General features: G+C 41.4%; 51 protein-coding genes (1 of these 51 running past the window's edge). 32 read left to right on the top strand and 19 right to left on the bottom strand.

The window, feature by feature from the left end; genetic code table 11:
* Nucleotides 1-8,401: the 5' end (the start) of a T1SS-143 repeat domain-containing protein gene (locus V7783_RS13875; protein WP_335679214.1), read on the bottom strand. 11,255 nt of this gene lie to the left of the window's left edge; the window shows 8,401 of its 19,656 coding nt (coding positions 1-8,401); its start codon is at nt 8,399-8,401; its stop codon lies beyond the left edge, outside the window.
* A 316-nt stretch (nt 8,402-8,717) separates the two neighbouring features.
* Between V7783_RS13875 and V7783_RS13870 the strand changes: the two genes are divergently transcribed.
* Nucleotides 8,718-8,885, top strand: coding sequence for a hypothetical protein (locus tag V7783_RS13870; protein WP_335679213.1), 168 nt, complete (start codon nt 8,718-8,720; stop codon nt 8,883-8,885).
* A gap of 36 nt (nt 8,886-8,921) precedes the next feature.
* On the opposite strand, the gene V7783_RS13865 is transcribed toward V7783_RS13870, so the two are convergent.
* The 6 genes from V7783_RS13865 to rpmH all read right to left on the bottom strand — a co-directional run bounded on the left by V7783_RS13865 (nt 8,922) and on the right by rpmH (nt 13,692).
* Nucleotides 8,922-9,224 carry a hypothetical protein gene (locus V7783_RS13865; RefSeq protein ID WP_335679212.1) on the bottom strand — a complete coding sequence of 101 codons (303 nt, stop codon included), beginning with the start codon at nt 9,222-9,224 and terminating at the stop codon, nt 8,922-8,924.
* 353 nt (nt 9,225-9,577) lie between these two features.
* Nucleotides 9,578-10,942 (bottom strand): tRNA uridine-5-carboxymethylaminomethyl(34) synthesis GTPase MnmE, encoded by a 1,365-nt coding sequence (gene mnmE / locus V7783_RS13860; protein WP_335679211.1) that lies wholly within the window; start codon nt 10,940-10,942, stop codon nt 9,578-9,580.
* A 137-nt stretch (nt 10,943-11,079) separates the two neighbouring features.
* Complete coding sequence (gene yidC, locus V7783_RS13855; protein ID WP_335679210.1) at nt 11,080-12,714, bottom strand: membrane protein insertase YidC; 1,635 nt, start codon at nt 12,712-12,714, stop codon at nt 11,080-11,082.
* A gap of 8 nt (nt 12,715-12,722) precedes the next feature.
* Nucleotides 12,723-12,998, bottom strand: a complete 276-nt coding sequence (yidD, locus tag V7783_RS13850; RefSeq protein ID WP_064668255.1) for a membrane protein insertion efficiency factor YidD — start codon at nt 12,996-12,998, stop codon at nt 12,723-12,725.
* Between the two features lie 126 nt (nt 12,999-13,124).
* Entirely contained in the window at nt 13,125-13,550 is a 426-nt protein-coding gene (gene rnpA, locus V7783_RS13845; protein ID WP_016710423.1) for a ribonuclease P protein component, read from the bottom strand.
* 7 nt (nt 13,551-13,557) lie between these two features.
* Nucleotides 13,558-13,692 (bottom strand): 50S ribosomal protein L34, encoded by a 135-nt coding sequence (rpmH, locus tag V7783_RS13840; protein ID WP_004335215.1) that lies wholly within the window; start codon nt 13,690-13,692, stop codon nt 13,558-13,560.
* A gap of 507 nt (nt 13,693-14,199) precedes the next feature.
* Between rpmH and dnaA the strand changes: the two genes are divergently transcribed.
* From dnaA to V7783_RS13800, 8 genes are all read left to right on the top strand, one after another.
* Complete coding sequence (gene dnaA, locus V7783_RS13835; RefSeq protein WP_192541281.1) at nt 14,200-15,597, top strand: chromosomal replication initiator protein DnaA; 1,398 nt, start codon at nt 14,200-14,202, stop codon at nt 15,595-15,597.
* A gap of 13 nt (nt 15,598-15,610) precedes the next feature.
* Nucleotides 15,611-16,714, top strand: coding sequence for a DNA polymerase III subunit beta (gene dnaN, locus V7783_RS13830; protein ID WP_064668257.1), 1,104 nt, complete (start codon nt 15,611-15,613; stop codon nt 16,712-16,714).
* 6 nt (nt 16,715-16,720) lie between these two features.
* On the top strand, nt 16,721-17,815 hold the full coding sequence (recF, locus tag V7783_RS13825) for a DNA replication/repair protein RecF (RefSeq protein WP_064668258.1): 1,095 nt from the start codon (nt 16,721-16,723) through the stop codon (nt 17,813-17,815).
* Nucleotides 17,816-17,827: 12 nt separating this feature from the next.
* Nucleotides 17,828-20,254, top strand: coding sequence for a DNA topoisomerase (ATP-hydrolyzing) subunit B (gyrB, locus tag V7783_RS13820; protein WP_335679209.1), 2,427 nt, complete (start codon nt 17,828-17,830; stop codon nt 20,252-20,254).
* 142 nt (nt 20,255-20,396) lie between these two features.
* Nucleotides 20,397-21,299 carry a glycine--tRNA ligase subunit alpha gene (glyQ, locus tag V7783_RS13815; protein WP_335679208.1) on the top strand — a complete coding sequence of 301 codons (903 nt, stop codon included), beginning with the start codon at nt 20,397-20,399 and terminating at the stop codon, nt 21,297-21,299.
* 2 nt (nt 21,300-21,301) lie between these two features.
* Entirely contained in the window at nt 21,302-23,371 is a 2,070-nt protein-coding gene (gene glyS / locus V7783_RS13810; protein ID WP_335679207.1) for a glycine--tRNA ligase subunit beta, read from the top strand.
* A 59-nt stretch (nt 23,372-23,430) separates the two neighbouring features.
* Nucleotides 23,431-23,880: a hypothetical protein gene (locus tag V7783_RS13805; protein WP_335679206.1), complete on the top strand. Its 450-nt coding sequence runs from the start codon at nt 23,431-23,433 to the stop codon at nt 23,878-23,880.
* Nucleotides 23,881-23,952: 72 nt separating this feature from the next.
* The gene (locus V7783_RS13800) at nt 23,953-25,578 is read left to right on the top strand and encodes a KAP family P-loop NTPase fold protein (RefSeq protein ID WP_335679205.1); all 1,626 of its coding nucleotides are present in this window, start codon (nt 23,953-23,955) and stop codon (nt 25,576-25,578) included.
* Nucleotides 25,579-25,584: 6 nt separating this feature from the next.
* Here V7783_RS13800 and tusA read toward each other — a convergent pair whose 3' ends face one another.
* The 3 genes from tusA to fadB form a co-directional block, all read right to left on the bottom strand.
* Nucleotides 25,585-25,824, bottom strand: a complete 240-nt coding sequence (gene tusA / locus V7783_RS13795; protein WP_335679204.1) for a sulfurtransferase TusA — start codon at nt 25,822-25,824, stop codon at nt 25,585-25,587.
* Between the two features lie 201 nt (nt 25,825-26,025).
* On the bottom strand, nt 26,026-27,195 hold the full coding sequence (gene fadA / locus V7783_RS13790; RefSeq protein WP_335679203.1) for an acetyl-CoA C-acyltransferase FadA: 1,170 nt from the start codon (nt 27,193-27,195) through the stop codon (nt 26,026-26,028).
* A gap of 4 nt (nt 27,196-27,199) precedes the next feature.
* Nucleotides 27,200-29,359, bottom strand: coding sequence for a fatty acid oxidation complex subunit alpha FadB (fadB, locus tag V7783_RS13785; RefSeq protein WP_335679202.1), 2,160 nt, complete (start codon nt 29,357-29,359; stop codon nt 27,200-27,202).
* A gap of 193 nt (nt 29,360-29,552) precedes the next feature.
* Here fadB and V7783_RS13780 point away from each other — a divergent pair, with 193 nt between their 5' ends.
* The 14 genes from V7783_RS13780 to V7783_RS13715 all read left to right on the top strand — a co-directional run bounded on the left by V7783_RS13780 (nt 29,553) and on the right by V7783_RS13715 (nt 40,188).
* Nucleotides 29,553-31,439 carry a transglycosylase SLT domain-containing protein gene (locus V7783_RS13780; RefSeq protein ID WP_335679201.1) on the top strand — a complete coding sequence of 629 codons (1,887 nt, stop codon included), beginning with the start codon at nt 29,553-29,555 and terminating at the stop codon, nt 31,437-31,439.
* 76 nt (nt 31,440-31,515) lie between these two features.
* Nucleotides 31,516-32,838 (top strand): Xaa-Pro dipeptidase, encoded by a 1,323-nt coding sequence (gene pepQ, locus V7783_RS13775; protein WP_335679200.1) that lies wholly within the window; start codon nt 31,516-31,518, stop codon nt 32,836-32,838.
* A 61-nt stretch (nt 32,839-32,899) separates the two neighbouring features.
* The gene (locus V7783_RS13770; protein WP_335679199.1) at nt 32,900-33,514 is read left to right on the top strand and encodes a YigZ family protein; all 615 of its coding nucleotides are present in this window, start codon (nt 32,900-32,902) and stop codon (nt 33,512-33,514) included.
* Nucleotides 33,515-33,565: 51 nt separating this feature from the next.
* Nucleotides 33,566-35,017 carry a TrkH family potassium uptake protein gene (locus V7783_RS13765; RefSeq protein ID WP_335679198.1) on the top strand — a complete coding sequence of 484 codons (1,452 nt, stop codon included), beginning with the start codon at nt 33,566-33,568 and terminating at the stop codon, nt 35,015-35,017.
* A gap of 71 nt (nt 35,018-35,088) precedes the next feature.
* Complete coding sequence (locus V7783_RS13760; RefSeq protein WP_335679197.1) at nt 35,089-35,769, top strand: flagellar brake protein; 681 nt, start codon at nt 35,089-35,091, stop codon at nt 35,767-35,769.
* 443 nt (nt 35,770-36,212) lie between these two features.
* Nucleotides 36,213-36,425 (top strand): EF-hand domain-containing protein, encoded by a 213-nt coding sequence (locus tag V7783_RS13755; RefSeq protein WP_335679196.1) that lies wholly within the window; start codon nt 36,213-36,215, stop codon nt 36,423-36,425.
* Between the two features lie 77 nt (nt 36,426-36,502).
* Nucleotides 36,503-36,721, top strand: coding sequence for a hypothetical protein (locus V7783_RS13750; protein WP_064668274.1), 219 nt, complete (start codon nt 36,503-36,505; stop codon nt 36,719-36,721).
* A gap of 148 nt (nt 36,722-36,869) precedes the next feature.
* Nucleotides 36,870-37,082 carry an EF-hand domain-containing protein gene (locus V7783_RS13745; RefSeq protein ID WP_169021409.1) on the top strand — a complete coding sequence of 71 codons (213 nt, stop codon included), beginning with the start codon at nt 36,870-36,872 and terminating at the stop codon, nt 37,080-37,082.
* Nucleotides 37,083-37,251: 169 nt separating this feature from the next.
* On the top strand, nt 37,252-37,845 hold the full coding sequence (locus V7783_RS13740) for a DUF998 domain-containing protein (protein WP_335679195.1): 594 nt from the start codon (nt 37,252-37,254) through the stop codon (nt 37,843-37,845).
* A 110-nt stretch (nt 37,846-37,955) separates the two neighbouring features.
* The gene (locus V7783_RS13735; protein ID WP_169021407.1) at nt 37,956-38,354 is read left to right on the top strand and encodes a GNAT family N-acetyltransferase; all 399 of its coding nucleotides are present in this window, start codon (nt 37,956-37,958) and stop codon (nt 38,352-38,354) included.
* Nucleotides 38,355-38,369: 15 nt separating this feature from the next.
* Nucleotides 38,370-38,834, top strand: coding sequence for an OsmC family protein (locus tag V7783_RS13730; RefSeq protein ID WP_335679194.1), 465 nt, complete (start codon nt 38,370-38,372; stop codon nt 38,832-38,834).
* Nucleotides 38,835-39,324: 490 nt separating this feature from the next.
* Complete coding sequence (locus V7783_RS13725) at nt 39,325-39,537, top strand: calmodulin (RefSeq protein WP_335679193.1); 213 nt, start codon at nt 39,325-39,327, stop codon at nt 39,535-39,537.
* A 154-nt stretch (nt 39,538-39,691) separates the two neighbouring features.
* Nucleotides 39,692-39,904 carry a calmodulin gene (locus tag V7783_RS13720; RefSeq protein WP_016710401.1) on the top strand — a complete coding sequence of 71 codons (213 nt, stop codon included), beginning with the start codon at nt 39,692-39,694 and terminating at the stop codon, nt 39,902-39,904.
* Between the two features lie 68 nt (nt 39,905-39,972).
* Entirely contained in the window at nt 39,973-40,188 is a 216-nt protein-coding gene (locus V7783_RS13715) for an EF-hand domain-containing protein (protein WP_064668278.1), read from the top strand.
* A 72-nt stretch (nt 40,189-40,260) separates the two neighbouring features.
* Here V7783_RS13715 and V7783_RS13710 read toward each other — a convergent pair whose 3' ends face one another.
* From V7783_RS13710 to def, 5 genes are all read right to left on the bottom strand, one after another.
* Nucleotides 40,261-42,411 carry a TonB-dependent siderophore receptor gene (locus tag V7783_RS13710; protein ID WP_335679192.1) on the bottom strand — a complete coding sequence of 717 codons (2,151 nt, stop codon included), beginning with the start codon at nt 42,409-42,411 and terminating at the stop codon, nt 40,261-40,263.
* A gap of 197 nt (nt 42,412-42,608) precedes the next feature.
* Nucleotides 42,609-43,985: a Trk system potassium transporter TrkA gene (trkA, locus tag V7783_RS13705; RefSeq protein WP_064668279.1), complete on the bottom strand. Its 1,377-nt coding sequence runs from the start codon at nt 43,983-43,985 to the stop codon at nt 42,609-42,611.
* 17 nt (nt 43,986-44,002) lie between these two features.
* Nucleotides 44,003-45,292: a 16S rRNA (cytosine(967)-C(5))-methyltransferase RsmB gene (gene rsmB, locus V7783_RS13700; RefSeq protein WP_335679191.1), complete on the bottom strand. Its 1,290-nt coding sequence runs from the start codon at nt 45,290-45,292 to the stop codon at nt 44,003-44,005.
* Nucleotides 45,285-46,238, bottom strand: a complete 954-nt coding sequence (fmt, locus tag V7783_RS13695) for a methionyl-tRNA formyltransferase (protein WP_335679190.1) — start codon at nt 46,236-46,238, stop codon at nt 45,285-45,287. The genes rsmB and fmt overlap by 8 nt, the downstream gene beginning before the upstream one ends.
* Nucleotides 46,239-46,259: 21 nt before the next feature.
* On the bottom strand, nt 46,260-46,766 hold the full coding sequence (gene def, locus V7783_RS13690) for a peptide deformylase (RefSeq protein WP_335679189.1): 507 nt from the start codon (nt 46,764-46,766) through the stop codon (nt 46,260-46,262).
* Nucleotides 46,767-46,884: 118 nt separating this feature from the next.
* Here def and V7783_RS13685 point away from each other — a divergent pair, with 118 nt between their 5' ends.
* The 6 genes from V7783_RS13685 (at nt 46,885) to hemF (ending at nt 51,810) form a co-directional block, all read left to right on the top strand.
* Nucleotides 46,885-48,006 carry a LysM peptidoglycan-binding domain-containing protein gene (locus tag V7783_RS13685; RefSeq protein WP_335679188.1) on the top strand — a complete coding sequence of 374 codons (1,122 nt, stop codon included), beginning with the start codon at nt 46,885-46,887 and terminating at the stop codon, nt 48,004-48,006.
* A 29-nt stretch (nt 48,007-48,035) separates the two neighbouring features.
* Entirely contained in the window at nt 48,036-49,118 is a 1,083-nt protein-coding gene (dprA, locus tag V7783_RS13680) for a DNA-processing protein DprA (RefSeq protein ID WP_335679187.1), read from the top strand.
* A gap of 31 nt (nt 49,119-49,149) precedes the next feature.
* Complete coding sequence (locus tag V7783_RS13675; RefSeq protein ID WP_064668285.1) at nt 49,150-49,623, top strand: DUF494 family protein; 474 nt, start codon at nt 49,150-49,152, stop codon at nt 49,621-49,623.
* Between the two features lie 61 nt (nt 49,624-49,684).
* On the top strand, nt 49,685-50,257 hold the full coding sequence (locus tag V7783_RS13670; protein ID WP_064668286.1) for a DNA topoisomerase family protein: 573 nt from the start codon (nt 49,685-49,687) through the stop codon (nt 50,255-50,257).
* A gap of 33 nt (nt 50,258-50,290) precedes the next feature.
* Nucleotides 50,291-50,857, top strand: a complete 567-nt coding sequence (locus V7783_RS13665) for an L-threonylcarbamoyladenylate synthase (protein WP_064668287.1) — start codon at nt 50,291-50,293, stop codon at nt 50,855-50,857.
* Nucleotides 50,858-50,859: 2 nt separating this feature from the next.
* Nucleotides 50,860-51,810: an oxygen-dependent coproporphyrinogen oxidase gene (hemF, locus tag V7783_RS13660; protein ID WP_335679186.1), complete on the top strand. Its 951-nt coding sequence runs from the start codon at nt 50,860-50,862 to the stop codon at nt 51,808-51,810.
* A gap of 72 nt (nt 51,811-51,882) precedes the next feature.
* On the opposite strand, the gene V7783_RS13655 is transcribed toward hemF, so the two are convergent.
* Both V7783_RS13655 and prs read right to left on the bottom strand, forming a co-directional pair.
* Nucleotides 51,883-53,478, bottom strand: a complete 1,596-nt coding sequence (locus tag V7783_RS13655; RefSeq protein WP_335679185.1) for a nicotinate phosphoribosyltransferase — start codon at nt 53,476-53,478, stop codon at nt 51,883-51,885.
* Nucleotides 53,479-53,488: 10 nt separating this feature from the next.
* Complete coding sequence (gene prs / locus V7783_RS13650) at nt 53,489-54,343, bottom strand: ribose-phosphate diphosphokinase (RefSeq protein ID WP_335679184.1); 855 nt, start codon at nt 54,341-54,343, stop codon at nt 53,489-53,491.
* A gap of 181 nt (nt 54,344-54,524) precedes the next feature.
* Between prs and V7783_RS13645 the strand changes: the two genes are divergently transcribed.
* Entirely contained in the window at nt 54,525-55,223 is a 699-nt protein-coding gene (locus tag V7783_RS13645) for an NUDIX hydrolase (protein WP_335679183.1), read from the top strand.
* A gap of 72 nt (nt 55,224-55,295) precedes the next feature.
* Here V7783_RS13645 and V7783_RS13640 read toward each other — a convergent pair whose 3' ends face one another.
* Nucleotides 55,296-55,733 carry a group II truncated hemoglobin gene (locus tag V7783_RS13640; RefSeq protein ID WP_335679182.1) on the bottom strand — a complete coding sequence of 146 codons (438 nt, stop codon included), beginning with the start codon at nt 55,731-55,733 and terminating at the stop codon, nt 55,296-55,298.
* A 53-nt stretch (nt 55,734-55,786) separates the two neighbouring features.
* On the opposite strand from V7783_RS13640, the gene aroE reads away from it, so the two are divergent.
* Both aroE and V7783_RS13630 read left to right on the top strand, forming a co-directional pair.
* Nucleotides 55,787-56,611, top strand: a complete 825-nt coding sequence (aroE, locus tag V7783_RS13635) for a shikimate dehydrogenase (protein WP_335679181.1) — start codon at nt 55,787-55,789, stop codon at nt 56,609-56,611.
* A complete protein-coding gene (locus V7783_RS13630) occupies nt 56,608-56,862 on the top strand; it encodes a DUF1488 domain-containing protein (protein WP_335679180.1) in 255 nt (84 codons plus the stop codon). The genes aroE and V7783_RS13630 overlap by 4 nt, the downstream gene beginning before the upstream one ends.
* Here the strand turns inward: V7783_RS13630 and V7783_RS13625 are convergent.
* Nucleotides 56,859-57,392 (bottom strand): gamma carbonic anhydrase family protein, encoded by a 534-nt coding sequence (locus tag V7783_RS13625; protein WP_335679179.1) that lies wholly within the window; start codon nt 57,390-57,392, stop codon nt 56,859-56,861. The genes V7783_RS13630 and V7783_RS13625 overlap by 4 nt on opposite strands.
* Nucleotides 57,393-57,671: the final 279 nt, after the last annotated feature.

Raw genomic sequence — 57,671 nt, 5'->3', positions numbered from 1 at the left:
GCGAGCTGTCACCTCCATCCGCGACATCTATAGTTAATGAGGCGAGAGTATCTTTAACAACCGTTGTGGTGGCGCTGGCTTGGTTGCCCGCTACATCAGTGCTGGTAACGGTGACGACTAAATCGCCTTCGGCCAAGTCGGTGATATCTACATCACTAAGCGACCAAGCACCATTAATCAGTGTTGTTTCACCCGTTCGAGTAAATCCATTGCTGTCGGTCACCGAAATTATTACCGTTTGTCCGGCTTCAATCCCTGTTGCCACGCCACCTAGATTCACTGCTGTCTGTTCGTTGCTATTAATTACCTGATCGCTATCATCGATGCTAATAGTGATGGTCGCTGTGGTGTCTTTAGTAAAGGTGATGCTGTTATTGGCTGGATTTTCAGCCACGTCAGAGACTGCCACGCTTGCCGTGATCTCACCATCAGCAAGGGATGATAAGTCCACATCTCCCAGCGTCCATAGACCGTTAACAACCAAGGTTGTTGCTGTAACGATTGCACCATTTTTATCAGTTAACGTGAGAGTGACTGTTTGGCCGTCTTCAACATCTGTAACTGTTCCCGAGAAGTTGTTTTCTAGGCTCTCGGTTTGGTTGATTACCTGATCATTGTCATTTAATTGTACGGTGATATTGGCAACGACATCTTTGCTGACGATTTCTTGCGCTGAGCCACTATTACCTACGTTATTAGTGACGCTGGCGGTACCTGTTACTGTGCCATCTAATAAGCTCGAAGTATCAACGTTATCTAAACGCCATGCATTGTTGGCCACGGTTGTAGTAAAGGTCAGTGTGGTGCCATTGGCATCGGTTAATACCACAGTAACAGTGGCACCATCTTCAACATTGACGGTAGTCCCGGTAATATCAACCTGCGGTGATTCTACATCGTTGATCACATTATCTTGAATGGTGTCGATATCAATGGTGATCTCCACCGGTGCAGTGTTTTTCACGACGGTAGTAGTGGCAGTTGCTGGATTGCCATTTCTATCAATGGTGTTGGCGGTAAAAGTTAAGTCTCCATCGGCAAGGCCTGATAGATCGCCATCTTCCACAATGAAGAAGCCGTTACGTACCACAGTATTAAAGATCAGCGTAGTGCCTTGGCTATCGGTGACGGTGATCTCAACCGCTTGACCGGTTTCAATGTCGTTAGCTACACCACCAAAGGTGGCTGGATTGACTTCTAACTCGTTAAGAATGTTATCACCATTGGTTTTGATTTGCATCGAAACGGTGGATAACGTGTCTTTAAATACTTGATCTGTGTTGGTTGCGGTATTACCAGCAATATCCGTTGCTGTAACCGTAAAATCAAGCGGGCCTTCAGCAAAGCCGCTCATATCGACGCCTTCAATCATCCAGCGCTCGTCCATGACTGTGGTGGTCAGTGTTTGCGTTTTACCCTCGCTATCAGTGATGGTCACCGTTACTGTTTGACCATCTTCGATATAAATTGCATCACCAGCTAAATCGACACTGCCGACTTCAGCGGCGTTAAGTAAATCATCGCTGCCGCTGTCTACCTCAATGGTGACAAGGGCTTGAGTGTCTTTTATCGCCGTCGTACTGCCATTGGCACTGTTACCTGCATTATCTTGGGCGCTGGCGGTAACGGTGAATTCACCTTGTGCAAAGGTGCTGATATCAATACCTGTTAGCGTCCAATTGCCGTTGACTATCGTTGTAGTAAGTTGTTGCTCACGCCCTGTATTATCGGTAAGTGTAATGGTTACTGTTTGGCCGTTTTCAATGCCAGTAACAGAGCCTGATAGCGACACGGTTGTTTGCTCCGCGGAGTTGATCAATTGATCAACATCATTCACGCTGACCGTGATCTCTGCGGTGGTGTCTTTTAAGAAGGTAATCGTGCTGCTTGCAGAGTTCTCAGGTTGATCACTGACACGGGCTTGTGCAGTAATTTGACCATCAACAAGGTTTGATAAATCGACATTTTCCAGTGTCCAAGCGCCTGCTACAACGGTTGTTGTCGCGCTGGTGCTATTACCATTTTTATCAAGAAACAGCAGTGTGATTGTTTGACCATCTTCCACATCAGTCACAGTACCTGAGAAGCTATTAACCGTGACTTCGTTTTCATTAATAACTTGGTCAGCATCGTCCAGTTGCAGAGTGATTTCAGCCAGCACATCTTTTAGTACGGTGTCGGTTGCGTCACCGGCATTACCTGCGCGGTTTTCCACACTGGCCACTGCGGTGATATCGCCATCAACTAAGAAGCGTGTGTCGACGTTTTCTAGTATCCACTTGCCGTTAATTACGGTGGTGGTGAGGGTAATTGTATTACCGGCAGTATCGGTTAATAACACCGTCACTACTTGGCCGTTTTCGGCATCGGTGGTGCCACTAATACGCACGGTGGGTGCTTCAGCTGCATTGATGGTGTCATCTTGTACGGTGTCAATCTCGACGGTTATTTCAACTGCGGCAGTGTCTTTTGTTACAGTGTTTGTAGCAACAGCAGGGTTACCAAAGCTATCAATACTGGTTGCAGTGAAGGTTAGGTCGCCATCCAGTAAACTCGATAAATCGCCATCTTCAATTATAAAGAAACCATTTTGCACTGTGGTATTAAAAATTAAGCGGTTACCGGCTTCATCACGGACAATAATTTCAACCGGTTGGCCGTCTTCAATGTCGTTGGCAACCCCACCAAACGTTGCAGGGTTAACTTCGATGCTATTTAAAATACCGTCGCCATTGGTTTGTATTTGCATCGAAATAGTCGATAACGTGTCTTTAAATGTTTGCGTGTCAGCATCGGCAGGGTTACCTGCAACATCGCTGGCGGTGACCGTAAAGCTCAACTCGCCTTCTGCAAAGCTTGATAGGTCAAGCTCACCTAAGCTCCAAGTACCATTAGCGATAGTGGTGGTGTATTGTTGGTTTACGCCATTTACATCGGTGATGACGATGGTCACCGTTTGACCATTTTCAATATTAGTAGCGGTTCCATTAACCAGTACTGCGCTGACTTCACGGGCGTTGATTGAGTTATCGCCGCCATCATCGACACTGATGGTGAGGCTTGCTTGGGTGTCTTTTAGCACTGTTGTGGTATTTGTTGCCGTATTTCCTGCGACATCGGTGCTGCTGGCATCGACGGTGAGTTCACCTTGTGCAAACACAGTTAAATCAAGGTTATTCAGGGTCCAGGCACCATTGACAACAGTGGTGGTAAATTCAAGGCTGCGGTTTTGGCTGTCTGTGACCGTGATAGTGACTGTTTGGCCTTCTTCAATACCGCTTACGGTGCCTGATAAATCCACTGAACTTTGCTCAGCGTTATTAATAACTTGGTCGCTATCCAGCACGTTGACGGTAATAGTGGCGACGGTGTCTTTAGTAAAGGTGACGTTATCTGTGGCGGGGTTTTCAGCAACATCGTTGACCGACACAGTGGCGCTAATTTGGCCATCGGCAAGGCCTGTTAAATCAACATTATCAATCGCCCATAGGCCACTGGTTACGGTAGTCGTTACTTGTTTGGTGTTGCCATTGATGTCCGTGAAGGTAAGGGTAACGGTTTGCCCATCTTCGACATTAGTGACGCTACCAGAGAAGCTATTTGTGCTGCTTTCTGTACTATTTAAAATCTGGTCAACGTCATTGAATGTCACGTTAATATCAGCGACTACGTCTTTTTGCACGACTTCTTGGTTACTGCCCGAGTTACCTGCTTGGTTAGTTACGGTTGCCGTGCCGGTAATATCGCCGTCTTTTAAAATACGGGTATCAATATCATTAATCGTCCACACACCACCATTAACGATGGCAGTACGGGTGATGGTGTTGGTGCCATCAGTGAGTGTCACCGTGACAGTTTGGCCATCTTCAACATTACTGACGGTACCTGATACATCGACTTTAGGCGCTTCGGCGGCATTGATGGTGTTATCTTGAATGGTGTCAATATCAATGGTGATCTCAACAGCCGCTGTGTTTTTTATGACGTCAGTGGTTGCTGTAGCAGGGTTGCCGTTTCTATCAAGTCCTTCGGCGGTAAAGGTCAGCTCGCCATCAACAAGCGTACTTAAATCTTCATTTTCAATTAGGTAATAGCCATTACGCACTGTGGTGGTAAAAGTCAGTGTGGTATTGGCGCTATCAGTTACTGTAACTGTGATAACTTGACCGTCTTCGATGTCACTCGCAGTGCCACCAAAGGTGGTAGTGACAACCTCTTCACTATTGAGAATACCATCGCCATTAGTACCCACTTGAATAGAAATAGTCGAAAGAGTGTCTTTGAAAACAGTGGTGTTAGCGGTTGCTGGGTTGCCTGCAACGTCTGCTACGTTAGCTGTAAACGTTAAAATACCTTCAGCAAAGCCAGATAGATCAGTATTTGTTAACGACCAAGCACCGGCAGTAACGCTCGCAAAGTATTCTTGAGTTTTACCTGCGGAATCGGTCACTAAAATAGTCACCGTTTGGCCATCATCAACATTAAGTGCCAGACCGGAAATAGCAACGTCGTCGACTTCTGCGGCATTTAGTGAATTATCGCCGCCATCAGCCACATTAATCGTTACACTTGCTAAAGTGTCTTTTACTACGGTCACTGTGGTGGTTGCTACATTACCAGCCACATCAGTACTGGTTACGGTGACCACTAAGTCGCCTTCAGCGAGGTCGTTAATATCCACATCACTCAGTGACCATTTACCATCAACGATAGTGAGAGAGTCATTTGTTCGAGTTGTGCCACGACTATCAGTAACAGAGATTGTGACCGTTTGGCCATCTTCAATGCCATTTACGACGCCGGATACACTCACCGCACTTTGTTCTGCAGCATTAATTATTTGGTCTGCATCTTCAACAGTAATAGATATCGTCGCTGTGGTGTCTTTAGTAAAAGTGATGCTGTTATTCGCTGGATTTTCGGCCACGTCAGAGACCGCTACGCTTGCCGTGATCTCACCATCAGCAAGAGCTGCTAAATTAACATCACCAAGTGTCCATGTACCATTTACCACTATGGTCGTTGCTGTCACTGTTTGACCGTTTTTATCGGTTAAAGTGAGCGTAACGGTTTGCCCGTCTTCAACATTGCTAACAACGCCTGAGAAGTTGTTTTGTTTAGTTTCGATTTGGTTGATTACTTGGTCGGCATCGTTAAGCATCAAGCTGATGTTTGCGACTACATCTTTACTTACTATTTCTTGCGCAGAGCCTGAGTTGCCCACGCTATTGGTAACAGTAGCGGTGCCATTGATACTACCATCAATTAAAAACCGGGTATCAATATTATCGAGGCGCCATTGGTTATTAAATACTTGGGTAGTAAAGGTTAAACTATCGCCATTGGCATCGGTTAGTACCACAGTAACAGTGGCACCATCTTCAACATTGACGGTAGTCCCGGTAATATCAACAGTCGGAGATTCAATATCGTTGATCACATTATCTTGAATCGTGTCGATATCAATGGTGATTTCCACCGGTGCGGTGTTTTTTACTATGGTGGAGGTGGCAGTTGCAGGATTACCATTTCTATCAATGGTATTGGCAGTGAAAGTTAAATCGCCATCGGCAAGGCCGGATAGGTCACCATCTTCCACTATAAAGAAGCCGTTACGTACCACAGTATTAAAGGTCAACCTAGTACCTTGGCTATCGGTAACGGTGATCTCAACCGCTTGACCGGTTTCAATGTCGTTAGCTACACCACCAAAGGTCGCCGGATTTACTTCTAACTCGTTAAGAATGTCATCGCCATTGGTTTTGATTTGCATCGAAATCGTGGATAAAGTGTCTTTAAATACATCAGTTGTATTGCTGGCTGAGTTACCAGCTAGGTCACTAGCCGTTACGGTAAAGTCTAAGTTACCTTCGGCAAAACTGGTAAAATCAAGATCTGCCAATTGCCACTGCTGATCCATCACTGTGGTGGTATATTGTTGGCTGTTACCGGTTGAGTCAGTAACGGTAATCGTGACTAATTGACCATCTTCAATATGGGTGGCCTCACCATAAAGCGTAACGGCATTGACTTCATTGCTGTTGATTAAGTTATCGCCATTTGATTCAACAATAATTGTTACTTCCGCGAGGGTATCTTTTATATGTTCCGCGGTTGCAGTGGCAGTATTACAGCTTAAATCTTCAACTTTAGCTGAGAAGGTAAGTTGTCCTTGCGCTAAAATGCTTAAATCGGCATCGGCAACCAGCCATTCGCCCGCCATCACAGTGGCAGTAAAGGTAATCACTTTACCGTTTACATCTTTTACTGAAACTGTGACTATTTGCCCATCTTCAACATTGGTAACAGTACCAGAAATGGTTGTAGCAGGGGTTTCTGCGCTATTGATTACCGCGTCTTCGCCTGTATCTACGTCTATGGTAATTTGCGCTACTGTGTCTTTTACAAAGCTAATATCGGTTGAAACAATGTTACCACTTAGATCTGTGGTGTATGCACGAATATTTAAATCACCATCGACTAAACCAGTTAAATCGGCATCTGTATAAGCCCAAGCGCCGTTATTGCTAGTAGTATCAAAACGTAGGGTATTGCCTTCACTATCTGTGATGATTAGCACCACCGGTGCACCATCCTCAACGTTCTCAACAGTACCAAATAAATCGATTATCTCAACGCCGTCATGGCATTGCTCTGCGACTTCAACAGTGATGTTTGACTGTGTATCTTTAAAAGCCATATCGCTTGCGGTTGCAGGGTTACCAGCTAAATCGCTAACAGTTGCAACAGCATTAATAGGGCCTTCAGCTAAGCTACTTAGATCTAAGTCAGCCAGTGACCAACTGCCATTGATTATTTCTGCTCTGAAGCTTAATTGGTTATTTTCACTGTCTGTGATAGTGACCAAAACAAATTGACCGTCTTCAATAGCGGTCGCGGTACCTGTAATGCTTGTGGCGAGAATTTCATCTTTATTAAGTAACTCATCACTACCAGTTTCGATTTGTATGGTAACAGTTGCTTGTGTATCTTTTGTGGTTGTAGTGCTTGCTTGCGCGGTGTTATTGCTTAAATCAGTTACGCTGCTAGTAATAGTTAATGTGCCATCTGCAAGTGTTGATAAATCAGCGTTATCGACCTGCCAGCTACCGCTATTTACTTGCGTAGTAAAAGTAACACTAATGCCGTTATCGTCGGTTACTGTAATTGTGACTAGTTGACCATCTTCAACGTCTACCACATCACCAAATAAAGTGCGGTTAGTTGATTCTACTAAGTTTACAACGGCATCATCACCGGTCTCAATGTTGACCGTGATAGCGGCGCTGTTATCATAATCAACTTGCTGATTAGCTGTGGCTGGGTTTCCTGCGTCATCTTGCGCATTTACAGTGATTGTAAGTGGACCATCTGCAAGCGTCAGTGCAATGCCCTGTATACTATAGCTGCCATTGACAATTACAGCGTTTAATACTTGGTTTTGACCATTTCTATCAGTAATGGTGACTGTCACCGCATTGCCATCTTCAATATCAACAACGCTGCCGTTAAAGTTATAGAGTAGGCCGTTGCTTGAGGCCGTTGTTGTGGTGTTGACAGTGATTTCAGCTAGTTTATCGTGTTCGGCAGTGTCTGTTGCATTCGCTGGGTTACAATTTAAATCGGTGCTATTGGCGGTCGCTGTGATGGTGCCGTTATCCAAACTTGAAATATCTACATTATTAAGCTGCCATGCTTCATTACTGACTATTGCACTAAGTTCGATAGTATTGCCATTAATGTCAGTTAGGGTAATAAATACAGTTTGACCGTCTTCAATACCGACCGCCGTGCCAGAAATTGATACGTTGTTATCTTCAGCGGCATTAATAACGTTATCATCGGTATCGTTAATATTAATTGTTAATAGTGCTAGCGAATCATAAATAAAATCAGTGTTGGCAGTTGCTTGGTTATCTGAAAAGTCACTCACAGTTGCTGTAACACTGATAGGGCCATCAGCTAAGCCAGTCATATCCGCATCGATTAAAGCATATGCGCCGTTTTGCACTGTAGCTTGAAATGTTTTACTTGTGCCATTGCTATCGGTTAAAACAAGGGTAACAACATTGCCATCTTCTACATCGTTGACTGTACCAACAACATCATAGGTTTCACCTTCGGTACTACAGTTCTCCAAGACATTAACAGTGATCTCTGCCAAAGTGTCTTTAAATACAAAGCGTTCAGCTGTTGCAGGGTTACCTGCTAAGTCATTACTAGCAACAGTTACTAAATAATTACCATCAAGTAGTGGGGCTGTGCTGATATTTTCCAGACTCCATTGACCATTAATTACGGTTGTTTCTGCGCTGGTTATTAGGGTGCCATCGGGGAAAAACAGCTGAACAGTAACAGTTTGACCATCTTGAATATTGGTTACATCACCAGAAAAAGACACAATTAATACGTTATCTGCGGTTTTTTCTATTTTTTGTACAGATAAGCTGATTTCAGCAAGGGTATCTTTAACACTCGTATCTTGCGCACTAATATCGGCATTATTTAGGGGAGTGGTAAGCTGGATATCAGCAACAATTTGCCCTTCGGCAAATGCACTTAAATCAATATCGTTAATTTGCCAAGCTTGATTTTGTGCCGTGGTAGTAAAAGAGAGTGTTTTCCCATTAATATCAGTGAGTGTGATTGTTAAGCTCTGGCCGTCACTGGTGTACAGGGCTTCACCAAATAAATCAGTGCTAGGGGTTTCAAATTGATTGACCCATTCATCGCCGCCATCAGCAATAGTAATTGATAGCTCAGGTAATAAAACACCATTGTCTTCACCGGATGCGCCAGTTAATACGATGTTTTCCTCTTCGCTATCAATGTCGCCAGTCGTATCAAAGCCCGATTCCGGTACCGTTGATTCAGCACTTCGTTGAATAAACTGGTAAAAGAAGTTATTACCTTGTTGCCCTTCATTGGCGCTTTGTTGATTGCTTGATTGTGGCTCGGTTGGCGGTTGGCGGTTGGTTGTTTTCGTTTATTGTTGTTATGGAAGTGATGACTTGTGAGGGGAGAGTTAACCATTGACCGTTTACAAATACTTGGGGCTGCTCTGCATTTAAATCTATTTGCTCTGCAGTTAAGGTGATGACTTCAATGTTAGCAAGGGAGCTTGTTACCTCTTGCGCTGGTATCCATTGTCCGGAGTTTGTGATTACCCATATTTGGCCTGAAATTTGAACGATGGCAGCTATATCTTGTTTTGCTATATCCATTGGTGAAACCTTAATCCTGTAAAGAGTCGCAATTTAATAATGTTTCGCAGCAGTATTTATTTTTTAATGAGTCAGTTATTTTCTTAAGTGCTTTAACTAAGTTACTGCATCACAATTGGTGCTATAAGTTTAGTTCGTTTTCTAGAATATTCATGGAAAATACTGATATATCTCTATAGCTTACTATTCACGAGTTTAGTGGATAGGTCAAGAGGATAGAAATAGCAAAGTGTGAATTATAACCAGTTTTTAAAGGTGCTTAATTGTATTGATAAAGGGACGGAAAAGCCAGTTTGAGTCATAATGATGAGGACAAAAGGCGCGGGGAGGTTGCGCCTTATTATGAAAAATTATTATTTACCGATACAGAATGAGCTAAATATTTTGCCTAGTAGATCGTCAGAGGTAAATTCGCCGGTGATTTCGTTTAAGTAGTTTTGCGTTAAACGTAGTTCTTCAGCAAGGATCTCTCCAGCGATATGCATCTCTAATTGGTCTTTACCTGTTTGTAAATGATGAGCTGCGCTATCGAGTGCATCTAAGTGACGACGACGAGCCATAAAACCGCCTTCGGTTGCGCCTTGAAACCCTATACATGCCTTTAAGTGAGTACGAACTAACTCTATACCATCAGCATTTTTAGCACTTAAGCTGATCACTGGATATTGCTGGTTTTCGCTCATACCAACTTCGTCGCCCGATAAATCGGCTTTATTACGGATCACAGTGACCCCCATACCTTGCGGAAGCTTGGCCATAAACTCTGGCCAAATAGCGTGCGGGTCGGTGTCTTTGGTATCAGTGCCATCAAGCATAAATAGTACGCGATCAGCTTGGTTTATTTCATCCCACGCCCGCTCAATGCCGATTTGCTCAACTCGGTCTGGGCTTTCACGAAGGCCTGCAGTGTCGATAATATGTAGTGGCATACCATCAATATGAATATGTTCTCGTAGTACATCACGAGTGGTGCCGGCAATTTCGGTTACGATGGCGGCTTCTCTTCCTGCAAGAGCGTTTAGTAAACTCGATTTACCTGCGTTAGGGCGGCCTGCAATCACCACACGCATACCTTCACGCATGATGCTGCCTTGCTTAGCTTGGTTAGTGACATTATTAAGTTGTTCAATAATGGTATTTAGGTCACCAGCGACTTTACCGTCGGATAGAAAATCGATTTCTTCATCAGGAAAATCAATGGCCGCTTCAACGTACATACGCAAGTGAATGACTTTTTCGACTAAGGTATCAATATGCTTTGAAAACTCACCCTGCAGTGATTGTAAGGCACTTTTAGCGGCTTGTTCACTCGTTGCATTAATTAAGTCGGCAATGGCCTCTGCTTGGGTTAAGTCCATTTTGTCGTTCATAAAGGCGCGCTCAGAAAACTCACCTGGCTTGGCTAATCGTACGCCTTCAATCTGGCTAATTTCTTTAAGTAGCATATCCAGTACAACAGGGCCACCATGACCTTGTAGTTCAAGTACGTCTTCGCCAGTAAATGAGTTAGGCCCGGCAAAATAAATAGCGATACCTTGATCAAGTTGCTCGCCAGCAAGATTGTTAAATGGCACGTAATCGGCGTAGCGCACTTTAGGGCAGCGACCAATAATCTGCTCGGCAACGGTTTTTACTAAATTGCCAGAAACGCGAATAATACCAACGCCACCACGACCAGGGGCGGTTGCTTGTGCTGCAATTGTATCTTGATTGATCATGCTAGTAATTTACCAACTTTATGAATAACGATATGTGCGTATTGTAACCTATGCAGTTATTTGTAGCGAATAGCTGCGGCTAAAAACAGGCAATAAAAAAGGCGACCGAAGCCGCCTTTTTCTAAGTAAAAGAGCTATCAGCCCCTAACTTTTATTCCTTTCTTTTCCATACCGCGGTAAATGATCAGCATTTGCGCGATTGAAATCAGGTTAGACACTAACCAGTAAAGTACTAGGCCAGATGGGAACCAAAGGAAGAACACAGAGAAGATAACCGGCATAAAGGTCATCATCTTTTGTTGCATTGGATCTTGAACCGTCATTGGTTGTAGCTTTTGCGTCACAAACATACTTACACCAAATAAAACGGGTAATACGTAGTATGGGTCCATTGCTGATAAGTCAGTTAACCATAATACAAACTCAGCATGACGCAGTTCTGTTGATTCTAAGAATACGTAGAATAAGGCTAAGAAGATTGGCATTTGTAGCAAAATAGGTAAGCAGCCACCCATAGGGTTTACTTTCTCTTTGCGGTACATTTCCATAGTCGCTTGACCGAATTTTTGACGGTCATCGCCATACTTTTCTTTTAGTGCAGCCATTTTAGGTTGTAGGGCACGCATTTTCGCCATTGACGTATATTGCGCTTTAGTCAGTGGGTACATTAGTGATTTAATGATAATAGTGATGGCAATAATTGCTACACCCCAGTTACCTAAAATGCCGTGTAACCACTTCAATAGCACAAATAAAGGCTGAGAGATAAACCATAACCAGCCGTAATCTACAGTTAAATCTAAGTTCGGGTGAAGTGCAGCTAGTTTGTCAGACTCTTTCGGGCCCATGTAGTAAGTAGCACCAAGCGTTGCTTGCTGGTTAGCTTGTACATTTACCGGCTCACCTTTAGCACCAATAATTGCTGCGTTGCCCTTAGCTATTAAGCTGTAAAGGGTATTTTGCTGTTCTTGCGAAGGCACCCACGCACTTACAAAGTAGTGCTGAATAAAGGCAATATAACCACCTTGGGTATTAATGCTAAGGTTTTTGTCGGCCATATCAGAAAAACTGTATTTTTCGTATTTTTCATCGCTTGAGCCGTAAGCCGCACCTAAGTAAGTTTGATCAACTAAGCTGCCTTTTTCTTGTACTGTGCGCTTTACTTGCGTATACAGCTGTACTTGAATTGGCTCGGCGGTGGTGTTGTTTACTGTGTACTCTAAAGCTACATCGTATTCACCTTTTTTGAATACATATGTTTTAGTAAAGGTAACACCTTTGCTATCCGTAAACGTTAAAGGAACGCGTAAGTCATCACCCGTTAGAGCAAATGTTTTTTGCTCAGTGTGATAAACAGGGCGACCTTCTGCTGATGCGTCAGGGCCATTTAAGCCTATTAAACCACTTTGCGAGAAGTATTGGTTGCCATCTAAGACACCCAATAGCATATAAGGTATGCCACTATCTTTTTTATCTTCGTATTGCAGTAAGTCGGCTTCAACAATATCACCACCACGGGTGTCAATTTTAACTTTGAAAACGTCAGTGGTAATTTCAATAACCGAACGTTTCGCGGTTGTTGCTGCAGTTGGTAATTCACCGTCAGTTGATGATGGAACATAATCATCTGAGTCAGGGGAATTTGTTTGTAGTGTTTGTGTGTTGGCACTAGGATCGACTTTTGGTGCGTTGTAGTCATTATTCCACTCTTGGAACAATAAAAACGATACAAGCATCAAGCCGATGAATAAAAACGTGCGTTGCGATTCCATAACAGCTCTTATTTCTCGTGTTGGTGGTTAATATGGGTTAATTTTTCAGGTACGGGATCATCCCCACCTGAATGTAAAGGATGACATTTTAATATGCGTTTAACCGCTAACCAACTCCCTTTTACTGATCCATGCAAATTAATTGCTTGAATAGCATAACTGGAGCAGGTTGGATTAAAACGACAATGCGGACCTAACAGCGGACTAATCCACTTTTGATAACCACGAATTAATAACACTAAACAGCGCTTAGGAAAAGCAACAAGTGGTTTTAGTAACCTCATGATGTTCTAGCCTCTGCGTAATATTTAGTGAATGGATACCATGAATTTAAACGCCCAATATAGAATTTTAAATGCATGATTAAAAGGTGAGCTAAAGATACCTTAATTAACCCTATAATTCTATTGCTATTGGCTTTGTTTATTGGATTTAGCCGATTTGTTGGGGCGTTTTTTAAACGGCGGTGGTTTTGGTGCACCTGGTTTACAGCGTTCGTTAATTTTACGCCATAATTTAGTGAGTTGTTTGGTTAGCTCTTCATTTGACTGTTCATCGATACCACTTTTAACCATCAGCACAATATCGATATTATCAATAGTGTGTTGGTTTAAACGAAAACTTTCGCGAGCAAGACGTTTAATACGGTTTCGTTGGCAAGCTTTTTTAACCCGTTTTTTAGCGACTGTGAGTCCTAAGCGAGGTTTTGCTTGGTCATTGGGTTTTGCTAATAAGGTAAAGAAAGGAGTTGCGGCCCGAGCGGGTTCATTAAAGATGCGAGAGTAATGCGAGGGAGTTAACAGACGTAACTCCCTGCCAAAGTTAAAGTCTTCCACTTATATATTAAGCAGAAAGAACTTTGCGGCCTTTAGCGCGGCGACGAGCTAATACTTTACGGCCATTTACAGTTGCCATGCGAGCACGGAAACCGTGTGCACGTTTGCGTTTTAAAACGCTAGGTTGAAAAGTTCTTTTCATAACAATTCCATCCGATCGGTTAAAGGTTAAAACATCCTATGCAGGTCGCGATCCTGGCACAGGTGCCATTGCGAGCGCGAGATATTATCGATGAAGCGCCTTAAAGTCAACCATAATCGCACTTATAATAGAGAGGGGATAATAGATAGAGCTGCGGGATCTGCTAGGATCCTTATATTTAAGAAGTTTTCCACAGGCTCTGTATAAAAAGTGCATAAAAGCTTGGGGTAACTAAAATAGATCACATTATTTGATCGCGATCTAAGCCCTTTTTTGCTATGATCATGGTTTCGAGTTAAAAATAATTGTTGTTTAAAATCAGTGTATTGATTGTTTTTTATGGCGAGATCATATTTTTCAAAAAAATCAATCTTGTACTTGTGGATAAAGTGCCTTCATAATACTCGGTCTTGGGTTAATAAATTGCCTAAATAATAGTAATAAACGTATGATTTTCCATCATTAAAGATGAACGGGAATAAATACTAAATCCTTGGGAGTTTAACTGTGTATCTGTCGGTTTGGCAAAGTTGTTTATATGTATTGCAAGATGAACTGCCTTCGCAGCAGTTCAGTATGTGGGTAAGACCACTTCAAGCAGAAAGTACCGAAGATACCCTGACGATTTACGCACCTAATCGTTTTGTACTCGATTGGGTGAGAGAAAAGTACTTAAACCGCATTAACGAGCTACTCGTCGAAATATGTAAAGATGAAGCACCAGAGCTACGATTTGATGTTGGTAGTAAACCAATTTTGAATACACAAGTTGCAGCACCAACTGGAGCCAGTGTTTCTTCAGCGCCTACAAACCAGTCTGCCTCTAATAAACAGCAACCAAAAGCAGCTAAAGTTGTGGTTGAGCCAGCGCCTAAATCTGGTTATAAATCAAACATTAAAGAAAACTACACCTTTGATAGTTTTGTTGAAGGTAAATCTAACCAGTTAGCTAAAGCCGCTGCAACTCAAGTGGCTGATAATCCAGGTGCAGCCTTTAACCCGGTATTTATATACGGTGGTACTGGTTTAGGTAAAACGCATTTATTACATGCGGTTGGCAATGGTATTATGGCAAATAAGCCAGATGCTAAAATTGTTTACATGCATTCAGAGCGTTTTGTGCAAGACATGGTTAAGGCATTACAAAATAATGCCATTGAAGAATTTAAGCGTTATTACCGCAGTGTTGACGCATTAATGATCGATGATATCCAATTTTTTGCTAATAAAGAACGTTCTCAAGAAGAATTCTTTCATACTTTCAATGCGTTACTTGAAGGTAACCAACAGATTATTTTAACCTCAGACCGTTATCCAAAAGAGATTGAAGGGGTTGAAGACCGCCTTAAGTCACGCTTTGGCTGGGGTTTAACCATCGCGATTGAGCCGCCAGAGCTTGAAACGCGAGTGGCTATTTTGATGAAAAAAGCCCAGCAGAGTAAAATTAATTTACCGCATGAAGTGGCCTTTTTTATCGCCAAAAAATTACGCTCAAATGTACGTGAGTTAGAAGGGGCACTTAACCGTGTCATTGCTAATGCGAACTTTACTGGTCGGCCAATTTCGATCGACTTTGTAAAAGAAGCACTGCGAGACTTGCTTGCTCTACAAGATAAGTTGGTCACCATCGACAACATTCAGCGTACTGTGGCAGAGTATTACCGCATTCGTGTTTCTGACTTGCTATCAAAGCGCCGTAGTCGCTCTATAGCAAGGCCGCGTCAAGTCGCTATGGCATTATCTAAAGAACTCACTAATCACAGCTTACCTGAGATTGGCGATGCCTTTGGTGGGCGTGACCATACTACGGTATTGCATGCGTGCAGAAAAATAAAATCACTACGTGATGAAAGTCACGAAGTAAAAGAAGATTACCAAAACCTAATAAGAACATTGTCATCTTAGGGCTGACTTTATTATGCAAATAACTATATCAAGAGAACAATTTTTAAAACCTTTGATGCAAGTGTCGGGTGCAATTGAGCGCAAACATACCTTGCCTATTTTATCTAACGTTTTGTTAGAGGTTGAAAATGGTGAACTTTCAATGACAGGGACAGACCTTGAAATTGAACTTGTCGCAAAGGTTTTTGTTGGCGATGATACCGCCGATGCTAAATTGACTTTGCCAGCTAAAAAATTACTCGATATTTGTAAAAGTCTGCCAGACGGTTCAGATTTAACGTTGAGCAGTCAAGATCACCAATTATTATTGACCAGTGGTAAAAGTCGTTTTTCATTAACCACACTTGCTGCTGAAGATTTTCCTAATCTTGAGCAATGGGATGGTGAGGTTGAGTTTCAACTTACTCGCTTAGAACTACGTAAGTTATTAGAAAGCACTCATTTCTCAATGGCTAATCAAGACGTACGTTATTATTTAAATGGTATGTCGTTTGAAGTTGATAATGCGGATATTAAAACAGTGGCAACAGATGGCCACCGTTTAGCGATTGCGCAAAAGCAATTACCGCAATCATTAAATACTCAGCGTCAGCTAATTATTCCACGTAAAGGCGTGCAAGAAATTATGCGCTTGATGGTTGCTGATGATGAATTGGTAACCATTCAATTTGGCGCTAATCATATTCGTATTTTAGATACTGAATTTACTTTTACTAGTAAATTAGTCGATGGCCGTTTTCCTGATTACCGCCGAGTATTACCGCGTGGTGGCGATAAAGTGATTACTGCTAATCGGGAATGGTTACGCAGTGCTTTTCAACGTGTATCTATTTTATCAAACGAGAAGTTTAGAGGTGTACGCTTAAACTTATCGAACGGACTATTAAAAATTACTGCCAACAACCCAGAGCAAGAACAAGCTGAAGAGGTGGTTGAAGTTAGTTACCAAGGCGATGATTTAGAAATTGGCTTTAACGTATCGTATGTTTTAGATGTATTAAATACATTAAAAACAGAAGACGTTTTATTTACGCTTGCTGATTCGAATAGTAGTGCGTTGATTGAAGGTGCCGGCGATGAAGAAGCCATGTATGTTGTTATGCCAATGCGCTTATAAGGCACTATGAGTTTAAGTCATTTGAGCCTCAATAATTTTCGTAATATTGAGGCGATCACTGTAGAGCCAGTGAATGGTATTAATGTAATTTATGGTGAAAATGGCAGTGGCAAAACCAGCCTTTTAGAGGCTATTTATTACCTTTCTCATGGCAAGTCTTTTCGTACGCCAAAGCACAAAAGTATCATTCAACACCAGAAAGAAAAATTTACCATTCATGGTCGCAAGTCACTTTATAACTTATCGATACCGATTGGTATTAGTAAGACATTAAGTGGCGAGACTGAATTAAAAATACAGGGTAAGTCCAGTCGTCGCGTGTCTGAACTTGCCCAGTTAATGCCAGTACAAGTGATCACCCCAGAAAGTTATTCATTATTTTTTGGTGGTCCAAAAGAGCGCCGTAAGTTTTTAGATTTAGGATTGTTCCACGTGGAACAAGATTTTTTTTACTTATGGCAATCTTTTAATAAAGTTTTAAAACAGCGTAATGCATTGCTGAAAAGCAAGCCTAAGAATTATTTTGACCAAATCAAGTTTTGGGATAAAGAATTTGTTAGACTGGCAGAACAAATAAATAATTTACGAATTGCGTATATAAGTAGGTTTAAGCAGCAATTTTTTGATAAAATGTGTGCAGAATTAACGCTTATACGCGATTTAGAAATAAGTTTTTATGCGGGCTGGAAAGAGAGCGAATCTCTAACTGAGGCGCTTGAGCAAAGCTTTGAGCGCGATAGTCGCCAAGGCTTTACCAACAAAGGCCCACATAAAGCAGATTTCAGTTTTAGTGTCGCTGGCAACAGTGTGGAAAATACCTTTTCACGTGGTCAATTGAAACTATTGCTTTATGCGTTAAAAGTAACGCAAAATAGTTTGATTGAGTCAGAGACAGAAAAGCAATCAATATTGCTAATAGATGATCTACCTTCAGAGTTAGGGGAAGATACGAAAGAGAAAGTAGGACAATTATTGTCACACTGTAGCTCTCAAATATTTATCTCTACAATTCAATCTGAAAGTATTTCTGCTGTGGTGGAACCCATGCAACGAGAACTACAAATGTTCCACGTGAAACATGGCAACCTAATAACAAGATAAGTGGGATTAACCATGTCTGAGAATTACGATTCGTCGAGTATTAAAGTACTAAAAGGATTAGACGCAGTAAGAAAGCGTCCTGGAATGTATATAGGGGACACCGATGATGGCACAGGCTTACACCACATGGTGTTTGAGGTCGTTGATAACTCTATCGATGAAGCTTTAGCAGGTCATTGTGATGACATCTACGTTACTATTCATTTAGATGGTTCAGTCTCAGTTCGAGATAACGGCCGTGGTATTCCAACTTCAATTCATGAAGAAGAAGGTGTGTCAGCTGCTGAAGTAATCATGACGGTACTGCATGCCGGTGGTAAGTTTGATGATAACTCTTATAAAGTATCAGGTGGCTTACACGGTGTTGGTGTTTCAGTAGTAAACGCGCTTTCAGAAAAGTTAAAGCTTACAGTACGTCGTGAAGGCAAGCTGCATGAGCAATTTTACACTATGGGTGTTCCTGACGCGCCATTAGCTGTAATTGGTGAATCAGAAACAACAGGTACTGAACTACGTTTTTGGCCAAGCGGTGAAACATTCACAAACCTTGATTTTCATTATGATATTTTAGCTAAACGCTTACGTGAATTATCATTTTTGAATTCAGGTGTGAGCATCATTTTAAATGATGAACGCGAAGAAAATAAAACTGACCACTTCAAATATGAAGGGGGTATTCGTGCCTTCGTTGAGTACTTAAACCGTAATAAAACGCCAGTTCATAAAGGTGTTTTCCACTTCACTCACGAGCGTGAAGAAGATGGTATTAGTGTTGAAGTATCAATGCAGTGGAACGACGCATTCCAAGAAAACATCTATTGTTTTACTAATAACATTCCACAACGTGATGGCGGTACTCACTTAGCCGGTTTTAGATCTGCGCTTACTCGTACGCTAAATAACTATATGGAAAAAGAAGGCTTTAACAAAAAAGCTAAAACAACCAGTAATGCAACAGGCGATGATGCCCGTGAAGGCTTAACTGCAGTTGTAAGTGTTAAAGTTCCAGATCCTAAGTTCTCTTCACAAACAAAAGACAAGCTAGTATCTAGCGAAGTTAAGTCTGCTGTAGAGCAAGCAATGGCTGAAAAATTCACTGAGTTTTTATTAGAAAACCCAATGGATGCAAAAATCGTTGTAGGTAAAATCATTGATGCGGCACGTGCCCGTGAAGCGGCTCGTAAAGCGCGTGAAATGACACGTCGTAAAGGCGCAATGGACTTAGCCGGTTTACCGGGCAAGCTAGCCGATTGCCAAGAAAAAGATCCAGCGCAATCAGAACTATACATAGTGGAAGGGGACTCTGCTGGCGGATCAGCCAAGCAGGGTCGTAACCGTAAGAACCAAGCGATTCTGCCACTTAAAGGTAAAATCCTAAACGTAGAAAAAGCACGTTTTGATAAAATGTTGTCTTCACAAGAAGTCGCAACATTAATCACAGCTCTTGGTTGTGGTATCGGCCGTGATGAGTATAACCCTGAAAAGTTACGCTATCACCGCATCATTATCATGACCGATGCTGACGTCGATGGTTCGCACATTCGTACGCTACTATTGACCTTCTTCTATCGTCAAATGCCAGAAATCGTTGAACGTGGTTATATTTATATTGCTCAACCACCACTTTATAAAGTGAAAAAAGGTAAGCAAGAACGCTATATCAAAGATGATCCTGCATTAGTAGATTACCTAACCTCATTAGCCTTAAATGGTGCAGCACTTTATACCAGTGCCGATGCTTCAGCTCTTGAAGGTGAAGAGTTAGAAAAAGTTGTTCACGATTATCAAAATACAGTTAAGGTCATTGAGCGCTTAAAACGTAAATATCCGAACACGGTAATGGAGCGTTTAATCTATCAAACAGAGCTTAATGAAGCTGACCTAGCTGATGAAGCGAAAGTAATAGCTTGGACTAAAGAGCTTGTTGATGATTTAGTTGACCGCGATGAAGATGCAACAATCTTTGCTGCTGCAACTGAGCATGACACTGAACGTAACTTATTTTACCCAGTGATCAATATTCGCCAACACGGTGTAGATAAAGCACATGTACTTAATCATGACTTTATCTCTTCACGCGATTATAAGCGCATTGCAGTGACAGGTACTAACATTGCAAATATCCTTGAGGAAGGTGCGTATATTCAGCGTGGTGAGAAAACATTAGCTGTTGATAACTTTGTGGATGCATTGGAATGGTTAATTGCTGAATCTAAGCGTGGACTCTATATCCAGCGCTATAAAGGACTCGGTGAGATGAACCCAAGCCAGTTGTGGGAAACTACCATGGACCCGTCAGCGCGTCGCATGCTGCAAGTAACCATTGAAGATGCGGTTGGTGCAGACCAATTATTCGCAACCTTAATGGGTGACCAAGTAGAGCCGCGTCGTGAGTTTATTGAAACTAACGCACTACGTGTAGTGAACCTTGACGTTTAATTCTCGTTAAGAATAATGAAAGGAGCCAAATGGCTCCTTTTTTATTGGCCGCAATTGCACAAACTGCTTAAAACATGACTACGCACAAGGTATACTGAGGGTAATTTTCACGCTACATCACAGCAGATACTAAAAGCCAAATATGCAAAAATATGACGTTAAAACCTTTCAAGGTTTGATCCTGGCTTTACAGGATTACTGGGCACAGCAAGGTTGTGTCATTATTCAGCCACTTGATATGGAAGTTGGCGCGGGTACATTCCACCCACAAACATTTTTAAAGTCGATTGGCCCAGAGCCGATGTCGAGCGCGTATGTACAGCCATGTCGTCGTCCTACTGATGGTCGTTACGGTGAGAACCCAAATCGCCTGCAACATTACTATCAGTTTCAAGTAGTATTAAAACCATCGCCAGAGAACATCCAAGAGCTTTATTTAGGCTCTTTAGCCGCTGTTGGCATTGATACCCTAACTGACGAAGTACGCTTTGTAGAAGACAACTGGGAGTCACCAACATTAGGTGCTTGGGGTCTTGGTTGGGAAATTTGGTTAAATGGCATGGAAGTAACACAGTTTACTTATTTCCAGCAGGTCGGTGGCATAGAGTGTTCGCCAGTAACAGGTGAAATCACATACGGTCTTGAGCGTTTAGCTATGTACATTCAAGGCGTAGATAGTATCTATGATCTAGTTTGGGCTGATGGTCCAATGGGACGTGTTACTTACGGTGACGTATTCCATCAGAATGAAGTTGAGCAATCAACTTACAACTTTGAACATGCAAATGTAGAAGACTTATTCGCACAGTTTGATAAATGTGAAGCCGAAAGCCAAAAGCTAATTGAAGCAAGCCTACCATTACCCGCTTATGAGCAAGTAATGAAAGCATCGCATGCATTTAACTTATTAGATGCACGTCACGCGATTTCAGTGACAGAGCGCCAACGTTATATCTTACGTGTTCGCGCGTTATCTAAAGCGTGTGCACAAAGTTATTATGATAAACGCGAAGCGCTTGGTTTCCCGCTGTGTAAGGATAAGTAAGCATGTCAGCACAAAATTTATTAGTAGAAATTGGCACTGAAGAGTTGCCACCAAAATCATTGCGTAAGCTTGCTGAAGCATTTGCAGCAAACTTAACCGCTGAGCTTGAGAGCTTAGAGCTAGCTCACCAAGGTGTGAGTTGGTATGCATCGCCACGTCGTTTAGGTTTACAAGTAACCGCGCTTGAAGCACAACAACAAGATAAAGAAGTTGAAAAACGTGGCCCGGCAACTAAAGCCGCATTTGATGCAGATGGTAATCCAACTAAAGCAGCAATAGGTTGGGCACGTGGTTGTGGTATCGAAGTAAGTGAAGCGCAAACACTTGAAACCGACAAAGGTGCTTGGTTGTTACACATCGCAAAAGTAGCAGGGCAACAAACAACGGCATTAATGAATGACGTTGTAAATAAAGCGCTTGCGAAATTACCTATCCCTAAACCAATGCGTTGGGGTGCGAATAAAACACAGTTTATTCGTCCAGTTCATACCGCAACTATTTTGTTTGGCAGTGAGTTAATCGAAGGCGAAGTGCTTGGTAAAACGATCAGCAATCAACTGCAAGGCCATCGTTTTCATCACCCAGAAAAAATTAGTATTAACCATGCTGATGATGTTTTTGAGGTGCTTAAATCTGCCTACGTTGTTGCTGATTACCAGCAGCGTAAAGCACAGATCCGTAGCCAAATTGAAGCCGCAGCAAAAGCAGTAAATGCAGTTGTTGCAATGGACGAAGATTTACTTGAAGAAGTAACATCGTTAGTTGAATGGCCTGTCACATTGACAGCTACATTTGAAGAAGCGTTTTTAGATGTACCAGCCGAAGCGCTGATCTACACCATGAAAGACGACCAAAAATACTTTCCGTTATTAGATCAAAACGGCAAGCTACTTAATAAGTTTTTATTTGTTTCAAACATCGAAAGCAAAAACCCAAGCGTGGTGATCTCTGGTAACGAAAAAGTAGTACGCCCACGTTTAGCGGATGCACAGTTCTTCTTTGAAACTGATAAAAAGAAAACCCTAGAAAGCCGTTTAGAATCGCTGGATAGCGTACTGTTTCAAAAGCAGCTTGGTACACTTAAAGATAAGTCTGAGCGTATCAGTGAATTGGCAGGTTACATTGCTGAGCAACTGGGTGGCGATAAAGCACTGGCTGAGCGAGCAGGTTTATTGAGTAAAACAGACTTAATGACTGAAATGGTCATGGAGTTTACCGATATCCAAGGCGTAATGGGAATGCATTATGCACGCCATGATGGTGAAGCCGAAGACGTTGCGGTTGCCCAAAACGAGCAATACATGCCACGCTTTGCTGGCGACAGCTTACCAACAAACGTGATCAGTTGCGCCGTCGCAATTGCTGATAAGTTTGACACACTGGTGGGTATTTTTGGTATTGGCCAAGCACCAAAAGGTGATAAAGACCCGTTTGCACTTCGTCGTGCTGCCATTGGTGCACTACGTATCATGGTAGAAAAAGAGCTATCACTTGATATTTTAGATCTTGTTGCCAAGTCACAAACTCTGTTTGGCGATAAGCTAACTAACTTAAATGTATCTGCAGATGTATTTGAATTTATGCTTGGTCGCTTCCGCGCTTGGTATCAAGACGAAGGCATCGAAATCGATGTTATTCAAGCCGTACTTGCACGTCGTCCAACGAAACCTGTTGATTTTGATCGTCGTGTTAAAGCGGTAAGTCACTTCCGCACATTAGACGCCGCAGAAGCGCTTGCAGCGGCTAATAAGCGCGTAAGCAATATTCTTGCTAAGAACGACATCACCAGTCAAGGCACTGTAGAACAGAGCTTGCTAAGTGATGATGCTGAAAAAGCCTTAGCATCACAAGTGGCTAAATTTGCTACCGAGCTAGCACCACTTTATGCCGCTGGTAATTATCAAGAAGCACTGACACAATTAGCAGGTATCCGCGAAAGTGTAGATAACTTCTTTGATAATGTGATGGTAATGGCGGACGACGAGGCCGTGAAGCAAAACCGTTTAGCATTACTTAGCCAATTAAGTGGCTTATTTTTAGATATTGCTGATATTTCTGTATTGCAGAAGTAAGTTCAGCTTAGCTTAAAAAGCCAGCAGCTATGCTGGCTTTTTTTTATAAGGGATAACCGATGAAACGTATATTAACAGTGGCTATGGTTGCGCTATTAAGTGCTTGTTCAAGCCAAATACAATTACCAGATATTAGCGACGTACTGCCAGATCAAGAGCTTGATCGCAGCATGTACTTACGTGGTGATTTCAATTTATGGGATGCGGAAACGCAATACGAATTTGCCCAAGTTGCACCTGCGCTATACCAAGCAAATGTAAAATTCTCAACACCAGGCAAAGTATACGAATTTAAAATTGCCGATATGGATTGGAGCGCAGGTTATAACTGTGGATACAGCGAACAAGATCCGTCTGGCCAAGCGTTGACTCTTGGACAAAGTGTTATCGCCGATTGTGACACGACCTATAACTACTTCAGCTTCACCCCAGCAATAAAAGGCAGCTACATTGTTAGCATCGATTATAGTGACTATGATCAACCGAAAGTGACGATAACCAAGAAGTAAGAGCTGTAAGCTATAAGCCGTCAGCTTTCAGTTGCCCGAGTGAATTGATAGATTTGTGACAAGGACGTTAGAATGAATACTAAGCAGTGGAAAGAAGAAGTAAAAATTGATGGTGTTACTTATCCTGCAGATCAGTTAAATAGAAAGCAAGATGCTGAACTTCTGACTAAAATTCTTGTTCGCCGCTCAAACTCGAATAGAGAAAAGCCTAATAAATCTTCTTATGTAATTAACGTTAATGCTGAATGGGGCGCAGGTAAAACTTATTTCGTAAAACGTTGGGCTGAAGACTTAAAGCACGAGCATCCTGTAGTGTATATAGATGCTTGGTCAAATGACTTTATGGATTCACCCATTATTACCGTTCTTGCTGAAATTCAAGAGCAACTATTAGAAACAATTAACAAAAGTTATTTAACTAAAGCCAAAAGAAAAAGCTTTAAGAATATTGGTATATCAGTATTACCTAAAATTCTAGCTGCGTTAGTTAAACGCTATGGTGGATTTGATATTGAAGATTTATTTGTTGATGAAAGCTCTGACACAGAAGCTACGCCATCAACACAAAGCAGTAAGTCATTAGATTTATCTGCAGCAATGGAAGCTATGGCATCTCAAGCATTCAAAGAGCATAGTGATTATAAAAAAGGCGTAAAAGAACTAAAAGCGACAATAAAAGAGTTAGTTAAATACTCTATTGAAAAACCTAAAAATGGACTGCGAGCAATAGCTCGTGATTATCCAGCTTTCATTTTTATTGATGAATTAGACCGCTGCCGCCCAACTTATGCAGTAGAAATGCTAGAAGCTATAAAGCACATCTTCGATATTGAAGGGTTAGTAATAGTTGTTTCAACACATACAGAAGAACTGCAGCACACAATCAAAGCATTATACGGGAGTGATTTTAATGCAACTGACTACCTTAAGCGGTTTTTTGATACTAAGTATCACCTTGACGTTAGCGTATCTGCAAGCTTAATAAAAGCTAACTGTGATATTTCAATACTTAATGATGGTGGATTGAATGGTCGAGGGGTAATTTTATTTCCTTATGTTCTTAATGATAATAATGAATTAAAAGAAAATGTATTGCTTTTAATTGCCTCCATTGCTAGCTGGCAGGAGTTGTCTCCGCGAACGGCTATTCAATTTGCTGAACGATTGCTCACTTCAATAGAGTTAGTAGAGAGCCATAAAACTATAGATATTGTACTTTTATCTGTCCTGTTGTGTCTTTATGTAACTAGCAATCCTGAATATGATGACATTATTACAAAATTAAAATTAGATAATCCAAATTTTGATATGCAAACTAGGAGCTCAAAGTTACGCCTTGCTGGGCAGAACTTCGATTTAGAAAACTCACTAGAGAGCCTAATAACTAATAGTGAAAAAACAAGTCTATTGGAGCAACAGCTCTATTTATCAGAGTATGAAACTAATAATTTTAAGTGCAAAAGTGCTAGCTTTAAAGGCTTCAACTTCTTGTTATATGTAAAGGCAATTAAGAGAGTTCTAAATCGTAAAGAAATTAATAATACTGGCTATTTAAGGAGCTTTGGTTATGACGGAAGAGGTCCAATTGACAACAGTAAGTTGTTGGAAGCCTATATGACATATTATGGTTTAAATAAGTGTCAAATTACCTATTACTTGAATTTAATAAGCTTAACAAATAAATTTGCTGATAGCTGATAGCTATTACAACCCTTTCTTCACTAAGTACCTATACGGCAAGGCATCTACTTCTTTAGCTATTAGGGTGTGATCCATAAACCGGCAGAAGCTGGGGATGTCGCGGGTGGTGGAGGGGTCGTCGGCGATAATTAATAAGGTTTCGCCATTTTCCATTTTGCGTACCGCGCTTCTGATCATCATTACAGGCTCTGGGCAGCGTAGGCCGATGGCGTCTAATTGGTGATCGGGGTTATCAAAACTCATGGCGGTGACCTTAAAGATAGTGGCGCTTAACGATTGATTTAAGGTTGCTAGTTTAACGGCCTAATCGCAATAAATAAAGTCACATCACGAATGCATATTCGGCCATAAAGGTAATTTGAAAAAGCACATAAAAAAGCCGCGTTGATTTATAAATCAGCGCGGCTTTTTATCACCAAGAGATGGTTAACGTGTTTCAGCTAATTAATCTTGAACACGTTCAAAAACGGTGGCGATGCCTTGGCCTAAACCAATACACATTGTCGCTAAACCATAGCGTGCGTTTTTGTCTTCCATTAAGTGAATCAGTGAGGTGCTAATTCGCGAGCCTGAACAACCCAGTGGGTGGCCAAGGGCGATTGCGCCGCCGTTAAGGTTCACTTTTTCGTCAACGACATCTGCAAGACCTAAGTCTTTCAATACTGGTAATGATTGTGCTGCAAACGCTTCGTTAAGTTCAGCTACGTCGATATCATCAATAGTGATACCAGCTTGTGCAAGTGCTTTTTTACTCGCTGGTACTGGGCCGTAACCCATGATTGATGGATCGCAACCAGCAACCGCCATTGCTTTAACACGTGCACGAATTGGCAAGCCTAATGCTTTAGCTTTTTCTTCGCTCATTACTAACATTGCTGATGCGCCGTCAGAAAGTGCAGAAGAGGTTCCTGCTGTTACTGAGCCCGACGCCGGATTAAACACAGGGCGAAGCTGTGACAAGCCTTCTACGGTTGTTTCTGGGCGAATTACTTCGTCATCTTCAACTAAAATCAGTGAGCCGTCTGCGTCATGACCTTCCATCGCAAGAATTTCACGGCGGAAACGTCCTTCAACTGTTGCTGCATGAGCACGCTGATGCGAGCGGTAAGCAAACTGATCTTGCTGTTCACGGCTAATACCGTGAATAGTGGCAAGGTACTCAGCAGTTAAACCCATAGATCCTGATGCTTGTGCAATTGACGTTGCTAGGCCTGGGTGAAAATCATTACCGTGAGTCATTGGCACGTGGCCCATGTGCTCAACACCACCAATTAGGTAAGTGTCACCGGCGCCGGTCATAATTGCGCGAGCTGCGTCATGCAATGCTTGCATTGATGAACCACATAAACGGTTAACGGTTACCGCAGGTACAGTGTGCGGAATGCCAGCAAGTAATGCGGCATTACGAGCAACGTTAAAACCTTGCTCTAATGTTTGTTGTACACAACCCCAATAGATGTCGTCAATCGATGCTGGATCAACCGCTGGGTTGCGATCAAGTAGGCCCTTCATTAAGTGAGCACTTAAATCTTCAGCACGCTTATTTTTAAATACACCGCTTTTTGAACGGCCCATTGGCGTACGGATACAATCTACAATTACTGGAATATTCATGGTCTTATCCTTCCACCTTATAGAAAACACGGCCTTCTTCAGCCCATTTACGAGTTTGTTCTGATACTTGGTAAATCGCACCAAGATGAGCGTATTTGTCTGCCGTAGCAACAAAGTTAGCCAGTCCTGTTTGATCTAAGTAACGGAACGCGCCGCCTCTAAATGGAGGGAAACCAATACCGTAAATAAGCGCCATATCAGCTTCTTGTGGAGAAGCTATAATGTTCTCTTGCAAGCAAAGCAGTACTTCGTTGATCATTGGCACCATACAGCGGTCGATAATTTCTTGCTTATCAAACTCTTTTGGAGCATCTGTGATTGAGCTAAGTAATTCAACTGCTTGCGGGTCTTGGGCTTTTTTCAAGCGACCACGACGATCTGGCGCATATTGATAGAAACCTGCTTTGTTCTTTTGGCCAAAACGTTTTTCGTTAGCAAAAACAGTAACAGGATCTTTCTCTGCACGAGACATACGCTCAGGGAAACCATCTGCCATTACACCAGTACAATGGTAAGCTGTATCAATACCTACAACATCAAGTAGGTAAGCCGGGCCCATTGGCCAGCCAAATACGTTTTCCATCACTTTATCTACTTTGGCAAAGTTAGCGCCTTCAACAACTAATTTACTAAAACCTGCAAAGTATGGGAATAAAACGCGGTTTACAAAGAAGCCAGGGCAGTCGTTCACAACAATTGGTGACTTACCTAGTTTTAATGCGTAATCAACAACTGCATTAATGGTTTTTTCAGACGTTTTCTCGCCGCGGATAATTTCCACTAATGGCATTTTTGGCACTGGGTTGAAGAAGTGCATACCACAGAAATTTTCAGGCTTCTCAAGGGCTGTTGCTAACTCGTCAATACGAATAGTCGAAGTGTTAGAGGTTAAAATAGTGCCTGCTGGCATGTCTTTTTCAAGTTGTGCTAACACTGATTGCTTAACTTTAGGGTTTTCAACAACCGCTTCAACGATAATATCAGCACTTTGTAAGTCGCTATCGTTAAGGGTTGGTTTGATTTTACCTAAAGTCGCAACCATTTTTTCCATAGCCATATGGCCACGTTGTACTTTTTGGCCAAGTAGCTTAGAGGCTTCACCCATACCTAAATCAAGCGCATCTTGTTGGATGTCCTTCATGATAATAGGCGTGCCTTTATACGCAGATTGGTAAGCGATACCGCCGCCCATAATACCTGCGCCAAGTACAGCAGCTTGATTAATTGTTACATCACTGCCTTTAGCTTGCTTACGAGCTTTACCTTTGATGAACTGATCAGCAAGGAATATACCCGTTTGAGCGGCCGCTTCAGGAGTACGAGCAAGTTTAGCAAAGTTGGCATTTTCGATTGCCATTGCTTCATCTCGAGTACAGTTAGCCGCTGCTTTAATAGTACGTACAGCCATAACCGGAGCAGGATAATGGCCTTTGGTTTTACCCATTACCATACCTTCAGCCATTGCAAAGCTCATACCTTGCTCAACGCGGTTTAATTTAAGCGGTTGTAACTTAATATTACGTTTTGCTTGCCAATCTAGCTTGCCAGCAATTGCTAATTCAAGTGTTGAAATACCTGACTCTAAAAGTTTGTCAGCACTAACTACCGCGTCAACCGCACCTACTTTAAGGGCATCTGCAGCGCGGTTTTCAGTACCTGATGTGATCCAAAGCATGGCGTTATCGGCGCCAACGATGCGTGGCAAGCGGACTGTGCCACCAAATCCAGGCATTATGCCAAGTTTTACTTCTGGAAGGCCAATTTTAGCGTTAGAGCTTGCAACGCGATAATCGGTAGCAAGTACCCACTCACACCCTCCGCCAAGTGCTAAGCCGTTTATAGCGCTTAAAGTTGGGAATGGTAAATCTTCTAATGCATCAAAAACATCAGTAGCATCTTTAATCCAAGTTACTAATTCAGCTTCAGGCTTGGTAAACGTTGGTAAAAACTCGAAAATATCGGCACCAATAATAAAGTGGTCTTTATCACTGGTAAAAATCATGCCTTTGATATCGTTGTTTGCGGCTAATTCTTGTAATGCGCTGGCGCAATCTTTCAAGGTTTGCTGAGACAGTGTGTTTACAGAACCTGCAACACAGAACTTGAACTCGGCGATATTATCCTTGATGAAAGCAACTTCAAAGGAATCGCTTTTATATAACATTATTATTCTCCCTAGTGTGTGAACTAAGACTGGTACGATGAGTTTGCATTTCAATCAGTGTGCTTGCTTTAAATTAAAAATGCAACGAAAAATTTACCCACCAAGCTTTCTACTGGTTAAAATATAGCTTGTTTGGTGCTAAGGTGTAGGAGAAGTGTTTGTCTTTTATTTACCTTTAATATTTAAGGTCATCATGAAAAAACAATTTTTAAGCTTTGCGGCAGCTGCATTATTATTTCCTTTATTTTCTGCCGACGCTAATACAGAACATGACGCATTTTTAGATGCGGAGAAAACAGCTAGATATGGAAGCTATCAAGAGTTTAAGGAAGCTGTTGAGCAACTCGATCACCCATTAAAGCCTTATGTTGAAAAAGCATATTGGCAACGCCATCCAGATATTGAACACCAATCTGAAATTGAGCGTTATTTAACTATTTATCAAAATACGCCTTTAGAATGGCCTGTGCGCAAAGCCTGGTTGCTGAATTTGCAAAAGCAAAATCGCAAAGCGGCTTTTATTAATAATTACCGCGAAACTTCAAACAGTGAATTAACCTGTACTTTTTTGCAATACCAGCTTGATCTAGGAGCGCCTGAAAAAGCCATTATGAATCAAGTGACTGATTTGTGGACTGTTGGTAAGTCACAACCAGAAGAATGTGACCCACTATTTAATACCTGGCGCAAAAAAGGTTATATGAGCCAAGCACTAATATGGCAGCGTATTACTTTGTCTGCGCAAGGGGGATCACAGAGTTTACTGCCTTACCTAAAAACATTATTGCCTAAAAATGAGCAATACCTAGCTGATTTTTATCGTAAAGTACGCAGCGATCCAAGTGCTGCTGCGGGTATGTATCGCTATAAAAATAAAACAGCGAAAGAAGGTGAAATTGCGCATTACGGTATTAAGCGATTAATTTGGCGAGATAAAACCTTAGCGCTTAAAGCATGGGAAAAGCTGGATAAGATGTTTGATTATTCAGACGAGCAAAAAGCCGATGTTTATTATACTTTTGCGTTAGCGCTAGCATCGAGTGGTCACGCAGAAGCACGCTTTTGGTTAAATAAAGTCCCGAAAGATCGTCAAGATCGAAAGTTAATGCAATGGCAATTGGGCAATATGCTGAAAACCCAAGATTGGCCAGGCATCATTGCGTTTTTTACTGGTAAAGAAAACTTAAGTCTCGGTCAGCAATATTGGTTGGCGTACAGTTTAGCGCAACGCGGCGATAATGAACGCGCTAAAGTAATTTGGCAAACCGTAGCGAAAGAGCGCGATTATTATGGCTTTTTAGCCGCTGCACGATTGGGTTTACCGGTTGAGCTTAATAACCAACCCTTGCTTGTTAGTGATAAATTAGTGGCTGATGTAGCGCAGGCGCCTGGTTTTAAGCGTGCAAAAGCCATGTATGAACTTGAACGCTTTACTTCAGCTCGTAGAGAATGGAACTATTTAACCCGCACCTCGAGTGAAGAAGAAAAATTAGCGGCATCAAAACTTGCAGCAGAATTGGATTGGTACGACAGCACTATTTATACCTTGGCGCAAATTAAAGCATGGGATTATGTAGAATTACGTTTTCCATTTGCTTTTCAGGATCTGTTTGAGCGCTACAGTAAGCGCAATCATATTGATGTAACCTGGAGTATCGCTATATCTCGTCGAGAAAGCTCTTTTGCGCCTGATGCGCGCTCTCATGCTAATGCGCGTGGACTAATGCAGCTACTGCCAAGTACTGCAAAATATGTAAATAAAGGCACGGTCTCCAGTAAGCGCTTAAATCAGCCGAAAACTAATATTCGCTTAGGTACTGAGTACCTAGAGTATTTAAAAAAGAAAAATCAGGGTAATGAAATTTTGGCGACGGCTTCGTATAACGCGGGCTACCATCGAATAAAGAAATGGTTACCCGATGAAGCTATGCCCGCTGAGTTATGGATAGAACTTATTCCGTACCGCGAAACACGAGAGTACGTAAAAAATGTCTATGCTTATCGGCAGGTTTACCACACGCGATTAGGTCGTGAGGGAAATATATTGGCACCAATATTGGATATGAAAATGGGTGGCTAAACGGGTGACGTTTAGCACATATATGCGAGTCTATGATAGACTCAGTGCATGTTAAAATTTCAAAGATGGGTTTTCTATGGATAAATTAGCCGTTTTATACGCCGAACATATTGCAACACTGCAGCAGCGTACTCGTACTATTATTGAGCGTGAAGGATTAGAAGGTTTAGTGATCCACTCAGGACAAGCTAAACGCCAGTTTTTAGACGATATGTATTATCCGTTTAAAGTTAATCCGCATTTTAAAGCGTGGTTGCCGGTCATCGATAATCCACATTGCTGGATTGTTGTAAATGGCAGTGATAAACCAAAGCTTATTTTTTATCGCCCAGTTGATTTTTGGCATAAAGTCCCTGATGAACCACGTGACTTCTGGGCTGATTATTTTGATATAGAGCTATTATTACAGCCTGACCAAGTTGAAAAACTGTTACCTTACGACAAAGCTAATTACGCTTATATTGGTGAGTATCTAGAAGTTGCTCAAGCTCTTGGTTTTAGCGTGATGAATCCTGAGCCGGTATTAAACTTTTTTAATTACCATCGTGCTTATAAAACGCAATACGAGCTTGAGTGCTTGCGCCAAGCAAACCGTATTGCCGTAGAGGGTCATAAAGCGGCTCGCGATACTTTCTTTAATGGTGGCTCTGAGTTTGATATTCAGCACGCCTACTTAATAGCAACTCGTCAAAGTGAAAATGAAATGCCATACGGCAATATAGTAGCACTTAACGAAAACTGCGCTATTTTGCATTATACCCATTTTGAGCCGCAGACTCCGCAAACACATCGTTCATTTTTAATTGATGCGGGTGCTAACTTTAATGGTTACGCTGCTGATATTACGCGTACCTATGATTTTAAAAAATCAGGTGAGTTTGCTGAATTAATTGCAGCGATGACGCAACATCAAATAGCCTTGGGGAAAGCATTAAAGCCCGGTATGTTATACGGTGAATTGCATTTAGATTGCCATCAACGTGTTGCGCAGGTACTAAACGATTTTGATATTGTTAAACTACCAGCGGCTGAAATTGTTGAGCGTGGCATTACGTCTACTTTCTTCCCACATGGTCTTGGCCATCACTTAGGGTTACAAGTACATGATATGGGTGGGTTTATGGCTGACGAGAAGGGCACTCATCAAGCGCCACCTGAAGGGCACCCGTTCTTACGTTGCACTCGTTTAATTGAGAAAAACCAAGTGTTTACGATTGAACCTGGGTTATACTTTATTGATTCACTATTAGGCGATCTAGCACAAACCGACAACAAGCAGTTTATTAACTGGGAAAAAGTTGAAGCGTTTAAGCCATTTGGTGGGATCCGTATCGAAGATAACATCATCGTTCACGAAGACACCCTTGAAAATATGACTCGCGATCTCGCATTAGATTGATCGTTTGTCAGGGTTAGAATTGGGGCCTGTCGGCCCCATTTTTGTATAAGTACATAAAATAATGTCTGAATATAATTACCCAGCAGCACCGGTTTTTTATCAAGAAGAGATAAAAAAAAGCACGTTTATTGTGCACATAGCCCACACACCAGATTTAGCATCAGCCAAAGCGTTTATCCGTGAGATTGAAAATAAATACAGTGATGCGCGTCACAATTGCTGGGCACATGTCGCTGGTAATCCCGGTGGCAGCCATGTTTATGGTTTTTCTGATGATGGAGAACCTAATGGTACTGCAGGCAAACCTATGCTCAATGTGTTAATGGGATCTGGGCTCGGCGAAGTGACCGCAGTCGTAACTCGTTACTTTGGTGGCATAAAATTGGGCACTGGCGGCCTCGTTAGAGCATACGGTGGCTCGTTGAATAATGCTTTAGCGCAGTTAACAACGACAGTAAAGGTACCGAGTGTTGAGTTGATTGGCTATAGTGATTACAGTGCTCAAGGGGCAATCGAGCAGTTATTAAAAACACAATTCCAAGTTCTTAATATAGAAAAGCAATTTACTGCTAATATTGAATGGGTTATCACTATTGATAGTCGCCAAGCTGCGCAAGCGATTAAAGATATTTATGATTTGAGTCATGGCGCGGTTGAGTTAAGTATTAAACAGTAAGACAATAACAATACATCAGAACGATTAACTAATAATAAAAGCGATAGCTGCATGCAATTTCGTACCATCATTAAAATTCTCGGCCAACTGGTTGTCCTATTTAGTATTACTATGGTGCCGCCGGCAATTGTATCGCTAATTTATAAAGATGGTGGCGGTGTCCCTTTTGTATTAGCGTTTATCTTTAGCGTTATTATTGGCTTAATTGCTTATTACCCAAATAGGCAAGAGCATGGTGATTTAAAGGCGCGGGAAGGCTTTTTAATCGTGGTGTTATTTTGGTTGGTACTGGGCGCGTTCGCATCACTGCCTTTGATTTTTCTACAAGAGCCTAATTTATCCTTAGCCGATGCGGTCTTTGAGGCCTTCTCTGGTTTAACCACAACTGGTGCCACTGTGCTCACCGGTATTGAGTATTTGCCAAAATCAGTATTGTTTTATCGCCAGCAACTGCAATGGCTCGGCGGCATGGGAATAATCGTACTTGCCGTTGCGGTACTGCCAATGCTTGGTGTGGGTGGTATGCAGTTATATCGTGCCGAAACCCCAGGGCCAGTTAAAGACTCAAAGATGACGCCACGGATTGCCGATACAGCCAAGCACCTTTGGTATATTTATGTATCGCTCACCATAGCCTGTACATTGGCATACTGGGCTGCAGGAATGGATTGGTTTGATGCGATTTGCCATTCATTTTCTACTGTCGCGATTGGCGGGTTTTCCACTTACGACGCTTCTATGGGGCATTTTGATAGCCCATTAATTAATTTTATTTGTGTGGTGTTTTTGATAATTGCAGCGGTTAATTTTTCTCTGCATTATGCCGCAGTATCAAGTCGTAATTTACGTGTGTACCTGCGAGATCCTGAGTTTAAAGTGTTTTTGTTTATTCAATTGGCGCTTGTGGTGGTATGTTTTACCGTGCTGTCATCGAATAATATTTATGCCAATGGCGATGAAACGCTTGATCAAGCACTGTTTCAGGCGGTATCAATTAGTACAACCGCAGGCTTTGCTACCGATAATTTCTCAGCTTGGCCGTTATTCCTGCCAATCCTGCTGATATTTTCTAGCTTTATAGGTGGTTGTGCAGGCTCTACGGGTGGTGGTATGAAAGTAGTGCGGGTGTTTTTACTTTATCTACAAGGAGTACGTGAGCTTAACCGGCTTGTGCATCCTCGTGCTATTTACTCAATAAAACTGGGGCGTAAGGCGTTACCAGATAAAGTCGTTGAAGCTGTTTGGGGATTTTTCTCTGCTTATGCTTTGGTGTTTGTGATCATCATGCTGGCTCTAATGGGCACTGGGATGGATAACATAACAGCATTTTCTGCCACTGCGGCCTGTTTAAATAACTTAGGCCCAGGCCTTGGCGACGTTGCTGCGCATTATGGTGCAATTAGTGACGGCGCTAAATGGTTATTAACCATTGCTATGGTGTTTGGGCGGTTAGAGATATTTACGTTATTAGTGTTGTTCACACCGACATTCTGGCGTGGCTAATAAAGAGTTAGCTATGGTGTTGTATAGCTTGTTATGTGTTCTTAATTAATTATTTGTAGTTGGAAAGGAAAATGCCAAAAACAAGACACCAATTAAATTTAGAAAATCTTGCACTGATCACTGCTGGCAGTATCGTTGATGTTGAAATATTAACGCCAACAAACAGCAAGCGAATTAAAACGGAGTTTGTTGGCTTACTGCATGACCGCTTTGTTATTTTAAATTACCCAACCGCAAAGCGTTTAAGTAATGCTGCAGAGTACTTAAAAGATGGTGCGGTAGTGATTGTTAGAGCCGTACTTGAAAGTGGCGGTGGGCAAGTTATCGCATTTCGACAGCAAGTTATGTCGGTATCATCACACCCCGCACGGCTTATTTATGTAAACTTCCCAACTCAAGTACAACTATTTAGTTTACGCTCAGAAACCCGAATCCCTACTTTATTACCTGCAAAAATAAAACTCAGTGACGAACGTGAGCTGCATGGTGTTATTAAAGATATCTCTGTCACTGGGGTTATGTTTGATGTAAAAGGCCAAGATGATCTCAGCGCACTAAAAAATACCCAGTGTAATATTGTGCTCGATAAAACAAATAAAGGCATCACTGAGTTTAGTGGACAAATATGTAGTATTAAAAGCCGAGCTACAGGCGCGCAGTTTGGAATTCAATTACTTGCCAGTGAAGACGAAATGAAAGCCTTTATGAAAGATCATTTTATAGACCTCTCAGTGCTCGAGCCACTCGTCTAAATCAGAAGATAGTCGCTATTTTGCAACAAAATAGCGACTATCGCGCAATTCAACCTAACCCCTCGCAAATTTATTTTTATTTTCATTATTTATCAATGGCTTAAATGTTTCATTTTGTTTTTGTATTTGCTTCCAGAAGTATTAGTTCTGCTGCTTGTTACTTTACTTCTCTGCAATAAAATGAATCTTATTTAATTTGCGTCTTTTTGATTTCTTTTAATCTATTGATTTTTAATGTGAAAAGTTTCAACTTGCATTCTGTGTTGCTAAAAAGCAACAAAAAGCAGTGAAAATCTCTGCTGAAAAATAATATTTACATTTAAGTTTCTGATTTTAAAGCGTTATAAAATTGTGGCACCGAAGTTGTAATAGTCTAGTTGTACTGAACGAAATGGTGATTATCACTAACGTTCGAAACCATAAACATTGAAGGAATATTAATTATGAACACACTAAATAAAACATTAGCACTAATCGCACTAGCATCTTCATCAGCAGCATTTGCAGGTACTGACTTTGACACGTTAGATATTGATGGCAGTGGTGCAATTAGCCAAAGTGAAGCATCAGTTGATGCTGAGCTAATGAGTAAATTTGCTGAACTTGATACTGACCAAAACGGTGAGCTTTCAAAAGAAGAGTTTTCAAAAGCGTAATTATGATTTTTGACAAGGAACAATGAAAGGGACTTCGTAGCACACAATTTATCATCTCAGGTGAAAGGAGAGAAGTAATGAACACACTAAATAAAGCGCTAGTACTTGTAGCATTAACTTCTTCATCAGCAGCATTTGCTTTTGAAGCGTTAGACTTCGATACGCTGGATGTTGATGAAAATGGTGCAATCAGTCAGGTTGAAGCAGCAGAAGATGCTGAACTTTTAAATAGATTTGCAGAACGTGATACTGACCAAAACGGTGAGTTATCAAAAGAAGAGTATTCAAAAGCTTAATAACTTAATACAGAGTTTATCCTGAGTTGCCAAAGACAACCTAAGTGGGAAAGGAACCCATGATAAAGGATAACAAGGAAGGCTTTACTCGCATTGAAAACCAGTATTGAAACCAATTTTTTGATAGTACATTGAAGGAATATTAATTATGAACACATTAAACAAAACATTAGCATTAATCGCACTTGCATCTTCTTCAGCTGCATTTGCTGCAACAGACTTCGATACCTTGGATGTTGATGGTAGTGGCACAATCAGCCAAAGCGAAGCGTCTGTTGATGCAGAGCTTATGAGCAAGTTTACTGAACTTGATACTGATGGTAACGGTGAGTTATCAAAAGAAGAGTTTTCAAACGCGTAATTCAACCTTCGCGCACAAGGAATCTCGAAAAGGATTTTACATTGATTACGTTCAAAAGCAGCCACCACCCCCGGGCTGCTTTTTTTCTGTTGGTATAATTTGCCAGCAATTTACAGTTTAACTAAATCAGCTTACTATCAAGTTCTTGATTCAAGGATGGACGTTGATTATGTTAAGTTACTTTGGCTTATACTGTGCATTAATTGCCAGTGTCTGGATTGTTGCTGGGGTGTATACCGCAGGCAAGCTTTATCCTGGCTATAGCCATACAAAACAGTTTTGCAGCGAGCTCGGAGCTGCTGGTAGCCCTACAGAAAAACTCTCTCCTATTATTAATAACTACCCACTTGGTTTATTGTTTTGCTTGTTTGGCTGGTATGTCTTGCAACTAGAAAATACCCCTGTATTAATTACATTGGTTGGTTTTCTTGTCATTATTCATGGTGTGGGTACGTGGGTTGCCGGTTATTACCCTATGGATGCGGATCCTCAAACCAAAACACCGACCTTAAGTTGCCAAATACATTCTTGGGCAGGCTTGGTAATGCTGCTGTCTTTGCTGATTGCACCAGTTCTTGTTGCTGCAAGCTCATATGCTAGTATTTCATTTCGGCTTTTTTCAATTTTGTGTGTGGGTATTAGCGGCTATCTTGTAATTTTGTTGGCAAGTGCTTTTAAGCAACAAGCTAATGCCGGCTTGTATCAACGGCTTGCCTATGGTGTGCAATTACTATGGTTAAGCGCATTTTCGTTAGTGATTTAATTTTAATATAAGATTTCAATGACAAGTGTTACTTGGTGAAACACTTACACAAAAGTTAACCAGATATTGAATGACGGAGGTTAGGCTTAGTGAGGAGTATTAGATATACCGTGGAACTGAGCTGCCCATCTTTAGAAGAATTTCTCTTATTAAGAGAAAAAGTCGGTTGGGGTAAAGTCGATGCTGATTTGGCACAGACTAGTTTAAACAGCTCGTTATTTCATGTAGTGATCCGGCTGGAGGGGCTACTTGTTGGTATGGGTCGTGTAATCGGTGATGGTGGCTTATTTTTTTATATTCAAGATGTTGTTGTCGATCCAGAGTTTCAAAGGCAAGGTATTGGTGCGTTGATTATGAATAATATAGAAATGTATTTGGCGGGGGCAGCAAAAAAAGGTGCAACCATCGGACTGCTCTCAGCTAAAGGTAAAGAATCTTTTTATGCTCGTTACGGATATTTAAGTAGGCCGGATAAAATGCTGGGCTGTGGAATGTGTAAATTTAACTAGAGTGGGGAAATTGAAATGTCTGAGTATGTAGCAAGTGTTGTCTGGTCTCGCCAAGCAAATGAGTTGTTTATCGATAATAAATATAGCCGAGCTCACCAGTGGCAATTTGATGGTGGAGCAAGGGTTGATGCATCTTCTGCTCCTGATATAGTGCCATTGCCGTATTCAGTTGCAGAAAATGTTGATCCAGAAGAAGCGTTTATTGCTTCGCTATCCAGTTGTCATATGTTGTTCTTTTTATCTATTGCAGCGAAAAATAAACTTACGGTTGATAGCTATCAGGATGACGCGGTTGGTTTAATGCAGCAAACTAGTAATGGCCGTATGTCGATGACGCAAGTCACTTTAAAGCCTTGTGTGCAATTTGCAAATAATGAGCAACCTAGCATAGTGGATTTGGAGGCCATGCATCATCAGGCTCATGAATTGTGTTTTATCGCCAATTCAGTGAAAACCGCTATTGTGATTGAAATTGTCTAACCTTAACTAAATCCTGTCATATCGTTGCTATTGTTTTCGCATAATGGCAACAATTTCCTCTTTTTAAATTAAAACCTCTGCTTTTTTTACTTATTTCGCGAAATTTGTTTTTATTTTTATTAAATTTCAGTCGGTTATAAATTAAAAAATATTTATTTTTTATCAATTAAATTTACTGTTCAGTTGTGGTTTGGGTCTCGGGGCTAGAAAATTCAACTGTTTTTGCTAGTGCAGCTGTTTGTGTGTCATTTTAATTAATTTTAACTATCTGATTTTAATGTATTTATTAATCCTCATAAAATCTGCGTTGCTAAATTGCAACAAACAAAGCCGCAGAAATTTCAAAAAACCACCAATTAACAGTGTAAGTTATTGATTTATAATGGCAATTAAATGTTGGCATCGAAGTTGTAATACTCTAGGTGTATTGAACGAAAAGGTGATTATCACTACAACGTTCACCACCATAAACTTTGAAGGAATATTTATTATGAACACATTAAATAAAACATTAGCACTTATCGCATTAGCATCTTCTTCAGCCGCTTTTGCTGCTACTGACTTTGATACTCTTGATGTTGATGGCAACGGTGTTATTAGCCAACAAGAAGCAGCCGCTGATGCCGCTATTTCGGCTAAGTTTACTGAACTTGATACTGACCAAAACGGTGAGTTATCAAAAGAAGAATTTTCAAAAGCCTAATGGTACTAAACCAGGCTTGTATAAAACGCTGATCAATTCTGAGTGCCAAAGACACCTAAATAGGCAAGGAGCCTGTTAAGAAGAATAGCAAGGATAGTGCGGTCAGCGAAAACATTGGCAATTTTTTTGATAGTACATTGAAGGAATATTAATTATGAATACATTAAATAAAACATTAGCACTTATCGCATTAGCATCTTCTTCTGCAGCATTCGCTGGCACTGATTTTGATACGTTAGACGTTGATGGTAGTGGCACTATAAGCCAAAGTGAAGCGGCCGTTGATGCTAAGCTGATGAGCCAGTTTGCTGAGTTAGATACTGACCAAGACGGTGAGTTATCAAAAGAAGAATTTTCAAAAGCGTAATTTCAGTTTCCACAAACAGGGATCTCTGAAAAGGATTTCTCTCATTTTAAATTATTAGGAATAACACTATGAAACACATTAATACAGCACTTGCAATTATTGCCCTAGCGGCTTCATCAACTGCGTTTGCAGCAGTTAGCTTCGATACTTTTGATACAGATGGCGATGGCGTTATCAGCCAAAAAGAAGCATCAGTAAATGCACAATTAGTTGAAATTTTCTCTGATTTAGATACTGATAGCAACGGTGAATTGTCAAAAGAAGAGTTTGCCAAAGTACAATAAACTGATAGAAATAACACTCCTACATAAAAAAGCAGCTTAGTTAAGCTGCTTTTTTTTGGTTAACTTGAATGGCTATAAGCTGTAGTCAAACTGCAGGGAGAATTTTCGTGGGCTGCCGTAGCGATATTGGTTATAAAAACCAATTTGGTTGTAATAAGTTTTATCAAATAAGTTATCAATATTTACGCTAACAGACATTTGCGAGTTAATTTGATAACTACTCATAAGGCTTGCGATGCCATAACTTGATTGCTCTACTTCAACTTGACCGTGTACTGGGTTTTTTACTTCATCATAGCTGCGACTTTGCCAGCGATAACCGCCACCGACTTTCAACCCTGTTACGAGGTGATCTAATTTATAAGTGGTAAATAACTTAAATTGATTTTTTGGGTTTGTGGTATTGAGATTGTCACCTTCGGGCGTTTCACCTTCGCTATAAGTGTAGCCAAAATAACCGTTCCAACTATCAGTAAATGCACCATTAAGTTCAAACTCAAGCCCTTGGGTGAGAGTACCATCAATTGGTTGATAAATTGCCTGCAGGGTGCCTGGAATTGTTTCGCCAGTGTATTCGCCCACATTGTCTTGGTGAATTTCAAACCCCGATAGTGCAATGTCTAAACGCTCGTCCAATAATGAGCCCTTGATACCCAGCTCATAATTCTGACCTTGAATTGGGTCAAGGTAATTACCATTTTTATCGACGCGGCTTTGCGGGGTAAATATATCGGTGTAGTTAGCATAAAGTGCCCAATTATCTGCCAAGCTATAAGTAGCACCTAAATAATTGGTCAGCTCGTTATCTAATTTATAATCATGTTGGCTGCCAAAGTTATCTTGGTTTGTTTGCCATTGATTTAATCGGCTTCCTAAAACTAATGAAAGTGAATTTGTTAGATTAAGTTGTGAAGCAAAGTACAAAGCATTTTGCTCTGTTGTGCCATAAGAGCCAAAGGCTGGGGTAGCTTGCCAAGTAGGTTTTGGGTAGTCATAGTTTGGGGCTGTAAAATCGCCGATGATTTCTGCCTCTTCTTGCCCCGGGAAGTAGGGGGTTGTAAAGTCTTGCTCTTGGCTATTGTAACCAAACATGACTTGGTGGCTTTGATCTAACCAGTTAAATCTACCGGTAAGCTCTATCTCGTAGGTGCGCTGAATCCGCTTGGCATCGATAAAGTTTAATGAACCTGGTGTCATACCTATATTGGTTTGTGCATCAGGGTGGCCAGTTGCCCAAAATACATCGTATTCTAACTCGTTGTTACCATATATATAGCTAGCACTGAGCTGCCAGTTTGCATTGAAGTAGTGTTCAATCTTTATAAAGCTATTGAGGGCGTCGGTTGTTGATGATGACCAACTAGGCGCTGTTGAAATTTCTCGGTCATAGTTAGTACGGCTGCCATCGCTATAAAAAATAGGCAAACCGCCAGACATCGTGCCTTTAGGCGTTGTTTTTTGGTTATCAATAGCCACCGTTAATAGCGTGTTATCGGTTAAATCAGCTTCAACAATACCGTATAACGTGGTTTTTTCTTGGCTGAACCTGTCTTGATATGATTGCTGATCTTGATAGGCGAGTACGGCACGGGCACGCACTGTTTCACTGCTATTTAAACTACCCGACACATCAAAAACACCGCGATAATTCTGCCAAGATCCCACGGATGCAGTGAATTTTACTTGGTTTTGTACGGTAGGGCGCTTACGTATTAAGTTAATTGCTGCTGATGGATTACCTGCACCGAGCATTAAACCTGTGGCACCACGAACAACTTCAATCCGTTCATAAATAGCAGTATCTGTTAAGTTATCGCCGTAATTAAATCGGGTATCATAAGTAGTTGCTATACCATCATATAAAATACTGGTAACGCTAATCCCTCGGGCTGAAATTGAATATTTACCGTTGTCGGCTTCTCTGGCGTTGATGCCGGTTACGCTGGTGATGGCTTCAATAGCGCTATTTAATTGTTGATCGGCCATAAATTCACTGGTGATAGCGATAACCGATTGCGGGGTTTGTAGGTGGGACAAATCTAACCCCGTCGCTGAGCTCATTGAGCTGACCTTATAGCCGCTATTTTGCTCGCCAACCACGGTGAGCTTTTCAATGTCTTTTTTTACTTCGGCATTGGCATTAGCCGAGAGTCCGCACAAAAGAATGCTAATAACGCTGCAATATAGAGTACAAAGAGGGGTGTTTAAAGCTGGGTGCATCATCTGAAGAAATCCATTTAATGTTAAATAAGGTGAAATTAATTTTTCACAGAAGTTGGTGCTTGATTATCAAACAGCGTGAGGGTAATGGATTTAGGTACAGAAGTAAATGCTTTTGAGATTGATTTTCATTTGCATGTGTTGGAGGTGGAGATTCACCTTTCGATACAGTTGCTTTGTGTCGAAAGGTGAGGCGTAATTTAGAGGAAAATAGCGCTAACTTGGAATAGTTTTTCCACGACATTAATATGTTTTTTATCGATCAAAAACATAATAACGTGGTCGCCAGAGTGGATAATGGTATCGTCGTGGGCAATCAGTACATCATCGTTACGTACAATTGCGCCAATGGTGGTACCGGCAGGCAGCTTAATATCAGCAATGGCACGGCCAACCACTTTTGAGGTGTGTTCGTCGCCATGAGCTACTGCTTCAATGGCTTCTGCTGCGCCTTTACGTAATGAATACACATTAACAATATCACCGCGGCGAACATGGGTAAGCAGGGCTGAAATCGTGGCTTGCTGTGGTGAAATAGCAATATCAATTTCGCCACCTTGAACTAAATCAACATAGGCGCCGCGCTGAATAAGCACCATGGTTTTTTGCGCGCCCATGCGTTTAGCGAGCATGGCTGACATAATATTAGCTTCATCGTCATTGGTCACCGCGATGAACACATCAACTTGCTCGATATGCTCTTCTGATAACAACTCTTGATCCGAGGCGTCACCACAAAATACTACTGTGTTATCAAGCATTTCCGAAAGCTGTTCGGCACGCTCTTTATTACGCTCAAGCAATTTTACACTGTGGTTTTTTTCCAGAGAGCGAGCAAGCCCTGCGCCGATGTTACCACCACCTGCAATCATAATCTTTTTGTATGAACGTTCTAGCTTTTGCAGTTCGTTCATTACAGCGCGAATATGCTTGGTCGCGGCAAGGAAAAACACTTCATCATCTGCTTCAATGACAGTTGTGCCCAGCGGCTTGATGGCTTTACCTTGGCGGTAAATCGCGGCAACACGAGTTTCAACGTTGGGTATGTGCTCTTTTAATGCTGACAGTGCATAACCGACTAATAAGCCGCCGTAATAGGCTTTAACGGCCACCAGTGAGAGCATACCATCGCCAAACTCTAAAACTTGTAACGCACCAGGGTAATCAATCAAGCGACGAATATATTTAGTCACCAATTGCTCTGGTGCAATATAGTGATCAACTGGTAAGTCGTCATTTTGAAAAAGCTTTTCGCGGTACTTTAAGTATTGCTCTGAGCGAATTCGCGCAATTTTAGTCGGTGTATTAAAAATACTATAAGCGACCTGACAAGCGACCATGTTCACTTCATCTGAACTGGTCACTGCGATGATCATATCGGCGTCTTCCGCACCGGCGCGGCGTAATACATCAGGGTGAGCACTGTGGCCTGTCACACCCTGTAGATCGTATTTATCTTGTAACTCACGTAATCGGTTGCCATCAATATCTACAACCGTGATTTCGTTTTGTTCACCTACCAGGTTTTCAGCGAGTGTACCGCCTACTTGCCCTGCACCGAGTATGATTATTTTCATGGTTTACTAACAGCTTCTTATGAGTGTGTTTTTACAAGCTTGGCATAATAAAATCCGTCACTCTCGCCTGGCAGTAACTGCAGCCCAGGGTTGCTTGGGGTATCGTTATCATGAAGCGGAATATGTTCAACATCGTTATTATTCACTAAAAACTTAGCGACTTGCAGTTGGTTTTCTTGCGGTAACACTGAGCAGGTTGCATAAATTAGTGTGCCGCCTGGTTTTAATAACGGCCAAATGCTATTTAAAATATCGCCTTGCAACGTTGCTAGATCATTAATATCAGACGCTCGACGTAGCCATTTAATATCTGGATGACGACGGATGACACCGGTTGCTGAGCAAGGCACATCGAGTAATATACGGTCAAACTGACGTTCATCCCACCATTTATGTGGCTGTGACGCGTCGGCGCACTGCAAATCGGCTCCTAAACCAATACGTACCAAGTTTTGCTTAACGCGTTCAAGACGAGTGGCATCACTATCTAGTGCAAGTACATCGGCATCTGCTAATTCTAAAATATGACACGTTTTACCGCCAGGTGCGGCACAAGCATCTAAAATATGCTCGTCAGCTTTTGGCTCTAAAAAGCGCGCTGCAAGCTGTGCTGCGGCATCTTGTACTGAACATGCACCGGTATCGAATTCTGGTAATGAAAATACATCACGAGGTTTATCTAATTTAATACCATCAGGAAAGTCTGGGTTTAGCGTATGTTCAATATCATTTGCGCTAAGCATTTCACTATATTCAACAGTGCTGTATTGCGCCTGATTGACTCGCAACCACATTGGCGCTTGTTGTTGATTGGCCTCTAACAGTGCTTGCCAAGACTCAGGGTAAGCCTCAGTGACTTGCTTAATAAACCAGTTTGGGTGATTGTATAAGCACACCGGTATTTGTTTCGCTTTTTCTTCCAGCTCAGCCTGTTGGCGCTGAAAGCTACGTAAAATAGCGTTAATCAACCCCTTTAAACCTAATGCACGTAGTTGTTCTAAAGCATTAACCGTTTCACTTATAGCTGCATGCGGTGGAACTCGCATATGTTGTAGTTGGTAAATACCAACATACAGCAAAAACTGGAAGATACGGCGTTTGCCTTTAAGTGGTTGCTCAACTAAGTGTTGGCAATAGTTATCTAAACTTGGTAAATAACGTAATACGCCATAGCAAATTTGTTGTAAAAGGGCTTTATCTTTAGGCGATAAACCTTGGCTCGCAAACGGCAGCTCTTGATTGAGAGACGCGCCTTTATCAACCACGTTATATAAAGTTTCGGCGGCCAGCGCCCTGACATTACTCATTGTGTTCGCCTATTAATGTGCCAGGGGTTACCCAGTCTGCTCGACCATTTAAAAAGTCAGTAATGGCCATTGGCTTTTTGCCTTGTGGCTGTAGTTGGGTGATATTCAACGCGTTAGTCCCGCAGGCAATCACAATACCGTGTTTATCACTTTGTAGCACAGTACCTGCATTACCTTGTTGTTCAACCACATTTGCTTGATAGATTTTAACCGTGTTGTCGCCCATTTGTGTAAAACACACAGGCCAAGGATTGAATGAGCGGATATTACGCTCAATCTGCACTGCATCCATATTCCAATCTATATTTGCTTCTTCTTTAGATAGCTTTTTGGCGTAGTTTGCTTGCGCGTCATCTTGCACTTGTGGGGTGATCTCGCCATTGGCTAGTTTAGCAATAGTGTCGATTAACGCAGCTGGGCCTAAATCAGCGAGCTTAGTATATAAACTAGCGCTGGTCTCAGCTGTATCAATAGGGCAGCGGCTAATATGCAGCATATCGCCAGTATCTAAGCCTTCATCCATTTGCATAATGGTGACGCCGGTCTCTTTATCGCCAGCCCAGATAGCGCGTTGAATCGGCGCAGCTCCACGCCAGCGTGGTAAAATTGAGCCATGTACATTCAAACAACCTAGACGCGGTGCCTCTAAAATAGCTTTAGGTAATAACAGACCATAGGCGACTACAATCATGATATCGGCATTTAAACTGCTTAGCTCGCTAAGTGCGTCGTCGCTTTTTAATGAAGCGGGTTGAAAAACGGGTAAGTCGTGCTGTAAAGCAAGTTCTTTTACTTCACTGGCTTTGAGTTTTTTACCGCGACCAGCGGGGCGATCTGGTTGGCTGTAAACACCAACTATTTGATGCTCAGAATCAATTAGAGCCTGTAAATGGCGGGCAGCAAAATCGGGCGTACCGGCAAAAATAATGCGTAATGGTTGTGTCACTGAGTTTTCCTAAGGTGCTTATTATTGTGCTGCTAGCTTAGCTTCTTTTTCAAGCTTTTTACGAATACGTTGGCGCTTTAGTGGCGATAAGTAATCGATAAATAACTTGCCTTGTAAGTGATCTAATTCATGTTGAATACAAATTGCTAATAACTCATCGGCATCTAAGCTGAACTCTTCGCCCTGTTCGTTTAGTGCGGTCACAGTGACGGTTTCTGCACGGTCAACTTTTGCATATGAGTGAGGTACCGATAAACAGCCTTCTTCACTAACAGTGTTGCCATCTTGTTTAGTGATAGTGGGGTTGATCAGCACTAATGGCTCATTGCGTTCTTCAGAGACATCAATGACCACAATTCGTTGATGAATATCAACTTGTGTGGCAGCTAATCCAATGCCGTTTTCATCATACATAGTTTCCAGCATGTCTTTTACAATTTGGCGAACTTGATCGTCAAATTGTGTGACTTCTTTTGCTATAGTACGTAAACGCTCATCTGGAAATCTTAAAACTTCTAACCTAGCCATAGTAACCTTTTTCACTTGTGCTTAATTTAGGGTATTGTATGCTCTTATTTTAGCCATTCGCGTTCACCTTTAACAGGTTTTGGTTGATAATAATGAAAAAACACCACAAGGAAGCTCAATGAGATACCCATTATTCGCGGCAATGTTGGCATTAAGTACTACTTTTCCATCGTTAGCTGATGTATTAACAATAAAAAAAGATGCGCCTAAACAATACGTTGTAAAAAAGGGCGATACGTTATGGGATATTTCTGGAATTTATTTGGAGCAGCCGTGGCAATGGCCTGAGCTTTGGCAAATGAACCCGCAAATTAACAATCCGCACCTGATTTATCCGGGTGATGCGCTATCTTTGATCTATGATGAGCATGGTAATCCGCGTTTAGTGGTTAATTCTGGCTATAAAAAGCTTTCTCCACATGGTCGTATTACGCCAAAAGGTAAAAATGCGGTCCCGACCTTACCACTTGAGTTATTACGTCCTTACCTGACCTACGAGCAGGCAATTGACGCTAAAGAAATTGCCGAGAAACCGTATATCTTAGGTGCTAATGTTAATACTAAAATGAACACCGAAGGGCATATTGTTTACGTAAAAGGTGATTTAGAGCTTTATGAGTCATACGCTATTTATCGTAAAGGCCAAGAGTTTGTTGATCCAAACACCAATGAAGTGCTTGCCAATAATACACAGTTGGTGGCTGTAGGGCGGGTATTTAGAAAGGGTGACGTTGCTAACGGTGTGCCTGCTTCAGTGAAACTTGAGCAGGTAAAGCAAGAAATCAAACCGGCTGATTTTTTAATGCCGGCAATGGATGGTCAGTTATTACCAGCCTATTTTAATATTCACCGTCCTGAGCAACCAGTTGACGGAACAATCATATCATCAGTCAGTGGTTTGCGAGAATTCAGCACGATGGACATTGTAGTGCTAAACTTAGGGTCAGAGCAGGCAATTGAAGAAGGTCATATTTTGGATATTGAGCGTCAATCACCAACGGTTTTTGATGGTCGTAATGGTCCGCGTTATAAAGAAGATTCAAATAGCCTTGAAAAATTAGTGACAAATACCAACGAATTTTTTGGCACAGAACCAGATGAAGACACTAAAGTATGGCATATGCCAAAAGAAAAAGTGGGTGAGTTAATGGTGTTTAAAGTTTATAACAACGTTAGCTACGCTTTAATCGTAAAAAACCAGCACCCAATCCGAGTCGGTGATTTTGCAGTTATAAATTAAATCAGGTTTGAGTGCTCTAAGGAGGGAGCATGAAAGATTCATCAGGCAAGCTAAATCATTGGCTTGCCTTTTATTTATGCAAAGGGTTAGGGGTAAAAACTCTACTTGCATTAGCGCAAAAGCAGCCGCTTGATACTTTATTTAAGCTCACTCATAAGCAACTCACTGAATGTGGTTTAAGCCCGCAAGTTGCCAGTAATTTACTGGCTACAGATTGGCGGCAGGTTGATCATTACCAAACCTTAATTAAGCAATCACAGATAATCGCAATAGATTATTTCGATCCATTATACCCTGCGCTACTGAAAGAAATTGCTACTGCGCCTTTATTGTTATTTTGCCGTGGTAACGTGGAATTATTAGCTAGTCCGCAAATTGCGATTGTTGGTAGTCGTAATGCGACGCCCATCGGGCTGGAAATTGCAGCTGAATTCGCTCACCAACTCACGCTGGCTGGACTTACTGTTACTTCTGGCATGGCGCTTGGTATTGATGGTGCTGCGCACAAAGGGGCGCTGGCAGGTAATGGTAATACCATTGCAGTGTTAGGTACTGGTGTGGATGTTTATTATCCTAAGCGGCATAAGTTACTTACCGATCAAGTCTGTGAGCGAGGGTTATTAGTCAGTGAGTTTTTACCCAGTACTGCCGCTAATGCGAATAATTTCCCACGCCGTAACCGTATAATATCGGGGTTATCGCTTGGGGTATTGATTGTTGAGGCGCAAATTAAAAGTGGCTCGCTTATCACTGTACGCTATGCGCTGGAACAAAATAAAGAGGTGTTTGCGGTACCCGGTTCAATCAAAAACCCACTCTCAGAAGCCAGTCACTTTTTAATTAAACAAGGAGCAAAATTGGTTGAAAATGTCAGTGATATTCTCGATGAAGTGAGCTTTTTCTGTGAAAGCAGTCTATATAATATAGAAGAGCTAACAGTTGAGGAGGCTAGCTGTAAAGTACTCAACAGTGTTGGTTATGAAGTGACAGCAGTAGATCTAATTGCTCAACGTAGCCAGTGGTCAATAGATAAAGTACAAGCTCGTTTGCTTGATCTTGAGCTAGAAGATAGAGTAGAGCGTGTTTTAGATGGCTATATTCGAATTCGATAAGCGTTAGTGTACTAGTTTGGAGGAAAGTAACATGTTCGATATCCTCATGTATTTATTTGAAAACTATATTCACAGCGAAGCAGAGGTCTTTGTTGAGCACAATGAACTCACTGATGAGTTATTACGGGCTGGCTTTAATAAACCCGAAATATACAAAGCACTTGATTGGCTTGAGCAACTTGCTGATTTACAGCACAGTGATGAATTTCCTTATTTAAATGCCCATCCACAGCATGCCGTACGTATTTTTACTGACAGCGAATGCCAAATGCTCAGCACTGAGTGTCGCGGTTTTTTGATGTTTGTTGAGCAAGTAGGAGTGATCAATAGCGCCACCCGTGAGATGGTGATGGACCGTTTGTTCGCGTTAGATAAGCCTTACATATCACTTGATGATCTTAAATGGGTGGTATTGATGGTGTTGTTTAATGTGCCAGGGTCAGAGCAGGCTTATGCGCAAATGGAAGAACTCATTTTTGATGAGCCAGCAGAGGTACTACATTAACTTGTATCTTTAATTAGTTTGGGTATATTAGGCGAAAATTAGCCAGCTGCTTAGGAAAAACATGAGTAAAATCGACCAATCGCTTTTCTCTGCAAACCAACATGCCTTAGAAAAAGAATACGAAGTGTGCCCGCAATGTGGGTCAGAGCTTGTTATTCGTAATAGTAAGTCAGGTCCTTTCCTTGGTTGTGCAAGTTACCCTAAATGCGACTTTATTCGCTCGCTTGCCCAGCATGATAATCACCAAATTAAAGTGCTAGAGGATAGCCCATGCCCAGATTGTGGCAATCCATTGGTGGTTAAAAATGGCCGCTATGGCATGTTTATTGGTTGTACTGATTATCCTAATTGTCATTATATTGCCCATGATGAGCCAGAGCCTAATGAGGAAACCCTGCCAGCTTGCCCTAAATGTAAAAAAGGCCAGTTGGTCGCTCGTAGCAATAAATATGGGAAAACTTTTTATTCATGCAACAGCTACCCAAATTGCAAATATACCTTGAACTTCAAACCCGTTGCACATAGTTGCCCTGCATGTCAGTGGCCGGTGATGATGCAAAAACAAATGACTAATAGTGTTGTGTTACAATGCCCGCAGAAAAACTGTTCGCATAAACTTACTGTCGATCAATAATTACCCGCTTATTATTAGTTTTGGAGATTTCTTGTGGCTGATTCAACCTCAGTTCCTGTCACGGCCGTTGCTGCGTTAGAGCAAGGTGGCGTTATTGTTTATCCAACCGAAGCCGTTTATGGTTTAGGTTGCGACCCTGATAATCAACAAGCGGTTGAGCGCTTGCTAGCAATTAAACAACGCCCAGTCGAAAAAGGCCTCATTTTAATTGCTGATAATTACGGGCAATTATTAAAATACGTTGATGACGCAAAAATTCCTATGGACAAGCGCGCTGATATTTTTTCACAGTGGCCTGGTGCTATAACTTGGGTTATGCCAGCGGCTAAAAACACGCCAAAATGGTTAACAGGTCAGTTTGATACCATAGCTGTACGCGTTACCAATCACCCAACAGTAAAGCAATTATGCCAACAATTTGGTAAACCGTTAGTGTCGACTAGCGCGAACTTATCTGGCCAAGATACTGTAACCAGTATTGCGATGGCGAAAACAGAGTTTGGCCAACAAGTGGCGTTTTATGTTGATGAAGCGCTCGGTGGTAACACTCAGCCAAGCACTATTAAAGATGCCATGACAGGCAAAGTATTTAGAGGATAAACATGCACAGTAATTTACTAGAGCAAGTAAAAACCTACCTTATGGCCTTGCAAGATATAATCTGCCAAGGCTTAGAACAAGCCGATGGCGAAGCGCAATTTGTTGAAGACAGTTGGCAACGTGCAGAGGGCGGTGGTGGTCGTACTCGAGTAATTCGTGATGGCAATGTAATAGAGCAAGGTGGGGTTAATTATTCTCATGTTTTTGGTGCTTCAATGCCCGCATCAGCAACAGCGCACCGCCCAGAACTTGCAGGACGCAGTTTTCATGCCTGTGGTGTCTCTTTGGTTATTCATCCAAAAAATCCACATATACCGACCAGTCATGCCAATGTACGCTTCTTCATTGCAGAAAAAGCCGGTGAAGAGCCAATTTGGTGGTTTGGTGGTGGTTTTGATCTAACACCGTTTTACCCAGTTTTTGATGATGTTAAACATTGGCACCAAGTTGCCAGCGATCTCTGTGCGCCGTTTGGCGATGAAGTTTATCCTAATTATAAAAAATGGTGTGATGAGTATTTTTATATCAAACACCGCAACGAAACCCGTGGTGTCGGCGGTTTATTCTTTGATGACTTGAACGAACACGGATTTGAAAAGAGCTTTGCCTTTATGCAAGCGGTAGGAAATGGCTTTTTAGATGCCTACCTACCTATCGTTGAGCGACGTAAAAATGACGAGTACAGCCAACAACAGCGTGACTTTCAGTTATATCGCCGTGGCCGTTATGTCGAGTTTAATTTGGTTTGGGATAGAGGTACCTTGTTTGGCCTGCAAACAGGTGGCCGAACTGAATCTATTTTAATGTCGATGCCGCCACTGGCCCGCTGGGAATATAACTATAAACCCGCAGCTGACAGCGCTGAAGCGAAGTTGTATCAATATTACTTGCGTCCTCAAGATTGGTTAAGTGTTGAGCCTAGTAACTTAATTGCCAGAGAGTGGCAATTATAATTTAATAAATTGCAAAGGCGCTGATAAAGCGCCTTTCATGTTTACACGACATAAGCCTTATCAAAGAGAGTCTTATATCTGTTGAGCTATTACCGCTCTTATTTCGTTAAGAGTGGTTTCTTTTAATAATTTTCCATCTTCAAAGACCACTTCTAATAAGCCTTGTTGTTCTTCTTGCTCGGATACATTATCAAATAAGGTTAGCTCATCATCCACACGTTCTATTTTTAATAGTCCTTTTGATGATTTCTTTTTAGCGTCAGTTTTAGGATCTTTAAATATTGCAACACGTTGACCATTCTTCATTACGCTTGTTGCTTTGACCGCTGAGCCATGCGTATCACGGGTGACATATTGATAACTATATGAGCCAATACCTAATACCACTTTAGATGCAAAACCTTTATCCATTAGTCTTTGCAATATCTGACGTTGACGGGTTAGAGTGATCGCATCCCCATAAATTGCGCCAATATGCTCATCAAGTAACTTGTAGCCTTGAGAAGTGATTGTGCCCCCGAATGTATCCCACAGACATTCAATAAGCCCTTTAACTTCGCAGTCCATTAGTTTAATTGTTGAACTACTTTCGAACCCAAAGTATTCACCGTTAAACCTGTAAGCTTCATATCCTTTTTGAATGACTTCTTCTTCTGCTTCTTTTTGTGTTTGAAATAATTCACTGTAATCAGAAACTGGAGAGGCCTTGAAGCCTGTGAGTATTTTTACAGGATCTCCAGAGTCTGGACGAATAACTAATGTACCGTCACGTGTCATAATTTCTTCTTTTAGTTGTGGAAGATAATCCGTTACTAAAGTCCAGAAATCCCACGTATCAGATACAACACTTAAAATACCTTTTGGTGATTGTTCTTTCATTAAGTATTTAAAAAACTCAATTTCCCCCTCCATGATCCAAGAGCAAGTTACAGAGTGCTCTGTTGCATCAACTGAGCAACCAACAAGTTCTTTGTCTACATTGGCACCATAATACTTTTCAGCAAATAAAACGGCTGGAATAGTGTCTGTTCCTACTAACCCTGACGCTAAGTGACCAAAGCCACTCATGGCAGCGGCATGTTTACCAAACATTCCTCTAAAGCTAAAATCATGTCCTTGAAATGGCACGAAATCCTGAGGTAGTCCAGTTTTAAGTGCAAATTCTTTAAATACTTTGAAATAAGCAACCGAGGTGGTCGCACTTGTTTGAATTGGCCAGTTCTCACAACTCAAAACGGTCTCGATCATATTGGTGAGCCACTGAAAACCCGCTTTAGTATTAACGATAGTAATCGGAGGAACCAAGTAAGGAACTAAAGAGCCCTCTGGTAGTGCTTTGATCTTGAGTGGCAAATAGCCTAAATCATGAAGGTCTTCTAAGTATTTAACATCGACTGAGTAACCAAGCATTGAGCTCATAATTCGCTTGTGAGTTGCAACAGCGGTTGCTTTATCTAGTTTAAAAAATTCATCCCACTCTTCCTGCAAGTAGCTCTTTATAAAGTATTGCAAGCCGACAAAAGCTACTTTGTCGTTATTTTCTATATTACTAAGCTTGCCACTTCTTGAAGTATAATTTGCATATACTTCGGTTACGTCAGGGTGGTAAGCACGGCTGTGGAATTCTTTATAAACATCTTTTTGCATACTAGCAGCTATAATAGTCATGGTGTTTTCCTTACATCTCAATTATTTGTAAATTTATATCGGTGTTATTTTTAAATTCATTTGCAGCTTTGAAGGAGTCGGTTGTGTAAATGTGTTCAATTAGCCCAGTAAATACATCAAGCCCTTTTGAAAAAATACCATGGGTAATGAACAAAGAAACTTCCAAAGCTCCTTCATTTTTAAGTACTTTTGCTAACTCAATAAATGTTCTACCACCGTCACAAATATCATCTGCGATTAATACGTTTTTACCTTCTACATTACCGAGTACTTCAGTTTTAATTATTTCGCCGGTTTTTAAATTTCTGACTTTATGGGCTTGTATAACCTCGGGCACCCCATTAAATTGCTCGGAAATTTTAAGAGTTTTTTTGCTTGCACCAGCATCAGGGGAGATAAGTGTTAATTCACCATTTGTTAAGCGACTACTTAACTCTTCGCATTGCTTAAGTAACGCTATTTGCTCAATATTGATTACTCTATGTATTAAAGCTGGTGATACATCACTGTGTGCATCCCAAATAGTTACTTTTGAAAAATTTAAACGGTTAATGAAGTTTGCCATAACAACTGCACCAGATGCCTCTCCTTCAACACATACTCTATCTTGGCGAGCGTATGGGAAGTAAGGGATAACAAGCTCGATAGGTGTGTTTTCACTTGTTAGTCTTTTTAATGCATCTACGGCCATCATTAGCCTAATTATTTTTGATGAATCAGTAAGCCGTTCAAATATTTCTATTTTTACAACTTCAAGCAAAGAAGGGGAGTGAAATCTTATATGTTCTTCTCCACCAGAGAAGGTGAAGTTATCATAATTGATAAGTGATTTATTACCTGCGGAGTCATGGCTAAATACTTTCATTTTGTGTCCTTTTAAATGTTTGTGTCTTAACGACACAAAGAATTTATCAAATGTACCTAAAGTAAGCAAGCTATTTTTTAACCTAAAGCGCAAATTATGTTCTTGATTGGTTAATTCTGCCGCTTGAAATTGTATGGTCTACCATATATTGTGTCGCTAAGACATTAATGTGGACAGAAAAGTGACTGATAATTACGATATTGCGGAGTTTAAAAACCCATTATTTACAGTTGATAGTGTATTGTTCACTGTAACAGATGGGGAATTAAAGGTTTTACTCGTCAAGCGAGCAAGCGAGCCCTTTACAGGTCAATGGGCTTTACCTGGCGGGTTTATTGATATGGATGTTGATCATGATGCCGACATGACTGCGCTGCGTAAATTAAAAGAAAAAACCAATGTCACTCCTCAATATTTGGAACAATTGCATACCTATTCTGGTTTGGAGCGAGATCCACGAGGGTTTAGTGTGACACTGGTCTATTTTGCTCTTACCGCACAAATGAATACATCAACACATATAACAACAGTCGATGATGCGCAATGGATTGATGTTGGGAAGTTAAAGACGTTGTCAGTAGCTTTTGATCATAAGTACATTATTGAACAGGCAAGGCAGCGGCTAAAACAAAAGGCCTTGTATTCAATGGTGCCAATATATTGCTTACCTGAGCATTTTACAGTTGGCCAATTTAAGTCCGTTATTGAAACAATAATAGGCAAAACGGTGCAACGTAAGAGTATTATTAGGCGTATAGAAGCGGCTGATATGTTGGAAAAAATGGATGAAAAAGTTAAGTCTGGTGGCCGGTTTGCTCAGTTGTATCGAGTTAAGTCTGGCGTGGATATCGTTAATTTTGAGCGTAATTTAAGTGTATAGTTTATTAGAGAGTATTTTATAGCGACTCTCAATTCTAAGTTGTAAGAGTCGCAAGTGATTAAAACTAATTTGTTAATGTTGATTGATCATATGGCTGGCTAATTGTGCCAGTGATTTTCGCAGCCCTTCACGCAGTAATGGATTATCAATTTCAGCATCTAACGCCTTGTTCATGCAATGCATCCATTGATCGCGTAAGTCCTGATCAATAGGGAACGGCATATGGCGCTTTCGTAACATGGGGTGGCCGTGCTTTTCTACAAACAGGTCTGGGCCGCCTAACCAACCGGATAAAAACTCAAAAAAGACTTGGCGTATACGATCTAATGGTTGAGGATGCATATCATATAACGGTTTAGCGTATTCATCTGTTGCCATAATATCGTAGAATCTATCAGATAGAGCACGTGCACCTTGTTCGCCACCCATCATCTGGTAGGGTGTTTTTTCTGGCGTTGGTGCTTGCTGTGGTTCAGCTGGTTTCGATTTTGAGAAAAGTCGTCTAATCATAATTTTATCATCGTTAATTAACAGTGTTTACTGTACAAAGAGGTTGCTTGAACATGGACAAATATGCGGTTTTTGGAAACCCAATCGAACACTCAAAATCACCCGCAATACATACGCAATTTGCAGCCTCATTAGGTGAACAAATCGACTACCGCGCAATATTAGCACCGATTGACGGCTTTAAAAAATCAGTCACTGATTTTTTTGCTCAAGGAGGCCTTGGTGCAAATGTGACTATGCCATTTAAAGAACAAGCCTATGAATTAGTCGATGAGCGTACTGAGTTTGCGACTATCGTTGGTGCCGTGAATACCATTAAATTACTTGATGATGGCCGCTTATTGGGTGATAACACAGATGGAGTCGGCTTCGTTAATGACTTATTAGCAAACAAAGTTGCTATAAAAGATAAGTGCATCTTATTAATTGGTGCTGGCGGTGCAGCCCGTGGCGTAGTGTTACCACTATTAGAACAGCAGCCAAGAGAGATTATTATCGCAAATCGTACTGCGGCAAAAGCCAAAGCGCTTGCTGAATTATTTACTCAATACGGCAAGGTAACTGGTTTTGGTTTTGATGATTTGCCAAAAAGTGATTACTCGCTAATCGTAAACTCTACGTCTAGCAGTATGCTAGGTGAACTCCCTGCGCTTGATAAAGAACACCTTAGCGGCTGTGACTGCGTTTATGATATGTTTTATTCACTAAAAAGCACCTTGTTTATGCAGTGGGCACAGGACAATAAATCAGATATTTCAGTATTAGATGGCAGTGGTATGTTGGTTGGTCAAGCAGCTCAAGCTTTTTATGTATGGCGTAATAAAATGCCTGAAATATTGCCAGTGGTAAGCGCTTTGAGGGCGGGAGAGCTTAAATGAATCAAGCTATTCAGTTTATAGATCGCGTTGAGTTCAATGCACAAAATCAGTTACTCACATTTTACGCGCAAGTGAGCGGCTTAATGGTGGAATGCATTATTGATACGCAAAGCTTAGCTATTTCAGATCTTGCAGCTGCAAAACAATATTTTGAGTCACTGCGCTTTGATTATGAAGATCTTGCTGAGCAACTAATTGAAGACGAAGAGTATAACTCAGCAGGAAAAATTGAAATAAAGGCGTTAATTTAATCTTCTGCTAGGTATTCGTCTTTTAACTCAACATAATTATTTGCAGAGATTTTTAAAAAGCTAAGCTCTTGCTCCGTTAAGGGGCGAGCTTGTTTTACTGGACTACCAACATAAAGGTAACCTGACTCTAAACGTTTATTTGGCGGCACTAGTGAACCACCGCCAATAATCACATCATCTTCGACAATAGCGTTATCCATCACTATGGCACCCATGCCTACTAATATACGGTTTCCTAAGCGACAACCATGTAGCATTACTTTATGCCCTACGGTTACATCGTCACCAATAATTAATGGATAACCATCAGGGTTGCTTTTACTGGAACGAGTTAGATGCAATACGCTGCCATCTTGTATATTTGTACGTTCACCAATACGGATATAGTTAACATCGCCCCGTGCAGCAACTAAAGGCCATACACTACTATTGTTTCCCAAAGTTATATCACCGACTAAAACAGCAGACTCATCAACATAGACTGATTGATTAAAGGTAGGAGTCATTCCTTTATAAGAACGTATTGTCATTAGAGCACCTAAAAATATTGGAGTAAATAATAGTGAGTGTATCAGTAGAGCCTACAAAATGGCCAGAGGAGAGCTGGCCTGCTCAGAAAACTATCACTTTTGATGCCTTTAGCTCGTAAAACAGACGAACAGCACTTTATTTGAAGTTTTCTTTAAAAAACGCTTGCGTAAAATCCGCGGCGCCCTATAATGCGACCCCACTGAGACGGCAGAGCGCAACGCATAGCGGGGCACTAGCTACTTAGTAAGTCGAGTAAAACTTGAGTTTAGATTTTTTAG

The organism is Pseudoalteromonas sp. (genome assembly GCF_036960685.1).
Classification (GTDB): Bacteria; Pseudomonadota; Gammaproteobacteria; order Enterobacterales; family Alteromonadaceae; genus Pseudoalteromonas.
The sequence above is the reverse complement of the archived record's forward strand: the minus strand, read 5'-3'. Positions and strand labels throughout refer to the sequence as shown.

What these genes read in the sequence shown, in the direction of transcription:
- tusA (WP_335679204.1), bottom strand. Translation starts at nt 25,824, where the DNA reads ATGAGTTTTGATAACCCCGATCACCAATTAGACGCCATCGGCCTACGC.
- V7783_RS13670 (WP_064668286.1), top strand. Translation starts at nt 49,685, where the DNA reads ATGAGTAAAATCGACCAATCGCTTTTCTCTGCAAACCAACATGCCTTA.
- V7783_RS13630 (WP_335679180.1), top strand. Translation starts at nt 56,608, where the DNA reads ATGAATCAAGCTATTCAGTTTATAGATCGCGTTGAGTTCAATGCACAA.
- V7783_RS13685 (WP_335679188.1), top strand. Translation starts at nt 46,885, where the DNA reads ATGAGATACCCATTATTCGCGGCAATGTTGGCATTAAGTACTACTTTT.
- aroE (WP_335679181.1), top strand. Translation starts at nt 55,787, where the DNA reads ATGGACAAATATGCGGTTTTTGGAAACCCAATCGAACACTCAAAATCA.
- V7783_RS13725 (WP_335679193.1), top strand. Translation starts at nt 39,325, where the DNA reads ATGAACACATTAAATAAAACATTAGCACTTATCGCATTAGCATCTTCT.
- V7783_RS13865 (WP_335679212.1), bottom strand. Translation starts at nt 9,224, where the DNA reads ATGGATATAGCAAAACAAGATATAGCTGCCATCGTTCAAATTTCAGGC.
- rsmB (WP_335679191.1), bottom strand. Translation starts at nt 45,292, where the DNA reads ATGAGTAATGTCAGGGCGCTGGCCGCCGAAACTTTATATAACGTGGTT.
- def (WP_335679189.1), bottom strand. Translation starts at nt 46,766, where the DNA reads ATGGCTAGGTTAGAAGTTTTAAGATTTCCAGATGAGCGTTTACGTACT.
- gyrB (WP_335679209.1), top strand. Translation starts at nt 17,828, where the DNA reads ATGTCTGAGAATTACGATTCGTCGAGTATTAAAGTACTAAAAGGATTA.
- mnmE (WP_335679211.1), bottom strand. Translation starts at nt 10,942, where the DNA reads ATGATCAATCAAGATACAATTGCAGCACAAGCAACCGCCCCTGGTCGT.
- trkA (WP_064668279.1), bottom strand. Translation starts at nt 43,985, where the DNA reads ATGAAAATAATCATACTCGGTGCAGGGCAAGTAGGCGGTACACTCGCT.
- fadB (WP_335679202.1), bottom strand. Translation starts at nt 29,359, where the DNA reads ATGTTATATAAAAGCGATTCCTTTGAAGTTGCTTTCATCAAGGATAAT.
- V7783_RS13625 (WP_335679179.1), bottom strand. Translation starts at nt 57,392, where the DNA reads ATGACAATACGTTCTTATAAAGGAATGACTCCTACCTTTAATCAATCA.
- dnaN (WP_064668257.1), top strand. Translation starts at nt 15,611, where the DNA reads ATGCAAATAACTATATCAAGAGAACAATTTTTAAAACCTTTGATGCAA.
- hemF (WP_335679186.1), top strand. Translation starts at nt 50,860, where the DNA reads ATGCACAGTAATTTACTAGAGCAAGTAAAAACCTACCTTATGGCCTTG.
- prs (WP_335679184.1), bottom strand. Translation starts at nt 54,343, where the DNA reads ATGAAAGTATTTAGCCATGACTCCGCAGGTAATAAATCACTTATCAAT.
- dprA (WP_335679187.1), top strand. Translation starts at nt 48,036, where the DNA reads ATGAAAGATTCATCAGGCAAGCTAAATCATTGGCTTGCCTTTTATTTA.
- V7783_RS13760 (WP_335679197.1), top strand. Translation starts at nt 35,089, where the DNA reads ATGCCAAAAACAAGACACCAATTAAATTTAGAAAATCTTGCACTGATC.
- V7783_RS13710 (WP_335679192.1), bottom strand. Translation starts at nt 42,411, where the DNA reads ATGATGCACCCAGCTTTAAACACCCCTCTTTGTACTCTATATTGCAGC.
- glyS (WP_335679207.1), top strand. Translation starts at nt 21,302, where the DNA reads ATGTCAGCACAAAATTTATTAGTAGAAATTGGCACTGAAGAGTTGCCA.
- recF (WP_064668258.1), top strand. Translation starts at nt 16,721, where the DNA reads ATGAGTTTAAGTCATTTGAGCCTCAATAATTTTCGTAATATTGAGGCG.
- V7783_RS13765 (WP_335679198.1), top strand. Translation starts at nt 33,566, where the DNA reads ATGCAATTTCGTACCATCATTAAAATTCTCGGCCAACTGGTTGTCCTA.
- V7783_RS13730 (WP_335679194.1), top strand. Translation starts at nt 38,370, where the DNA reads ATGTCTGAGTATGTAGCAAGTGTTGTCTGGTCTCGCCAAGCAAATGAG.
- V7783_RS13770 (WP_335679199.1), top strand. Translation starts at nt 32,900, where the DNA reads ATGTCTGAATATAATTACCCAGCAGCACCGGTTTTTTATCAAGAAGAG.
- V7783_RS13755 (WP_335679196.1), top strand. Translation starts at nt 36,213, where the DNA reads ATGAACACACTAAATAAAACATTAGCACTAATCGCACTAGCATCTTCA.
- V7783_RS13750 (WP_064668274.1), top strand. Translation starts at nt 36,503, where the DNA reads ATGAACACACTAAATAAAGCGCTAGTACTTGTAGCATTAACTTCTTCA.
- V7783_RS13640 (WP_335679182.1), bottom strand. Translation starts at nt 55,733, where the DNA reads ATGATTAGACGACTTTTCTCAAAATCGAAACCAGCTGAACCACAGCAA.
- rpmH (WP_004335215.1), bottom strand. Translation starts at nt 13,692, where the DNA reads ATGAAAAGAACTTTTCAACCTAGCGTTTTAAAACGCAAACGTGCACAC.
- V7783_RS13800 (WP_335679205.1), top strand. Translation starts at nt 23,953, where the DNA reads ATGAATACTAAGCAGTGGAAAGAAGAAGTAAAAATTGATGGTGTTACT.
- V7783_RS13655 (WP_335679185.1), bottom strand. Translation starts at nt 53,478, where the DNA reads ATGACTATTATAGCTGCTAGTATGCAAAAAGATGTTTATAAAGAATTC.
- V7783_RS13780 (WP_335679201.1), top strand. Translation starts at nt 29,553, where the DNA reads ATGAAAAAACAATTTTTAAGCTTTGCGGCAGCTGCATTATTATTTCCT.
- yidC (WP_335679210.1), bottom strand. Translation starts at nt 12,714, where the DNA reads ATGGAATCGCAACGCACGTTTTTATTCATCGGCTTGATGCTTGTATCG.
- V7783_RS13715 (WP_064668278.1), top strand. Translation starts at nt 39,973, where the DNA reads ATGAAACACATTAATACAGCACTTGCAATTATTGCCCTAGCGGCTTCA.
- V7783_RS13805 (WP_335679206.1), top strand. Translation starts at nt 23,431, where the DNA reads ATGAAACGTATATTAACAGTGGCTATGGTTGCGCTATTAAGTGCTTGT.
- V7783_RS13720 (WP_016710401.1), top strand. Translation starts at nt 39,692, where the DNA reads ATGAATACATTAAATAAAACATTAGCACTTATCGCATTAGCATCTTCT.
- glyQ (WP_335679208.1), top strand. Translation starts at nt 20,397, where the DNA reads ATGCAAAAATATGACGTTAAAACCTTTCAAGGTTTGATCCTGGCTTTA.
- fadA (WP_335679203.1), bottom strand. Translation starts at nt 27,195, where the DNA reads ATGAATATTCCAGTAATTGTAGATTGTATCCGTACGCCAATGGGCCGT.
- pepQ (WP_335679200.1), top strand. Translation starts at nt 31,516, where the DNA reads ATGGATAAATTAGCCGTTTTATACGCCGAACATATTGCAACACTGCAG.
- V7783_RS13745 (WP_169021409.1), top strand. Translation starts at nt 36,870, where the DNA reads ATGAACACATTAAACAAAACATTAGCATTAATCGCACTTGCATCTTCT.
- V7783_RS13675 (WP_064668285.1), top strand. Translation starts at nt 49,150, where the DNA reads ATGTTCGATATCCTCATGTATTTATTTGAAAACTATATTCACAGCGAA.
- yidD (WP_064668255.1), bottom strand. Translation starts at nt 12,998, where the DNA reads ATGAGGTTACTAAAACCACTTGTTGCTTTTCCTAAGCGCTGTTTAGTG.
- V7783_RS13740 (WP_335679195.1), top strand. Translation starts at nt 37,252, where the DNA reads ATGTTAAGTTACTTTGGCTTATACTGTGCATTAATTGCCAGTGTCTGG.